Here is a 55947-nt window from a genome sequence, read left to right as displayed (position 1 = left end):
GTGGCCGGAGAAGTCCGCCGTGGTCGGCGTGCCCAGGCCCGCCATCCGCATCGTCACCCGCCGCAGGGCGCCGTCACCGTCGACCCAGTACGTCAGTGGCGACCGCCCGCCGTCGGGGGCGGAGCCCTGGGCGCGCGGCCCGGCGATGCGGTCGTAGCCGCGGCCGTCGATCCGGTCGCGGCCCAGCCAGCGTGCCCCGGACTGGGCGAGCAGCAGCGGATTGTCGGGGCGGTCCGCGCCGAGCTGGACCACCAGGCTGAGCCCGGCGTCCAGGGGGTCCGCGGTGTAGGCGCGCGGCGACCAGCCCTGTCGCGGCACGTGCTCGGCCTGCTGCCACGCCGGGCCGTCGACGCCGACCGGCTCGGGGGCCAGGCCGAGGCCGCCGGTGTCCCAGATGATCAGCCCGTGGTCGAGCGGGCCGCTCGACCCGGTGGTCCGGTAGCGGCCCACTCCCCGGTGGGTGCGGTAGTCCACGACGCCCTCGACCCGGACGGTGACGCCCCCGCCCTCGGCCGCTGTCAGCGTCACCCCGACCGGGGCGGCCTGGTAGAGGTTCAGCCGGGACAGGGCCAGCCGGGAGGCCTCGTCGGTGGTCACCGGCCGCTCGTCGGCCTCGTCGGAGACCGTCCGGTAGACGACCAGACCGCCCGCCGCGGTGCCGCACACCGCGATCGCGGCCAGCGTCAGGAGCCAGCGGCCCCGCCGCGGCCTGCGGGTGTCGTTCCTCGTCTTCCGGGCCATGCGGGTGCCTTCTCTCGTGGATCGGACTGCGGGATCGGTGCGCGGGGTCGGTCTGCGGTCGGTGCGCGGTCGGTCGTGGTGTTCCGTCGTGGGCCGGTCACGACAGTCGGGCGGGTTCGGGGACCAGTGGTCCGCGAACCCGCCCGATCCGGCACCGGCACCGGGGCGCCGGTGCCGGTCTGCCCGGCCGGGGCCGTGCTAGCCCTGCCGGAGCGCCCTGCGCCTACGGACCAGCAGCACCAGCGCCGCACCGAGGGCGATCAGCACCGTCGCACCCGCCACGGCGAACGGGATCGCCGCACCCGCACCGGTGTCGGGCAGGTGCCCGGGTCCGGGGGCCGGCGGGGCCGGGGGTGCCGGGACCGGGGTCGACGTCGTCGTCGGCGGGTTCGGCGTTCCGGTCGGTGTCGGCGTCGGGGTCGGGGTGGGCGTCGGGGTCGGGATCAGCCGGTTGACGGCCGTCACCTCGACCCCGTCGTCGAGGTTCCCGGTGTTGAGCACCAGCGGCCCGAACACCGTGGCCTCCGGCGCCGAGTAGCCCGTCGGCGGGCTCACCTCCTGCCAGTAGTACGTGCCCACGACGCCCTTGCCCTGGCAGAGCCCGTCGGCCCCGGTGGTGCACGGTTCGCCCACCTTGGTGTCGGGCTTGTCGCCGGTCGGCTGCAGCCCGTCCGTGCCGTTCGTCTCGTGCCACAGCTGGAACGTGGCGCCCGCCAGCGGCTTGCCGTCCTGGTCGTGCTTGACCAGGCGCAGCGCGCCCTCCTGCTGGCGGAAGCCGAAGTCGTAGGTGTGGTCGTTCTGGCCCGGTCCGCCGGTGGTCAGCGCCCGTTCCGGGTACTTCCCGCCCGACGGGACGATGCCCTTGGAGTCGATGAAGTGGTTGTCACCGACGTCGTGTTCGGTGGGCACCCACTGGAACAGCGGGCCGTCCTTGGCGTAGTCGGCCGGGTTGTCCAGCTTGATCGTGTACTTGGTCCTCGGCTTGAGGCCGCCCTCGACGTTGCTGTCGTCGAAGTAGTACTCGCCGCGCGCCGTCGTCTTCGTCGTACCGACGAGCTTCCCCGACTCGTCGTACAGGTGGACGGTGGCACCCGGCACCGGGCGCTGGCCCGGCAGTTGGAGGCCGCTGCGCTCGGGGTCGTACCAGACCCGGTTGCCGATCTGCAGCGGCGCCTGGTCGCAGAGCACTTCGAGGTCGCCCATCGCGGCGCCCTTGCCGAACGGTGGGAGCGGCCCGACCGGGTTGAGGCGCAGGCCGCCGTCGGCCTTGCCGTCGCGCTTCTCGAAGGCGGCGCCGTAGCCGAAGGCCATGCCGTTGGTGTCGTAGCCCGAGGTCGCGATGGAGTTCTCGACCTTCGAGAACGCCATTCCGGCGTTCAGGGCGTTGTTGTGGCCGATGCGGTTGTTGTCGAAGAACCGGGTGCCCCGGGTCGTGGCCCCGCAGCCGTTGTCGGTGTCCAGCACGTAGGCGCCGTTCACCGGGCAGGCCTTGTTCAGGTCGCCGCCGGGCAGGACGTTGGCCACCGTGCCGGCCGTCGGTCCGGCTGCCGACTGGTCGCCGAAGCGGTCCCGGAAGACGATCACCATCGAGCCGTCGGTCTCGAACGCGATCTCGGCCAACGCCGGTTCGGGGTTGGCCATGTAGCCGGTGCAGGTCTGGCCGTTCTGCGTGGCCGGGAAGGTGTCCTGCCAGGGGAACCAGGCCGCGCCGGGGCACGGCCCGCCGACGGTGCTGCCGCGCGGGTAGTCGAGCGGCTGGTTCAGGACGGCCGACCGGAACGCGCCGGTGGCCGGGTCGAAGGGCAGCACCACGGCCCGCAGGTCCGCGGCCTTGCCGGTCGACTCGCCCGAGCAGACGCCGCCGAGGTAGCCGGTGCCGTCCTGCAGGCCGAGGCCGTACGGACGCCAGTCCCCGGCCGCCGGGCAGCCCGGGTCGGGGATCGGGTACGCGGCCTCGGGCTCCGCCGCCGTCGGCGCGGTGGCGTCGTAGCGGTAGAGCTTGCGGTCGTGGAGGTTGACGACGAAGAGGTCCTTGCCGTCCTCGCTGATCCTGATGCCGCCGAGGCTCTCCTTGCCCACCGCGGGCAGGAAGGCGTCGTCGTTGCCCGGGCCGTGCGGCGTCGTGCCGGCGTCCGGGACGGTGGCGAAGAGGGTGGTCTTCTTCGTCGCCGGGTCGGTCGCGTAGATCGCGCCGGGGCCGCCGGGGCCGTACGACGTGGTGCGCTTGGCCGAGGCCGCGGAGAAGATCCGCTTGTCGGCCCGGTTCCACGTGATGCCGTAGAGGTTGCCGGTCTGGTCGGCGGTGGCCAGGTCGGTCACGGTCGCGTCGGTGCCGGCCACACCCCGGGCGCTGTACGGGAAGGAGACCAGCGTGCGCGCCGATCCGCCCTCCCGGGGCGCCGGCTGACAGGTCGACACCAGCGGTGCGTTCTTCTGGCAGTAGTCACCCGGGTTCCACAACCCCGTGGTGTACTCGACCTTCTTGCCGCCGCCGAGGTCGACGAACTCCTCGTTGCTGCTGAGCTGGTTCGGTGCGCCGGTCAGACCCTGACGCGACGCGAAGGCCGGGAACAGCACCCCCGGCTTCGGATTCACCACCTGGATCCGGTACTTGCCGCCGGTCGCCTTGCTGCCGGCCGGTGCCAGTGTCACCGTGCCGTCGGCCGCCGTGGTGCCCTCGATGCCGACACCCGCGTCGTCCGTGAGCGTCACCTTCACGCCCGCGATCCCGGGTTCCAGCACGGGGGTCCACACCCCGGTGGTGTCCACGGCCCGGATCACCCGGACCGTCACCGTGCCGTCGCCCGTCTGCGGAAACGCCGACGGGGCCACGGCCAACGAGCAGGCGCCGATCGCGACGGCGACCGCCACCGCGCCGCCTGCGGTGCGCCGGTCGGGCCGAGCCGGTCGCCACCGGTCCGGGCCGCGCGCGGCGCCGACTGTTCGTTCACTTGTCGTCGTCATCCCTGCTCTCATCGTCACGTTGGGCATGTGTCCAGTGAGGGCCTGCCGCCCGATCTCGCACGGGAGTTCGCGAGTGGCGGAAAGCCGCCATTGTTAACGGGAGCTTAAAGCGGCCGCAGAGAAGTTCGCAGGAAAACAAGGAACGTTGACGGAGCGTCAGACGTTTCGACGGCGGTCGCACCAACGCGCCATCCACCCGACATCAGGCCGCTGACCTGCACGGGGGCGCAGCCCGGGGGGCCCGTCGCGGCCTCAGCGGCATTGCATGAACCTGTCGACAGTCGAACACAGTTCCTGCCGAACCTGCACACACCGTGACCCAAATCGCCCGCCCCACCGACAACTTCCGTACCACCCCGTGCACCCCGAGCGGCCGAAACCAGTTCTGGCACGATGGCCCGATGCGCATACTGATCATGGGCGGCACCAGGTTCGTCGGCCTCCACCTCGCCGAGGCCGCCCTCGCCGCCGGGCACGACGTCACGGTGCTGCACCGGGGCAGGTCCGGCGCCCACCGGCTCCCCCGCGCCACCCACCTGGTCGCCGACCGCGACGCCGACCTGTCCGTGCTGCGCGGCCGCAGCTGGGACGCCACCGTCGACGTCAGCGCCTACTACCCCCGCCAGATCCGGGACCTGGCCGCCGCGCTCGACCCCGGCGCCGCCGGGCGCTTCCTCCTGGTCTCGTCCATGGCGGTCTACGACACCCCGGCCGCCCCGGGCTTCGCCGAGGACTCCCCGCTGCGACCCGCCGACGGCCCGGAGCCCGACACGGTCACCGGCGAGACCTACGGCGTCCTCAAGGTCCAGTGCGAGCGCGCGGCCCGGCAGGCCTTCGGCCCGCGGACGCTGCTGGTGCGCCCGACGTACGTGATCGGCCCCGAGGACTACACCCACCGCTTCGACTACTGGGTGCAGCGCCTCGCCCGCGGCGGCGAGGTCCTGGCCCCGGGCCGGCCCGACGCCCCGATCCAGGTCGTCGACGCCCGCGACCTCGCCGCCTGGATGCTCACCCTGTTGGAGCGGAACGCCTCCGGCGCCCACCACGCCGCCACTCCCCCACCGTTCACCTTCGGCGGCCTCCTCGACGCCGTCGCCTCGGCGGTCGCCCCGGCCGGCACCACCGTCACCTGGGTGGCCGAGGAGTTCCTGCGCGCGGCCGGCGTCGCGGACCGCGCGCTCCCGTTGTGGCCCACGAGCCCCGAGCTCCGGGCCACCAACACCGCCGACCCGGCCGCCGCCCTCGCCACCGGTCTCACCCTGCGCCCGGTGGCCGACACGGCCAGGGACATCCCGCCCTTCGAACCCCTGCCGGAGACCCTGACGCCCGATCAGGAGGCCGACCTCCTCACCGCCTGGCACCGCCGCCAGCGCGGGCGCCGACCCGCCCCGCCCCGCACCCTCAGCCCGCGAGGGGTGGGTTGAGGCGGGCGAAGGCGGCCTGGCGGCGGTAGGGGAAGTACGGGTACGGGGCGGTGCGGGCGCTCGCGGCGTCGAGGCGGGCGACCTGCTCGTCCGTCAGCGACCAGCCGACGGCGCCGAGGTTCTGGCGCAGCTGCTCCTCGTTGCGGGCGCCGATGATGACCGAGGAGACGGTCGGGCGCCGCAGCAGCCAGTTGATCGCGATCTGCGGGACGGTGCGGCCGGTCTCGGCGGCGATCTCGTCGAGGGCGTCGACCACCCGGTGGAGCAGCTCGTCCTCGACCGGCGGGCCGTAGTCGGCGGTGTCGTGCAGGCGGCTGCCGGCCGGGAGGGGCTGTCCGCGGCGGATCCGGCCGGTCAGGCGGCCCCAGCCGAGCGGGCTCCAGACCAGGGCGCCGACACCCTCCTCCCGGGCGAGCGGCATCAGCTCCCATTCGTAGTCGCGGCCGACGAGGGAGTAGTAGACCTGGTGGGCGGCGTAGCGGGGGCGGCCGTGGCGGTCGGCGAGGGCGAGGGACTTCATCAGCTGCCAGCCGGAGAAGTTGGAGACGCCGGTGTAGCGGACCTTGCCGGCCCGGACCAGGTCCTCCAGGGTGGCGAGCACCTCCTCGATCGGGGTGGCCGCGTCGTAGGCGTGGAGTTGGAAGAGGTCGAGGTAGTCGGTGCCGAGGCGGCGCAGCGCGTCGTCCACGGAGCGGATGAGGCGGGCGCGGGAGGTGCCGGCCTCCTGCGGGCCGTCGCCGGTGGGCAGGCCGGCCTTGGTGGAGACGAGGACCCGGTCGCGGCGGCCGCGGATCGCCTGGCCGAGCACTTCCTCGGAGGCGCCGTCGGAGTAGACGTCGGCGGTGTCGAAGAGGGTGACCCCGGCGTCGATGGCGATGTCGAGCAGGCGGCGGGCCTCGTCGACGTCGGTGGTGCCCCAGGCGCCGAACAGCGGCCCGCTGCCGCCGAAGGTGCCGGTGCCGAGGCTGAGCGCGGGGACCTTGAGTCCCGATGCGCCGAGTCGGCGGTATTCCATGTCGGTGGTGGCGATGCCCATGGCTGTTCTCCCCTCGAAGCCCCTAATGGGACTCCCGTGCCGTTAGGATGTCTTGAACCTAGCAGACTCCCCTCGACTAATGGAACAGGAATCCCGTTAATGGCTGCCAGCTCCGTCGACCCCGCCGAACCCGCCGAAGCCGTCGGCCCTGCCGGCCCCGCCTCGGCAGCCGACCCCACCGAGCCCTCGACGCCCGGTACCGTCCGCCCCGGCGGCCGGACCGCCCGGGTGCGTACCGCCGTCCTGCGGGCCGTCGAGGACGCCCTGGTCGAGCACGGCTTCAGCGGTCTCGACCTCGGCGACATCGCCCAACGGGCCGAGGTCGGCCGCACGACGGTCTACCGCCGCTGGGGCAGCACCACCGCGCTCGTCGCCGACCTGCTGGCGGACATGGCGGAGCAGTCGCTGCCGCGCACGCACACCGGCTCCCTCGCCGAGGACCTGCGGGCCAACGCCCGGCTCGTCCGGCGCACCCTGGCCGACCCCCGGCAGGGCGCACTGTTCCGCGCGGTCATCGTGGCGGCGCACTGCGACGCGGACGCCGCCGAGGCGCTGCGGCACTTCTACCGGCGCCGGGTGGAGGAGTGGGCGCCGTGCGTCACCGAGGCCGTCGAGCGCGGCGAACTCCCGGCGGACACCGACGCGTCGGAGGTCGTCCGGGCCGTGTCGGCACCGCTCTACTACCGGATGCTGACCACCGCCGAACCGCTGGACGAGGCGGCCGCCGACCGGGCCGCGGCCGCCGCCGAGGCCGCCGCGCGCGCCGGGGCGTACCGCCGCCAGGGCCCCTGAGAACGCGAACGGCCGCACAACGCCTGCGCGTTGTGCGGCCGCCGGGTGTGGAGGAAGGCCGCCGGGTGTGGAGGAGGGCGGACGGGTGGCGGCGAGGGTCAGTCCTCGTCCAGGTCCTCGTACTCCTCCCGCAGGTTCACCGCCACCTGGCACCAGAGGTCCGACTCGTCCGGCCCCTGGCCCAGCTGCGCGACCAGGGCCTCGAATTCGTCCAGTGCGGCGTTCGCGTCGTCGCCGACGATCCGCTCCTCGAAGCCGGCCAGCAGCGCCAGGGCGCCGATCACCGCGGGCAGCGAGTCGGCCGCCCAGCCGCCGTAGCCGCGCGCGTGGTCCCAGCCGTCCGCGTCGTAGATCCGCACGGTGCCGGATCCGGCGTCGACCATCAGGTGCCACTGGTCGAACGTCCCGACGCAGTACCCCCAGTTGCTGGGCGGGGTGTCGTCGTCCGGCGTGCGGTTGCCGAACAGGTCGTCCAGGTCCGCCTCCCACATCCCGCTCTTGGGCAGGTCCGTCGCGTCGAAGCCGACGAAGTCGAGCCCGACGGCCGGCAGGCCGACCTCGGTCAGGAACGCCCGGGCGGTGGGCGACTCCAGGCGCTCGGGCAGCACCTCGGGCCGCCACAGCGTGCCGGGGCCGAAGCAGGACTCCAGCCAGGCCGCGGTGGGGTTGCGGGCGGCGTCGAGCAGCTCGGCTTCGGACGTGGTCATCGGTGCATCTCCCCCGGTCAGAACGGTGTGGCGACGCCCATTCAAACGCACGGCACGGACAGCACGGGCCGCCGGGGTCACCCCCGACGGCCCTTCAGGAGCTGCGGCCCTGCCGCCCGGCGGCCTGTCTGACGGTTTAGAAGAAGCCGTCGTCCTCGTAGTAGTTGTTGACGACCACCTCGGGACCGTCGTCGTCGAAGGCCTCGTTGAGCAGCGCGCCGCCGACCAGGCCCGCCGCGCCCGCGCCGATCAGCGCGCCGGTGCCGAAGCGCCGGCCGCCGCCCTGCGCCGGCTGGCCGGGCGCCTGCGGGTACCCCTGCTGCGGGTACCCCTGCTGGTGGACGGGCTGCTGCTGGACGGGCTGCGGGTACCCCTGCGGCGGGGTGTAGAACGGCGGGACGGTGGTCTGCACCCGCTGGGCGCAGGCGGCGCAGGTCTCGATCTGGCGGGGCACGCCCCACTGCGGCGACCACAGCACCGCCGTGGTGCCGGCGCCGTGCGAGGGGTCGAAGAAACACGTCACGGGGGAACTCCCTGGTGCTGGCTGGGTCTGCGGTACGACGGGCGGGGCGGCGGGCATCGCCGGCGGGGCGGCCGGCGCGGCGGGCTTCACGGGAGCCGGGGCCGGAGCGGGCGGGGCCTCGGGAGCGGGTTGCAGGACGTCCACGCCGAAGTCCGTCGCGATGCCCGCGAGCCCTGCGGCGTACCCCTGCCCGACCGCCCGGAACTTCCAGTCGGCGCCGTGCCGGTACAGCTCGCCGAACACCATCGCGGTCTCGCTGCCCGCCTCGGGCGCCACGTCGTAGCGGGCCACCTCGGCGCCGCCGTCCGGGTCGGTGATGCGGACGTACGCGCCGCGGACCTGCCCGAAGTTCTGGCGCCGCTGCGCCGCGTCGTAGATCGCCACCGCGAAGACGATCTTCTCCACGTCGGCGGAGACCTCCGCGAGCCGGACCTCGATCTGCTCCCGGTCGGCCCCGCCGCCGGAGCCGCCCTGGTGGCGGACCGAACCGTCCGGGCTCCGCAGGTTGTTGAAGAAGACGAAGTTCCGGTCCGAGCCGACCTTCCCGTCCGCTCCGCACAGCAACGCGCTGGCGTCCAGGTCGTACCCGGCCGCGGCCGTCCAGCCGAGGCCGACCCGGACCACCCGCAGCCCGGGTGCCTGCTTGCCCAGGGAGACGTTGCCGCCCTTCGTCAGGGCCACACTCATGGGACTTCCTCCACGACCGTACGAGTACCGCTGTTCGACTACGACAACGCTGTAGAAGTCGAGCCGGTTCCCGCTCCCGCCGTCAGGATCGCGTCAGGCCCGGAGCTGCCCCCAACCGCCCCGACTCGGCACCGGACGGGCGGTTCCGGCAGGCCACAGGCCCTGCCTCCGGGCCGGCCCACGGGATCGCGGTGGCGCCCTGGCGGGTCGTCAGGTCTGGACCTATTGTCAGGTGACATGACATTACTTCGCCGTACGGCCGGCCTGGCCGCCGCCCTCACCGGAACGCTCGCCGCCCTGCTGGCCCCGGCCGCCGCCGAGGCCGACCCGGGCGCCTGCCGCACCGCCACGACGGTGTCGCTCGACGCCGAGCAGGCCCGCCTCCAGGACGCTCGCACGGCCGCCTTCACCGAGCGGTCCGGCCTGGGCGACCTGCTCCGGGGCTTCCCGGCGGCCCTGTGCTCCGCCCGGACCGCCCACCGCGCCGAGCGAGTGGTGGACGCCTGGGGCCGGGCGCTCTGGCAGGCCGGCGTGGACCGCGCCCAGGGCCGCCGGCCCGGCGGCGAACTGCCCGCCCACGACGACCGCCCGCTGTACTGGACCAGGCTCGCCATGACCGTCCGACTCGCGCAGTGGCAGCCCGGGTTCGCCGTCGACCGGGCCGGGCTGCGGGCCCGCTTCGAGGACTCCTCGCGCGGCCTGGCGGACGGCTTCGGTGCCGCCCACGGCCTCCGGCGGATCTTCGTCAGCGGCTTCGACCCGTACGGCCTGGACACCGAACCGCGCCGCGCCAACCCCTCCGGCTCGGCCGTCCTGCAGCTGAACGGGCGGCGGATCACCCTCGCCGACGGCAGCACCGCCGAGGTGCGGGCGGTCGTCCTGCCGGTCCGCTACGGCGACTTCGACGAGGGGATCGTGGAACGCGCCTTCGGCCCGCACCTGGTGCCCGGCCCGCAGTCCGCCGACCTGATCACCAGCATCAGCCAGGGCTACCCCGGAAAGTTCACCCTGGAGGCCTGGGCCGGGCGCGCCCGCTCCGCCGACCCGGCCACCGACAACGTCGGCGCGCTCTCCGGCGGCACCGTCCGGCACCCCGTCGACGCCCCGGGGCTGGCCGCCGGGCCCCAGTTCATCCGCACCACCCTGCCCACCGACGCGATGACGGCCGTGCAGCAGCCCTACCCGGTCCTGCTCAACACTCCCGTCACCGAGATCCCCGCGGGCGCCACCGACCCCGTCGTCCGCACCGACGGCCCCACCCCCGGCTCCCGCGCGGTCGCCGGCGGAGGCGGTGGCTACCTCTCCAACGAGGTCGCCTACCGCTCCAACCGCCTGCGCCTCGACCTCGCCCCCGGCCTGCCCGGCGGCCACCTCCACACCCCGGTCCTCACCGGCCTCCCCGCCGACCGGGACCTGCTCACCGCACCGGAGTTCGAGCAGAACGAAGCCGCGATCGCCGACCAGGTCCGCGCGATCCTCAGCAGCGCCCGGCTCTGAGCAACGCCCGGCCCTGAGCACCCGGCTCAGAGCACCCACCGGGGCGGGCCGACACCGACCCCCGACGGCCCGCCCCGCGTGCTCCCCGCCCCGTACGCTCCCGTTCCGCGCGCCCTTACCCCGCGTGCCCCCCGCCCCACGCGCCCCCGTTCCGCTCCGTCACGCCGGGTCGGCGAAGCACGTCCCCACGGCCCGGAGGCGCGACGCGACGATCTCGGCGTGGGCGGCCTCGCGATCCGCCCAGTGCGAGCCCTCGACGGACTTGCCGCGCTCCAGGTCCTTGTAGACCTGGAAGAAGTGGGTGATCTCCAGCAGGTCGAACCCGGGCAGGTCGCCGATGTCCTGCAGGGCCGCGTAGCGCGGGTCCCGGGCCGGGACGCAGAGCACCTTCTGGTCGGGGCCGCGCTCGTCGCGCATCACCCACATGCCCACCGCCCGGCAGGTCAGCACGCAGCCGGGGACGGCCGGTTCGCTGCCGAGCACCAGGGCGTCCAACGGTTCGCCGTCGCCGCCCAGGGTGCCCTCGACGTAGCCGTAGTCCGCGGGGTAGCGGGTGGCCGTGAACAGGGTGCGGTCGAGACGGATCCGGCCCGCCGCGAAGTCCATCACGTACTTGTTCCGCGACCCCTGCGGGATCTCGATCATCACCTCGAACTCCACCGCGGCCTCCTCCTGGGCTCCTGGGGGAGAACCCCGGACTCCATGAGAGATTGTCGGCCGTTCGGGCACACTCCGAAACAACCACCTCCGTTCGGCGGAGTCCACCGGGGCGTACCCGGCCATTCGCGTCGCGCTCGGCGGGAGTTGTCGGACGCGCCCTATCATCCGGGCCATGGGCAGCTGGCGCGTCACGGTCACGGACCACCATCACAGGAGCGGCGGCCGGCCGCAGGGACGCCCCGAGGGGCCGCTGGCCCGGCGGGACGGACTGGAGGTGCACGGCCTCGACGGCGAACTCCGCTGCGTCGACGCCACCGGCCGGGTCCGCTGGCGCCGGCCCTGCCAGGGGCGGCCGAACGCCGCACACGTCTCCGCCGGCCGGGTCCTGGTCACCACCGACTCCTTCGACTACACCGCCTGGGGCCACCTCGGGCCCGCCCTCCTGCTGGACCTCGCCGACGGCACCCTCGTCGCCGAACTGCGCGGCGAGCGCGCGGCGGCCCTCGGCGGCGGCCGCTTCGTCCTCGGCCTGGAGGGCTACGACGCCTTCGACACCCGGGCGTACGACCGGGACGGCACCCTGGTCGACTCCTGGCGCAGCTACGGCCACTACGTCGTCGGCAGCGGCCTGCGGGTGGTCGAGACGGACCGCCGCCACCCGACCGGGAGCCGGGTGGTGCGGCTGCTGTCCGGCGGGCGGGTCGAGCGCGGCCCGCTGCTCGCCGACCCGCAGGCCCCCGAGCCGCTGGTCCTGCCCGACGGAACCCTCCTGGTGCTCGACGCGGGGACGCTGCGCGCCGTCGGACGCGACCTCGACGACACCGTCCTCGCCGAGCTGTACCCCCTGGCCCCCGGCCGGCAGCACCGCTTCACCGGGTCGCTGCGCCGCACGGCCGACCGCCTCGACGTGACCCTGGTCGAGCGCCATCCGACCCGCATGGGCTCGTACACCACGCACGCCTGGACCCTCGGACTGCACCCGCCGCACCCGGCCCGAAACCCCGCGCCACCTCCCCAGGTCTCGATTGGGCAGCGGAACTGACGGGGCGACAGTCCTTCGCCCACGATTCCCCTACGGTGACGCCTACCTGCAAGAATCGTCACCTGCAAGAGGGGGCACTCCATGTCCCGGAGCCGGAAACTCCACCGCCTCGGCAACCCCGACGCCGACGAACGCCGCGCCCAGCGCGTGCTGTTCCGCCACCTTCGCGACGACACCAATGCCAACCGCGGCCGGATGGCGAAGCGCGTCCGCGAGCTCCAGCTCCTCATGGCGATGGACCCGGTCGAGTTCGAGCAGCTCGTGGCCCGGCTGATGGAGGCCATGGGCATGAAGGTCGAGCTGACCGCCCGCTCCCGGGACGGCGGGGTGGACGTCCGCGGCATCGACACCGACCCGTTCCGCGGCGGGAACGTGATCGTGCAGGTGAAGCGGTACCGCGACACGGTGCCGCCCTCGGCGGTGCGGGACCTCTACGGGACGCTGCGCGGCGACGAGGCCGCGACGAAGGCCGTCCTCGTCACGACCAGCAGGTTCGGCCCGAGCGCGCACCAGTTCGTCACCGGCAAGGCGGTCACCCTGATCAACGGCGCCGAGCTGGTCGGGCTGCTCAAGCACCACGGCTTCCACGAGGTGTTCGCGGCCGCCCAGGAGGACGCCTCCGCCGAGGCGGCCGGCCTGGACGGGCTGCCCTCGATCGAGGTGGCGGCCGAGCCCGCCCGGCTCCTCCTGCACTGGACCGGCGAGGAGGAGTACGACATCGCCGCCCTGGTCTGCCAGGGGAACGTCGCGGTGTCGGACGACCATCTGGTGTTCTACAACAACGCCTCCACGCCGGACGGTTCGGTGCGGCTGGTGACCGGTTACGAGGACGCGAACGCCTGCCTGATGGTCGACTTCGACGCCCTGCCCGCCGACGTCGACCGGCTCGTGGTCATCGCCGCGGCCGACACCGGGAACCACCCGGGCGCCACCATGGCCGGGTTCGCCGGACCGGCGCTGATCCTGGAGACGGGCACCGGCCAGGACGCCGCCGTGATGCACCTGGCGGACGGTGCGGAGACCAACACCGCCATGCGGCTCGGCCGCTTCGACCGCGACGCCGCCGGCGACTGGGAGTTCACCCCGGCCCTGGCCGGCTACCCGGGCGGGCTGCACCAGGCCGTGGTCGCGTACGGCCTGGAGGTCGACGGCGCGTAGCGGTGCGGGCCGGTCCGGGCCCGCCTCATCGGACGGTCGCCTTCCAGGGGCCTTCCTCGGGGCGGGCCTCACCGTCCGTGCCGGGCCAGGGCGGCATGGTGACGGCGGTGATCCGCAGCGGCCCGTCGGAGCCTTCGTCCGCCCGGAACTGGAAGGCGGTGCCGAGCGGTATCGACGCGGCGGTACCGGGAACGAGCCGTACGGTCTCCTCCCGCGCGCCCTGGCGGCGCCACAGCTCGCCGCTGCCCGCGGTGACCTGCCACAACTCCTGGACGGTGGCGTGCGACACCGCGTGGGTCACCTGCCCGGGTGCGAGCGTGAACACCGCGAGGCTCCCGCGCCCCTCCAGGACCAGCAGCGGGTACACCGCGGCTCCGTCGGGGGCGGTGACGACGGGGGCGTCCGCGAGGTCCGCGGTGCGGAAGGGGTCGTGCTCCGGCTGCTCGTTCATCCGACGACCTGGCCTCTCTCGTGACCGATCCCGCGACCGATTCCGAAACCGACCCCGCGACCGGCCTGCGCGGTCCCGTCCCCCATCGTCGATGGGAACACGGCCGCGCGGCCGCCCGCCAGAGCGCCTCACTCCGACGCGGCCCCGAGCCGGTCCCGGCCTCCCCCGAAGTCGCGCACGGCTTCGGTGACGATCGCCTCCAGCCGGGCGTGGTGGGCGCCGCGCCAGTAGGCCTGGCCGCACTCGGTGCACTGGGCGAAGGCGTCGTAGGAGCGCTCGGTGCCGTCCCGCAGCTGCTCGCGCACCGAGGTCTTGGTGACGGTGCGCAGCGTGCCGTTGCAGGTGGTGCAGCGGCTCCAGGGGGCGAGCGGCGGGGCGAAGCGGGAGAGCACGTCGCGCAGTTGCTCGGCGGGGCGGTGGCTGTAGACGTAGGCGCCGGCCCACAGTTCGCGGCGGCGCAGCAGGCCGCGGTCACGCGAGAGCAGGACGCGCTGTTCGGCGGCGGAGCGGGCGGCCAGCGCGGCGTCGCCGATGTCGGGGTTCTCGTACGCGGCGTCGATGCCGAGCAGGCGCAGGCGGCGGGTGAGGGTGCCGAGGTGGACGTCCAGGAGGAAGCGCGGCGGGGTGGGCGAGGGCTGCGGCCTGGTCACCGCCCGGACGGCGATGTGCTCGCCGTCGGCCGGGACGTGCGCGTCGGGGACGGCCCGGCCGTCCACCAGCAGGGCGCCGACCTCGGTGAGCGGGACGCCCAGGGACTCGACGACGTGGCCGAGGGTGGAGGTGCCGTCGGTGTGCAGCGCGGTGCGGCCGGCCCGCCGGGGCGCGGAGACGAAGAGGTGCAGCTCAGGGGCGAAGTCGAGCCAGATCTGGGGTCTGTCCACGCGGCCAGCATGCCAGTGGGCGGCGGGCCGGGGCCAGCGGTTTCCGGACGGTCCGGGCTGCTCGCCCGCCGCTCCCCCCGGGGTGCCCGCGCACCGGCCGCCGCCGCTACGCCGCTACGCCGCTTCCGCCGCCGTGCCCGCCTCGACCGGCGCGACCGGCGTGGCCGCCTTGGCCGCCATGGCGGCCTCGACCGTCATCGACGGTGACAGCACGTGACCGCGGTCCCGCTCCGCCCAGCGGGCCACCGGTCCCATCGCGTACCCGGCCGCGAGGAACACCCCGCCGAGGGCCAGCCAGCCCGCCAGGCCCCCGTCCAGCAGCAGCGCGGTGAGCAGCAGCGGCCCGAGGGTGCGGGCGACGGCGACGCCGGTGCCGAAGAAGCCCTGGTACTGGCCGATCCGGTCCGGCGGGGCGAGGTCGAAGCCGATCTGCCAGGAGCCCGCCGACTGCCGCATCTCGCCGGCCACCTGCAGCACGGACGCCGCGACCAGCAGCGCACCGACCGCCCACACCGGCACGTCGAGCGCGGACAGTCCGAAGACGGCGCAGCAGGCGAGCAGCAGCACCCCGGCCGAGCGGACCGCCCGCGCCGCCGAGTCCAGCCCGGTGACGTCGCGGGCCGCCCGGACCTGGAAGGCCAGCACCGCGAGGGTGTTGAGCACGAACAGCGCCGAGCCGAGCCAGCCGATCCCGGGGGCGCGCTGGGCGATCCAGAGCGGGATGACCAGGCTGAGCAGCGGCATCCGCAGCAGCAGGACGGCGTTGACCAGGGTGACGACGGCGTACCGCCGGTCGCGCAGCACGGCCAGGCGCGGTCCGGCGCCGGACTCCTCGGCGGCGGGCGGGACTTCGGGCAGTCGCCGGAGCACCAGCGCGCCGACGAGGAGGCCGAGCGTGGTGACGACGAAGGCGCACAGGTACGCGGTCCGGGTGCCGACGCTCAGGGCGATGCCGCCGACGGCCGCACCGACGGCCAGGCCCCCGTTGAGGGTCGACTGCAGGTGGGCGAGCAGGCCGGTCCGCTCGGCGGGCGGCACCAGGCCGGCGACCAGCGCCTGCCGGGCCGCGGTCAGCCCGGACTGGGCGGTGGCGTAGAGGCAGACCGCGAGCAGGAACGGCGGGTAGGAGCGGATCACCAGGAAGGCGACCACCACGGCCGCGGCCGCGAGCCCGAGCGCCACCGCCGTACGGCGCGGGCCGCGCCGGTCGGCGAGGTGGCCGAGCGGGACGCCGGCGACGGAACCGAGCGCCCAGCCGATCGCGAGGCCGAGTCCGAGGGCGGTCGGTGACATGCCGACGACGCGGGTGAAGTAGAGCGCGGAGCAGGTGTAGTAGGCGCCGTCGCCCACCGCGCTCGCCAACTGGGCTGCGGCCAGGGTCCGCTGGGGGCCGGCGGGCGGGAGGAGGCTGCCCCGCCGGGCGGCTCGGTCGGTCGGCACGTCTCTCCTCCACTGGGTGACCGACCGTCACTTTCCGCCCGACGGCGGACCGGCCACCCACGGACGGGCGACAGCACCGATTCGACGAGCGGCGCGCGGGCCGGGAGTTCACAACCGTCGGCGACGGTTCGGCCTCTACCCTAGGCAGAAACCGGCCCATCCGACAGGTCCAGTGATCAAGGAATTCCCTGGGCCACTTCGGGCGGCCGCCGCACCGCCGACCGAGCACTGAACCCTCGTGCGACAGTGGGTCGTTGGGCTCTCCGGACCCGTTGGGAGCGTCCCGGCCGAGCCGTTCCCGCGCCGCCGCAGCGCCGTCCGTACCCGTTCCGAATCCGCGCCCGCCGAACGGTGCAAAAGCCCGATCGGCCAAGCCGGGGGCCAACTTTGACCGTGTTGACCCGTCAGTAGCGCCCTCTTATGCTCAACGGCGTTCGCGAACCGGCACCGGGGCCGGGGCCGCCGTGCCCGCCCGATCCGGCGCCGTCTCCGGCCCGAAGGGTTCCTCCCATCAGTACCTCCGTCGCCCCCTCGGACTCCGCCGGCCGCCCGGGCGATGCCGGACCCCCGCGCGCCCTCGACCGGCTGCGCGCCGCCGGCCGTCGTGCCACCGGTCGCCGTGCCACCCCGGCGGGAACTGCGGGAACTGCGGGAACTGCGGGAACCAGGGACGCCGCGGAGGGCGCGGGAGCCGCAGACGCCGCAGGAACCGCCGCCGAACCCGCCAGCCGCCGCCGCTTCCTCACCTACCTGCTGGCCGCGCCCACCCTCACCGTCGCCGCCCGCCTCGGCCTCGACGCCGCCGCCCCCGCCGCCGCGGCCGCCGGCCCGGGCACCGGCCAGGCCGCCGCGCAGGCCGTCCACGCCGCAGCGGCCGCCGGATCCGCCGCGCCCCCGCAGCTGCTCGGCCTGCCCGGCATCCCCGACATCGTCGACCTCGGCGACGCGATGATCCTCGCCGGACTGCCGACCTCGCACCTGCTGGTCCTCGAACTCACCCCGGCCGGACGCGCCGTGCTGTACCTGCCGCGGCTGGAGGTCGGCCAGGGTCTGACCACCGCGATCGCGATGCTGGTCGCCGAGGAGCTCGACGCCCGGCTCACCGACGTGGACGTGCCGCTCTCCGACGGCCGCCCCGAACTGCTCTTCAACCAGCTGACCGGCGGCTCCAACTCCGTCCGCTCGCTGTACGACCCGGTGCGCGGCGCGGCCGCCGCCGCCCGGGCCCGGCTGGTGACCGCCGCCGCCAGGCGCTGGAACGTTCCGGCGGCCACCCTGCGCACCGCCGACTCCGCCGTCCTCGCCCCCGACGGCCGCCGGCTCGGCTACGGCGACCTCGCCGCCGACGCCGCCACGATCGCCGCGCCCGCCGTCCCCGCCCTCCCCAAGGCGGCCGACCGGCTGCGCCTGATCGGCAGGCCCACCGGCCGCATCGACGCCCGCGACATCGTCACCGGCCGCGCCAAGTACGCCGGGGACCTGCAGATCCCGGGCGCCGTGCCGACCGTGGTCGCCCGCCCCACCACCGTCAACGGCACCCTCAAGTCGCTGGACGCCTCCGCCGCCCGTGCCATGCCCGGCGTGCTCGGCGTGGTGCAGGTCCCGAGCGGCGTCGCCGTCCTCGCCGAGACCTTCGACCAGGCGCTCAAAGCCCGCGACGCACTGCGCACCACCTGGAACCCGGGCCCGGTCGCCGGGCTCTCCACCGACGACGTCAAGAACCGGCTGCGCGCGGCCCACGCGCCGTTCCTCCCCCCGCCGCTGCTCGCCCAACACCTGGACGCGGAGTTCGACTTCGCCTTCGTCAACCACGCCCCGATGGAGGTGCTCACCGCCGTCGCCGACGTCCGGCCGAACCGCGCGGAGCTGTGGTTCGCCGCGCAGAGCCCGATCGTCGCCCAGCAGACCATCGCCGCCGACCTCGGCCTCCCGCCGAACGCCGTCACCGTCCACGTGGTGCGCGGCGGCGGCTCGTTCGGCCGGCGGCTGTTCTTCGACGCCGCCCTGGAGGCCGCCCGGATCTCCAAGGCCGCCGGCCGCCCGGTGAAGCTGATGTGGACCCGCAACGACGACATGCGCCACGGCCGGATGCGCCCGGCCAGCCACCACCGGATCCGGGCCGTCTACGGCCTCGACCACGTGCTCAGCTGGGAGCACCGCGCCGCCGGCGTGCAGACCGACTTCGGCCACGGCCTCGGCGAGGCCCTCACCGCCGCCGGCTACAACCTCCCGCTGGCCGGGCTCACCACCTCCGAGGTGTTCTTCCTGCTCACCGAGAAGAACCCGTACGACGTCGGCGTCCCCGTCCAGTTGCTCGCCGAGGTCCCACTGGAGCTGCACACCGGCAGCTGGCGCTCGGTCTACTCGGGCACCGTCCGGGTCTCCGACGAGATCGTGATGGACGAACTGGCCCGCCGGATGGGCCAGGACGAGGTCGCCTTCCGGCGCGCCCGACTGCGCAGCGCCGCCGGGCAGGCCGTCCTGGACACGGTCGCCGCCAAGGGCGGCTGGGGCCGTCCGATGCCGCCCGGCCAGGCCCAGGGCATCGGCTACCACGAGGAGAACGGTGGCACCGCCGCCTACCTGGTCGAGCTGGACGCCACCGACCGGGCCAACCCCCGGGTCACCAAGGCGGTGATCGCCGCCGACGTCGGCCGGGTGATCAACCCCACCGGCCTGGAGGCCCAGTTGACCGGCGCGCTGGTCGACGGCATCTCGGTGATCCTGCAGGCCGGCAACCACCTCGACAACGGCGCCTTCCGGGAAGGGAGTTACAGCGACTTCCACTACGCCCGGCAGCGGCACACCCCGCCGGTCGTCGAGATCCACCTGATGCCGCCGAGCGGACCGCCCGGCGGCGCGGGCGAGTTGGGCGTCCCGGCCGCCTGCGCCGCGGTCGCCAACGCCTACGCCCGCGCGACCGGCACCAGCCCGCGTTCCTTCCCCGTCAACTTCTGACCGCCGGAACCGCGAACGTCCGGAACGCGGCCCCCTAGCCGCGAACGTCCGGCACCACCGCGAACGTCCGGCACCACCGCGAACGTCCAGCACCGCCTCCCGACCAGCAGAGCCGAGGATCCCGACTCCCCATGCCCACCCACACCTTCGTCCTCAACGGGCAGCCCGTCACCGTCGAGGCCCCGGACGACATGCCGCTGCTCTGGGTGCTGCGCGACAAGCTCGGCGTCACCGGCCCCAAGTACGGCTGCGGGGTGGGCGTCTGCCGCGCCTGCACCAGCCACCTCGACGGCCAGGAGTTCCAGCCCTGCACCCGGTCCGTCAAGGACTGCGCGGGCCACGCCGTCACCACCATCGAGGGCCTCGCCGACGGCGACACCCTGCACCCCGTCCAGGAGGCCTGGCTCGCCTGCGACGTGGCCCAGTGCGGCTTCTGCCAGCCGGGGCAGATCATGGCGGCGGTCGCCCTGCTGCGCCGCACCTCGAACCCGACGGACGCGGACATCGACCAGATCCAGAACGTCTGCCGCTGCGGCACCTACCCGCGCATCCGCGAGGCGATCAAGCAGGCGGCGGCCCGGCGCACGGCGAAGCCGTGACCGTGCCGCGCCCCCGTCCGGTTCCGGCGGGCGGGGGCGCACACCCCCCGGCTACCCGGTGACCGGCGCCGCCGGGTCGCGCCCGAAGAACGCGGCGAGCCGGTCGTACGGCGGCGCGTCCCCGGGCACGGCGACGGCGGGCCCGAAGGCGTGGTGGTCCTCCTCCGCGCCGCGGTACTCGGGCTTGAGCGCGCCCTCGGCCCAGGCCAGCGCGGCGAGCGCCACCTCGTGGTCCAGGCCCTCGGTGGACTGACCGGAGGAACGCGCCAAGTCCCAGCCGTGGACGGCGAATTCGGCGATCTGCTGGTCCACCGGAAAGCGGGCCGGCAGGGCGCCGACGCCGGGCACCTCCAGTGTGCCGCCGAGGTCCCCGGCCGCGCGCCAGGCGTCGACCAGCTCCTCGGCCCCGGCCTCGAAGGCGTGCAGCCAGTCCTCCTCGACCCGCGCGAAGGGCTGCGACCAGTCCGGCTGCCCGCCCTTGGCCCGGACGGTGAACTGCCGCAGGTCGTGGAGCAGATGACTGATCAGGTCGCCGACGTCCCAGGAGCGGCAGGGAGTCGGGTGGCCGGCCAGTTCGACGCCGGTGCCGTCGATCAGCCCGGCGGTCTGTGCGAGGGCCCGGGCGAGCAGGCCGATCGGGTCTTCCGCTGCGGTCATGGCACACCTCTCGGTCGGGGACACGTCGGTCGGGGCACGGTCGCACCCGGGGCACGGGTCGTGCCGGGTGATCGTAAGCGCGAGCGCCGACAACCGCCCGGCACGACACCGCGGCCGGCACCCGCTCCCACCGGGTGCCGGCCACCGGGCCCTCGGGTCGACCGGCCCTCAGCCGCCGGACCTTCAACCGTCAGACCTTCAACCGTCAGGCCCCGAAGCCGCCGTCCACCGCCAGCTCGGCGCCCGTCACGTACCGGCCGTCCTCGCCCACCAGGTAGGCGACGGCGGCCGCGACCTCCGCGCCGGTGCCGAAGCGGCCGAGTGCGGTGAGCCCGCTCTGGAACTCCGCCGACGGGCCGTCGGCCGGGTTCATGTCGGTGTCGATCGGGCCCGGGTGCACCAGGTTGGCGGTGATCCCGCGCGGGCCGAGCTCGCGGGCCAGCGCCTTGGTCAGCCCGATCAGCGCGGACTTGCTGGTCGCGTACAGCGTGGCGCCGGGGAAGGCGACCCGCTTGGCGATGCAGCTGCCGATGGTGACGATCCGTCCACCGTCGGCCAGGTGTGCGGAGGCCGCCTGGGCGAACAGGAAGGGCGCCCGGACGTTCACCTCCAGCACCCGGTCGACGTCGTCCAGCGCCAGCTCGCCGATCGGGCCGAGGGCGCCGACGCCGGCGTTGTTGACCAGCACGTCCAGCCGCCCGAACCGCTCGGCGACCGCCGCCACCGCGGCCTGCACCGCCTGCGGATCGGCGCCGTCCGCACGGACGGCCCATGCGGTCCGCCCCATCGAGGTGATCTTCGCGGCGACCTCCTCGGCCCGCTCCGCACCGCCCTGGTAGGTCAGCACCACGTCGGCGCCGTCCTCGGCGAGCCGCAGCGCGACCGCCGCCCCGATCCCCCGGCTGCCGCCGGTCACCAGGGCCACCTTGCCGTCGAGCACCGCGGTTCCGTTCATCGTCATATCTCCAGAACTCCTCGTTCCGATCTCGGACATGACTCGATCCTGGTTCGCGGCACCACAAACCTCCGGCGGTATTCGGACGTTGCGTTGAACCTTCAACCATCCCGACCTCACTGCGCCCTGCGCCCCCCGCGCCCCCGCACCCCGGCGTGCGCGCCGCCTACCGGTAGTACGAACCGACGGCCGGCTGCCCCGTGTAGTTCGGCCCGGCACTCGGGTCGGCCCCCGCGTAGACGAAGGGCAGGTCGACCGGCCGGCCGCCGTCCAGGACGAGCAGATGCCGCCGCGCCCGGTACCCGAACCCGGCCGCCCGCAGCGCCGCCACCACCGGGCGGGCCGCGCTGGACCCGTCCGGCCGGCGCACCGACTCGGGGTCGAAGTGGGCGGCGAACCGGCCGTCCGGGGCCAGCCAGGAGGCGGCGCGGGCGATCGCGCCGAGCTGGTCGCCGAGGTAGTGCAGCCCGTGCACACAGGTGATCAGGTCGTAGGGCCGGTCCGACGCCCAGTCCGAGAACGCCGCCGTGACCAGCCGCAGGTGCGGCAGGGCCGCCGCGTCCGGCGGCGGGGCCATCGGGCCGACCAGGTCGACCCCCGTCAGCTCGACCCCCTCGGGCGGCAGCTGCCGCGCGGCCTCCGCCAGCGCCCGGCCCTCCCCGCTGCACAGGTCCAGCCAGCCCGGCACCGCGCCGTCGCGCCCCCGCAGCCAGGTGAGCGGGTCGAAGCCGAGTTCGCGGGCGTAGCTGTTCACCCCGCTCAGGCCGCGCTCGCGGTTCATCGTGCTGTTCGCCACCACGGAGGAGGCGACGAGCTCGTCGTCACTGATCAGTCGGGCCATCAGCCGACCCTACCGGCGCCCGAGGAGTCGCCGGGACGGCCGGGAACGCGTCGCGCCGAGCGGCCGCCCCGGGCAGGGGGCGGCCGCTCGGCCGGGTGCTGCGAGGCTCCGCCGGAGGCTGGGTCAGGCCTTCCGCCGGATGGTCGGGCTGCGTCAGACGGTCAGGGTCTGGCCCGGGAAGATCAGGTCCGGGTTGCCGCCGATGACGCGCACGTTCTTGCGGTAGAGGCCGTCGGTGTCGACGCCGAACTTGGCGGCGATGTCGCTCAGGGTGTCGCCGCTCCTGACGGTGTAGCTCCCGCTCGCGCTGTTCTTCTCGGTGGACGGCGCGGACTGCGCCGGCTTGGCCGACGGCCGGCCCGCGGCCGGGTCGGCGGCCCAGGGTGCCTGCCGCCCCGCTGCCCGAGCCGGCGCGTCGACGGGCTTCGCCGCCTTCGTCGCCGGCTTGGCGGGCTTCGCGGCGGGCTGGGCGGCGGGCTTGGCGGCCGGCTTCGCGGCCGACGAGGTGTCGACGGCGGCCGGGGCGCCGCCCCTGCTCAGGCCCGCCCTCTTCGAGCAGACCGGCCAGGCGCCCGGACCCTGCGAGGCGAGGACCTTCTCGGCGACCGCGATCTGCTGCGCCCTGGTCGCCTGGTTGGCCTGGGGGGCGTACGCGGTGCCGCCGTACGCCCGCCAGGTGCCGGCGGAGAACTGCAGTCCGCCGTGGAACCCGTTGCCGGTGTTGATGCTCCAGTTTCCGCCGCTCTCGCACTGGGCGACGGAGTCCCAGACGGAGGCCGGTGCGGCGGAGGCCGAGGTGGCCGTGACGAGGCCGACCACCGGCAGGGCCGCGACGGCGGCTCCCGCGACGACCGCCAGCCGCACGCGGTTGCGCCGGGTGGTGGTCTCGGTGGCAGCGGTGGTCTCGTGACGGGGATTCATGCGGATCCTCTCGACAAGCCCCGGGCGGCGGGCAGGCGGAACCAGGCCCGGGACATGGGCCGGTGGTGTCCGCTCACCTCACTCGACGGGCGGCCGCACACGCGTCGGACGTGCCGTGCCGCCCCGGTCACCTCCGTTCGCCGACGGCCTGGACGAGCCGGCCTGTTCGGCGGCACCGCCCTCGCGCCGTGGGTCAGTCGGCGGGCGGTGCGTCGGGGTGAACCCGGGTGGCGCTCGTTGCGCCGCCAATGAAGCTAGGGGCAACCCGGGGGCTCAGCAAGCAATTCTTGGACGTCGCAGGTCAGTTGACTGTTACCGGCGGTATCGATCAAGAAGCCGTGCCCGGTTCGACCAGGTTTGACCGCATTTACAAGATCGAACGATCAATTCCCGTGCCCTCGCTCACATCTGTCCATTCGTCAGAGCCGGCACACCATCAACTCATCGCAACGAATGACTGACGGACCGTCACCACGACATCCGGAGTTCCCCGCTCCGAGCGGCCGTCGAGTGGCGTCCGCCACACCCACGACGCTCCGTGACCGCACCAATGCGCTCAGCTCCGACCGTCAAGCTCCGCGTCCCGCGCCAGCAGCGCCGCCTGGACCCGGTTCTCGCAGCCCAGCTTGGCCAGGATCCGGCTCACGTAGGTCTTCACCGTGGCCTCGCTCATGTGGATCCGGGCCCCCGCGTCGGCGTTCGACAGGCCCTCCCCGAGCAGCGCCAGCACCTCCAGCTCGCGTCCGGTGAGCACCTCCAGCCGACGCCGGGCCGCGGCGCTGCGGGCGGCCAGCGAGCCGCTGCGCCCGGCCGCCAGCGAGTCGACGATGTGCCGGGTGGCCGCCGGGGACAGGAAGGCGTTGCCACCGGCCGCCGCCCGCACGGCCTGGATCAGCTCGTTCGGCGCGGTGTCCTTGAGCAGGAATCCGGCGCCGCCCTCGGTCACGGCGCGCAGGACGTTCTCGCGCTCCCCGAAGGTGGTGAGGATCAGCGCCCGCGCGCCGGGGGCGACCCTCGCCAGCTCCCCGAGCGCCGTCAGCCCGTCCATCACCGGCATCTGGATGTCCAGCAGCACCACGTCCGCGCGGTGCGCCCGCACCAGCTCCAGCGCCTCCCGCCCGTCGGCGGCCTCGGCGACCACCTCGATGTCGTCGGCGGAGCCGAGGATCATCCTGATCCCGGCCCGGATCAGCGGCTCGTCGTCGGCGACGAGGACTCGGATCACGCTGGTCATTCCCCTCGTATCGAACAGTGCTTCGGCTGCGGCACCATCCTCACATCTCCGCCGACCGGCCCGGACCGCCGGTCCGGGCCGGTCCGGGCCGGGCCGGGGTGGGGCGGGCCGGGGCGGGGCGGGCCGGGGCGGGCCGGGGGCGGGTCCGGGCCCGCGACCGGGCGGGCGCGATCAGCTCTTGGTGACGTAGTCCTGCTTGTCCACCAGCAGGCCGTCCTTGAAGCAGAACCGCGCCACGTGCTGCTCGTCCCAGGCCTCGCCGGGCGGGCCGGTCAGCAGGAACCACCGGCACTGCGCGCCCTCCGGCCGGGTCGGCCCGGTGTTCCGGTAGTCGTCGGTGAAGAAGCCGTTGCCGGACGGCAGCTCGTTCTGCACCGTGGCCTCGGCCGTGCCGACCTCGATCCGGTCGTACACCGCCCTGCGGAGCGTCGCGTCGTGGTTGCCGTCGGCCAGGGCCACGATGCCCCAGAGCACCAGGCCCAGCAGGACCACCCCGACCGCCACCACGCCGGCGGCGCAGCCCATCGCCGGGCTCCGCCGCCTGCCGGCCGTCTCGTCGGCCGACGGCAGGCCTTCGAGCATCCAGTCGTCCGCGTCGGCCTCAGTGGCGGCGCCCTCCTTGCCGCCTTCCGCCCCCTCGTACGGCAGCACGGCTGCCAGCCGGAAGCCCTGCTCGGGCGTCGGCCCGGCGTGCACCATGCCGCTGACCAACCGGGCGCGCTCCCGCAGGCCGGTCAGCCCCTGGCCGCCGCTCACGGCCTGGCCGGCTCCGGCGCACACGCCCACCAGCTCCGGCGCGCGCGTGTTGGTGACCTCCACCACCAGCGCGTCCGGCTCGTACCGGAGCGCGACGCCGATCGGCGCGCCGGGGGCGTGCTTGTGCGCGTTGGTGAGCGCCTCCTGCACGATCCGGTACGCCGCGTGGTCGACCGCGGCCGGCAACGGGCGCCGCTCACCCTCCCGGACGAGCGACACCTCCGCCCCGGCCGCCCGGGAGGACTCCAGCAGTTCGTCGATGCCGTCCACCCCGCCCCGGGCGGGGGCCCCGGCCGCCGTCCCCACGGCCGGCGGCACCGCCGTCGACTCGTCGTGCAGCACGCCGACCACCTCGCGCAGCTCGCGCATCGCCGCCACCGCCGCCTGCCGCAGCACGCCGACCGCCTCCCGCTGCCGGTCGGTGAGGGTACGGTCCACCTCCAGCGCGCCCGAGTGCACGGAGATCAGCGCCAGCTGGTGGCCCAGGCTGTCGTGCATGTCCTGGGCGATCCGGTGCCGCTCGCGCAGCCGCGCCTGGTGCACCACCATGGCGCGCTCGCGCACCAGCTGGTCGTTGCGCTCGCGCAGCGCGTCCAGCAGGGCGCGTCGCTGCGCGCGGTAGCGGCCGTAGAGCGCGGGCAGCACGGCGGTCACCAGGAAGCCGCCCAGCGACAGCCCGAGGACCAGCTTGGGCGACACCGTGGAGGCGTCCTGCAGCACGCCGGTCACGGTGAACAGCGCCCAGCCCGCGACGAAGGCCGTGATCAGCGACCAGACCCGGCGGATCCGCGCCCCGGCCGACCAGCCGGCGCAGACCAGCAGCAGCACCGGGCCGGCCGACCAGCCGGCGGCCGCCGAGGCCGCCAGCAGCACGGTGGTCGGCAGCCCGCGCCGCAGCACCCACAGCACCGCGACGCCCAGGCCGGCGGGCACCGCCAGGCCGGTGCCGGTGACGACCTCCACCAGCGCGGCCAGCCCGCCCATCAGCAGGGCGAGCACGGCCTCGCCCACCACCCGCCGGGGCCGCCAGGGACCGGGCAGTGCCGTCCGTACCGCCTTCTTCCAGGCCCGTGCGATCGCATTCACCCGTCGAGGCTAACCGGCCGGTCGGCACGCCCGCCGTCCTCCTTCGTCGCCACCGGCACCGACGAAAGTCTGGGGTCGGAAACGGCGACGGCGACGGCGACAGTGACGGCAACGGAAACAGTGACGGCAACGGAACCGGCGACCGGAACGGCACCAGGAGCAGGACCGGTGGCTCAGCCGAAGGCCGTCAGCAACAGCGCCACGTCGTCCACCCGGCGGGTCGAGCCGACCTCGTCCAGCAGCCGCTCGGCCGCCTCCTCCAGAGCCTCCCCCGCCGGGCCGCGGGCCAGCGCGGCCCGGAGCCGGTCCACGCCCTGGTCGATCGCCACCGCCGGGTCCTCCACCAGGCCGTCCGTGTACAGGGCGAGCACCGCGCCCGGGCGCAGCCGCAGCTCGGTGACGGGGTAATCGGCCCGCTCGTCCACCCCCAGCAGCGGCCCGCCCTCCACGTACAGCGCCTCGGCCCGCCCGTCCGGGTGCCGCAGGACCGGCGGCATGTGGCCGGCCCGGGCGATCCGGGCGATCCGGGCGGTGCCGTCGGCGGGAGTGAGCCGGACCAGGCAGCAGCTGGCGAGCAGCCCGGGGTCGAGGTCGAGCAGCAGCCGGTTGGTGCGGGCGAGCACCTGGTCGGGTGGTTCGCCGCCGGTCGCGAAGGCGCGGACGGCGCTGCGCAGCTGGCCCATCGTGGCGGCGGCACCGACGCTGTGGCCCTCGACGTCGCCGATCACGAGGGTGACGTCCCCGTCGGTGACGATCGCGTCGTACCAGTCGCCGCCGATCTCCATCCCCTGGGTGCCGGGCAGGTAGCGGGCGGTGATCCGGATGCCGGGCACCTCGGGCAGCCGGTGCGGCAGCAGTGCCTGCTGCAGGCCGCGGGCCACCGCGAACTCCGCGTCGTACAGCCGGGCGCGCTCCAGCGCCTGGGCGATGAAGCCGCCGAGGGCGGTGAGCAGGCCGCGCTCCTCGACGGTGAACGGGCGCGGGTGGTCGAAGCCGAGGATGCAGCTGCCGACCGGGCGGCCGGAAGCGATCAAGGGCAGGAAGGCCCAGGCGCCCATCTCGTCGAGGGCGAGGCCGGGGTAGGCGGTGGCGAGTTGGCCCACGGACTCGAAGAAGATCGGGGTGCCGGTGCTGAGCGCCTCCGCGCCGGGGACCCGGGCGTCGGTCGGGGTGCCCTCGAAGCCGTCCAGGAAGCCGTCCGGGTAGCCGGTCTGCGAGACCAGTTGCAGCCGCTGGTCGCGCACCGTGTAGATGGCGAGCTCCTGGCCGCCGAAGGCCGGCAGGATCTCCTCGGCCACCGCCCGGCACACGTCGCGCACGGTGACCGCCTCGGTGAGCGCGCTGGCCAGCTGGAGCAGGTGGTGGGTACCGCCGAGGCCGGCGCGGGTGGGGGGTGGCAGCGTGGCCGGCGGTTCGGCGGCGCCGGCCGGGGGCTCGGCGGCGACCACCCGGCCGGTGACGCCGTGTGCGTCGGGGTAGAGCGAGAAGGCGAGCCAGCCGGTCGGCGGGCGGGCGGCCAGGAACACGGTGGGCCGCTGGGAGAGCAGCGCGGCACGGTAGCGGTGCTCGTAGAAGGGGTCGGCGAGCCAGGGCAGCACGTCCCAGGGGTGGTGGCCGATCAGGTCCTCGCGGCGCGTCTGCAGCAGCAACTCGGTGGCGCTGTTGGCGTAGCCGATCCGACCGTCCAGGTCGAGCGAGAAGACGCCCTCGCGGAGCCGCTCGACGGCGGCCGCGGCGGCGGTGAGGCTCCGTACGTCCAGCACGGCGCCCACCAGGTGGGTCCGGCCGTCCGAGATCGCTGCGGGCACCCGCGCCCACAGCTCCACGGGGTACGGCAGACCGTCCGGCCCGAGCACCCGGACCCGGGCGGACAGCACCTCGCCCTGCTCCAGCGCCGTCCGGGCGGCGGCCCGGAACTCCGGCAGGTCGCCGGGGGCGACCCGGCGGTTCAGAGCCGCCACGGTACCGTCGAACTCGCCCGGCTCGAAGCCGAAGATCTCCTGGAACTGCGCGTCGGCGGAGAGCGCCCCGGTGGCCAGGTTCCAGTCGAACAGCCCGACCCGGGTGGTCGGCACCGACGGCGACGGCAGCTCGACCACCGCCGCCTCCCCGCCCGGTTCCACCGTCTGCCCGGCCTCCTCCAACCCGGCCAGCCCGTCGGCCAGTTCGGCCGCGGCGGCAGCGAGCTGCGCACCCGACGACTCCGGCACCCCGTCGTCCGAGGCGGGCCACAGCGCACTCAGCACCCCGTACCGCTCGTGGCCGTGCCCCACCGGCACGAAGGCGGAGGCGAAGTCGTACGGCAGGCCGACCGCGAGCTGCGGAAAACGCCGCATGGTGTCCTCGGTGTCCGCGAGCAGGATCTCGTGCCCGGTCCGGAAGCAGACCGCGACGGGCAGCGGCCCGGCCGCCGCGACCCGCCGGAACGGGCTCATCACCGACAGCGGCACCCCCGCGATCGTCCGCAGCACCAGCGACCTGCGGTCAGGGGACTGCAGGTGCACCATCGCGCCGTACGCGCCGGTGGAGCGGAGCACCCGGCGTACGGCGTGCGCGATCAACTCGTCCCGCCGGTACTCGGCCGGGCGGCCCTTCTCCGGCCCGGCTCGTGGCCCGGCTCGTGGGCCGGCCCGGCGCACCTCCGCGTCGGCCCCGGGTTCCCGCGGCCGGTCCGGCCCCGGCCGCGCCCCAGGGGCCCCACCGGTCGCGTGCGGATGGTGCATGCTCTTTTGCTACGCCGGGCCAGGAACGGTGTCAAGGCGGGCCCGCTCGCGGCCCGGGCTGCCCGGCCACCCCGCTTGCGCCAGCATGGACGGCATGCCTCGCACGAACCGCACCACCGTGGTCAACCTCAAGGGCCACCGCGACGACCCCGGCTACCAGGACGTCGTCTACGTCGGCCGCGCCGTGCACCGCGGCGGCTGGCACCTCGCCGAGTCCCCGCTGCACTGCCCGTACCACCCGGGCCCGGACCTCACCCGCGAGGAGATGGTCGTCAAGTACCGCGACTACCTCCTCGCCCGCCCCGAGCTCCTCGCCCTCGTCCCGCCCCTGCGCGGCCACCGCCTCGGTTGCTGGTGCGCACCCCTGACCTGCCACGCCGACGTCCTTGCCGACCTCGCGGACCACCCCCCGCAGGGCTGAGGACCGCCCCGCGTCAGAGCCCGGAGAGGTCCGCCGCCACCGGGTACGGCACCACGGCCCTGACCAGCCCGGTGAACAGGTCCCCCGCGCGGTACGCCCCCTCGGCCGCGTCCAGGACGTAGGTGTGGACGATCGGCACCCGGCCGGCCGCCTGCTCGACCCGCCAGTAGAACGGGATGCCCGCCTTGGCGTACTGGTCGAGCTTGACCACCCGGTCGGTGGTCTCCGAGCCCGGCGAGACCACCTCGACCAGCAGCAGCACGTGGTCGGGTCTGGTCGGCGACTCGTCGATCGTGTCCGCGCGGTAGACCACCACGTCCGGCCGGCGGTTGTTCAGCGGAACGTCCTGCAACCGCACGTCGAAGTCGGTGTCGGCGTTCCACTCGGCACCACCCGCCTCGTCCAGCGCGTTCGCCAGGAACCGGGCGAGCCGGTTGTGCCGCTTGGAAGCACTCGGGGACACGACCACCATCCCGTCGACGATCTCGATGCCCGCGCACTGCTCATCGGTCCAGGAGTCGTACTGCTCACTGGTGATCTGCCGGTGCATCCAGTCGGGTGCGATCATCTCGGCCGTCACGGCGTACCTCCCCCGGGCTGCTGGGCGGGCCTGGTCCTGCGTGCCACAGCCTAGTACGTGACCCGTGCGGGTTCGGGAGCGTTCGGGGGCGGTTCGATATCCTCCGGGCGGGGTGGCGGCGCGGGGCCGCCGGGTGGGGAAGCGAGAGCGGTATGCAGTCGCCGTCGTCCGAAGGGGCCGCACACGAGGCGTCGTGGCAGTGGGACGGGGAGGAAGGCGGCGACGGCGGGGTGTCCGAGGACGTGATCGGCGGAGGCGGCGACGGGCCGCCGCTGAGCCGGCGCCGACTGCTGATCGGCGCCGGGGTGCTCGCGGCGGGCGGGGCCGTGTGGGCGTTCGGCCGTTCGGGTGCCGACGGTACGCTCCCCGCGCCGGGGCCGACCGGGCCGCCCACCGCCGTCTCCGGGCCGACCCCGGCCTGGACGTACCGCGGCGCCGACGCGATGACCCCGGAGCGGCTCACCGACCCGCCGAACCGTCCGGTCTACCTCTCCAGAAAGGGCCTGCAGGTCCTCGACCCCGCCCGGGGCACCGCCGCCCGGCTGCTGGTCCTCGACCCGCCGCAGACCCGGGACTGGCCCAGCGACCTCGACATGCTCGGCAAGGTCGTGTTCGGGCCCGACCACCTCTTCACCACCACGTACCGGGGCCACCTGGAGGCCCGCCACTTCACCGACCCGGCCGGCGACTGGAGCCTGCCGCTGCCCGACGACCTGCAGGGCCAGGTCCGGCTGACCGGCTACGACCGCGGCACCGTCTACGGCTGTTCCTGGGGCCGCCCCCGGCCCGACGGCTCCGCGCCGGACAACCGCCTCTTCGCGCTGCGGGTCACCGACCGCTCCGTCCTGTGGTCCGTCCCCACCGCGTCCGAGGAACAGCCCGTCACCCCCGCCACCAGCATCGGCGGCCAGCTGCTGGCCTGCGTCCGCTTCGTCGGCGGCCGCGCCGAGCTGGTGGCCCGGGACGCCGCCACCGGCCGGGAGCTGTGGACCGCCCCCGGCGACGAGGACCTGCGCTGGTGCACCACCGGCTCGCAGGACGTCTACGTCCCGGACGGCAACGGCGGCGTGCGCATGCTGCGCCCCACCGGTGAGCCGGGCTGGACCTACTCCCCTGCCCGGGGCGATTCCTGGCGGGTGCTGCCGCCCGTCCCGGACGGCCCCCGGGTGTACGTCGCACGCGACCACGGCACCGTCACCGGCCACGACGCGACCACCGGTGAAGTGCTCTGGACCTGCCCGCTGCCGTTCCTGCTGGACCGCCGCAGCCGTCCGCTGGTCGTCGGCGGCACGCTGTTCGTCCCCGGCACGTCGATCGGCGGGGTCAGCGCGATCCACACCGCGACCGGCGAGCTGACGTGGACCTTCCGCGACTCCGGCCCGGGCAAGGACGCCTGGACCGTCGCCGCCGACGGCAACCGCCTCTACGCGGGCCACGACGACGTCCTGCACGCCCTCCCGCTCGCCTGAACGGCCCCACGAGACGGCAGGATGGCCCGATGCAGGTACGCCCGATCTCCCCCGACAACCTGGCCGAGCTGCTCGCCGACCGCATCACCGCCCTGCCCGACGCCGCCGGGCGCCGGCTGCGGGTGGCCGTCGACGGCGCCGCGGCCGCCCGCCCCGAGGCGATCGCCGACGCCCTGGTGGAGCCGCTGCGGCTGCGCGGCCGCCCCACGCTGCGGGTGTCGGCGGCGGACTTCCTGCGCCCGGCCTCGATCCGGCTGGAGTACGGCCACCACGACGCGGACGCCTTCCACGACCTCTGGCTGGACGACGGCGCCCTGCTGCGCGAAGTCCTCGACCCGCTGGAGCCCGGCGGCAGCGGGCGCGTCCTGCCCTCGCTGCGCGACCCCGTCACAGACCGCTCGACCCGCGCCCCGTACACGCTGCTCCCACCCGGAGGCGTGTTGTTGCTGGACGGTCAGCTCCTCCTCGGCCGCTGGCTGCCGCTTGACCTGACCGTCCACCTCGCCCTCACCCCGGCCGCCCTGGCCCGCCGCACCCCCGACGACCGGCAGTGGACCCTCCCCGCCTTCGCCCGCTACGACGCCGAGACCGTCCCCACCGAACTCGCCGACATCACAGTCCGGATGGACGACCCCCGCCACCCGGCCCTGGTCGAGCAGTCCTGAGCCCGGCCCCGGTCGAGCACGCCTGAGCCTGGCCCCGGACAGAGGGACGCAACCGGGCTCCGGCCCGCCTCAGCGCCCCGGCGCCCTCCCCCGGCCGGAGCGGGCGTCCACCGGGGCGGGGCCGCGCTGGCAGTACGGGCACCAGAACACCGCGCGGTCCCGCGGGGGCGCGCCCTGACGCCCGCTCACCACGGGGGTGACGCAGCGTGGGCAGGGCCGCCCGGCCCGGCCGTAGACCCAGTGCTGGTAGCCGGGCCTGGTGTCGCCGGTGGTGATGTGGCCGGGGCGCAGCTTGTTGGCCTCCAGCATCTGCCGGGCGCGCTCCACCAGCCGGTCGGGGTGCGGGAGTTCGCCGACCTCGGTCCACGGTGTCACGCCGGCCACGAAGCACAGCTCGTTGGCGTAGACGTTGCCGATCCCGGCCAGGTTGCGCTGGTCGAGCAGGGCCTCGATGACCGGGCGGCTCGGGTGGGCGAGGAGGCGGCGGACAGCCTCGACCGGATCCCAGTCGGGGCCGAGCAGGTCCGGGCCGAGGTGGCCGACGATCCGACGTTCGTCGGCGGTGCGCAGCAGTTCGACGACGGGCAGCCGGTAGCCGACGGCGGTGCCCTGCTCGGTGCCGAGGACGGCGCGGATCTGCCAGGCCGGGCCGCCGCTCCACTGCTCGCCGGGGCGGTAGACCTCCCAGCGGCCCTCCATCCGCAGGTGGGTGTGCAGGGTCAGGCCGCCTTCGAGGCGGGTGAGCAGGTGCTTGCCGCGCGGGGCGACCTCCAGCACCCGGCGGCCGGCGAGGTCGGCGGTGGCGTGGGCGGGCACCCGCAGGTCGGCGCTGGTCAGCAGTTGTCCGGCGAGGGCCTCGTGCAGCCGGGCCGCCTCGCGGTAGACGGAGTCACCTTCTGGCATGTCTCCATTCTCGTCCGCGCGGCGACCCGGCGGGTCACCGTCCCCCGTCGCACTACTCCTATGCGGTGTGGTGCTCGCGGACGACGACGACCGGGCACGGCGCGTGCTCGGTGAGGTGGCGGCTGACCGAGCCGAGCAGCAGGCCGGAGAACCCGCCGAGGCCGCGGCTGCCGACGACGACCAGCGCCGCGCCCTCGGCGGCGTCCAGCAGGACCCGGGCGGCGTTGCCGGGCATCACACTCTCGCTGATCTGCACGGCCGGGGCGGCGCCGACGACCTTGGTGACGGTCTCGGAGAGGGTCTTGCCGGCGAGTTCCTCGGGGTTGTAGGCCGCGGCGATCGCTCCGCTCTGTCCGGCCCAGCCGTAGAAGGCGGGGTACTCCCAGGCCGCGATCGCTTCGACCCTCCCGCCGACGGCCTCGGCGTAGTGGATCGCCCACTGCAGCGCCTGCTCCGAGGCGGGCGAGCCGTCCACACCGACGATGATCCGGGGACTGGCACTCATGGCTTGCTCCTTCGGTTGCTCCTGACCGGTCCCGACCGTACGAACATAGATCAAATCGGACATACGGCCGATATTCGCCACGCCGACGGCGGTGTGTCGCATGCGAATCCTGTGCGGGCCCGACACGGTGCGGCGGGGCAGCCCCCGACGGCTACGGCTACGGCTACGGCTACGGCTGGTTCAACTGCGGTACGCAGCCCATGAGTTCGCCATCCGCTGGACCTGTCCGGGGGTGAACCGGCTCATGCAGGAGTCGTAGCTGTAGTCCATGTAGTTGTGGATCGGGTCGAGCCCCGCGGTGGGACAGGTGTCGAGGCCCTCGGGGCACCCGAAGGCGGCGGTGCGCTCGGCCGGGGTGTCGTCCACGTAGTCGCCCGGGGCCAGGCAGCCGCCCTGGAAGGTATGGAGGAGGCCGAGCCAGTGGCCGATCTCGTGCGTGGCGGTGTTGCCCTCGTCGTAGTGGGTGGCGGAGCCGCCGGGCAGCGAGGCGTCGAGCACGACCACGCCGTCGTCGGTCGGGTTCGACCGGTACGCGTTCGGGAAGGTCGACCAGCCGAGCAGGGACTGGCCGAGCCGGGCGGTGTAGAGATTGAGGGTGCCCTGGTCGCCCTTGCGCAGGGCGGTCTTCATCGCCCGCTCGGCGTTCGAACCGGGCGTCATGCCCGTGTACCAGGAGGCGTTGTCGGTCCGGTCGGTGCCGGCCAGCTCGAAGTGGAACGGGGTGGCGGCGTTGCCCTCGCCCTGCCCGCCGTAGGTGGCGTTGAGGTGGTCGATCTGGGCGGCGACGGCGCCCTCGTCCAGGTTCCCGGCGGCACCGGCGTGGATCACGTGGACAAAGACCGGCACGGTGGTCGGGGCACCGACCTGGGTGCGGGCGGTGCCGAGCCCGGCGAGCCGGCCCTCGAGGTCGGCCTGCATCGCCCGGGCCTGGGCGGCGCTGACGGCGTTCGGGTCCTTCCCCGGCCGACTGCCGGCCGGTTTCCGCGCGGCCGCGCCGATGCCCGCATCCGCGACGCCCGCATGCTCGACGCCCTCATCCGCGCGGGCGGCGCCCGCGAGGGCGGCGTCGTCGCAGACGGTCGTCGGGGCGACGGCGGCCGCGCGCTGCGGCACCGGTGCCGCGAACTGGCTCAGGCCGGCGGTGGCGACCAGCACGGCGGCGCAGGGAAGCAGGCGGGGGGCACGCGAGCGCACCCGGACAGTACGGCGCATCTGCGCTCCTGACGGGGGGAGTTGACGGGGTCTCGGCCGCGCCCGGCGCGCTCCGGCCGGACCCGCCGGCCGCGAGGCCCGGCGCGGACTCGCCGAGACTACGACGCCGTGAAGTCGATCTCCCGCAGGGCGCGCGCGGCGGTCCGGTCGAGTACCACGGCCGACGCACAGCCGGCCGGCAGCCGACCGGCCCCGAGGATCCGCCGCCGCAGCCGCTCGACACCGGAGCGGTGCCGGACGAAGGCGTAGCGCGAGACGCCGCGCCCGCGCCGCAGCTGCCCGTCCAGCGCCTCGGTCGGGTCGACGTCGAGCAGCAGCAGGTGCACCCGGCGGCCCTGGCGGGCGGCGGTGCGGGCGAGCCAGCCCCGCACCCAGGGCAGCGTGCCGCAGTCGTGCACCGCGAGCGCGCCGCCGTCCAGGACTGCGCGGCGCAGCCGGCGGTAGTGCGCGAGCCGGGCGAGCGGGCGGTAGAGGGCGTACGGGAGGCGGCCGGGCAGTCGGGCCGCGTACTCCTCGCGGACCAGCTGGGAGTCGATCAGCGGGGCACGGACGCAGCGGCGCATCAGGGTGCTCTTGCCGCTGCCGGGCAGACCGGTCACGACCAGCAGGTCCCCGGCGGGGTAGCGCAGGGCCGCCGGACCGCGTCCGCGCAGCTCGTGCAGGGCGGGCGGATCGTGCGGCGGGGGCAGGACGACGCGCTCCCCGGCGGTACGCGGCGGCTGCAGCTCCGGCACCGTCGCCCGCGCCGTTCTCGTCCCGCTCACCGGATCTCCCCCCGCCGTTCCCTCCTCAGGAGCATGGCGCATTCCCAAGAACGAGTAAAGGGCGGAGGTCGGAGCGGGTACGGACGGCCCTTGCGGGGCCCGGTCCCGTTGCAGGACCGGGCCCGTTTCCGGACCTTTCCGACACGGACCGCCCCCGTCCGGAGCCGATCGGAGCCGACCGCGCCCGACCGGATCCGGATGCTCGCGATCGAGGCCGGCCGCTCCCGCCCGGGGGCCCACCGGATCCGACTGCTCCCGTCCGCGCCCGCCCGGATCCGGATGCTCCCGTCCGGGGCGTACCGGATCCGGAGGCTCGCGATCGTCAGCCGAGTTGCGGGGCGATCCGGGAGGCGATCAGCTCCAGGTGGTCGAGGTCGTCCAGGTCGAGGATCTGCAGGTAGATGCGCTCGCTGCCGACGGCCGCGTACCGGCCGATCCTCTCCACCACCTCGTCCGGGGTGCCGGCCAGGCCGTTGGCCTTCAGCTCGTCGACCTCGCGGCCGATGGCGGCGGCGCGGCGGGCCACCTCGGCGTCGTCCCGGCCGACGCAGGCGACCAGGGCGTTGGAGTAGACCAGGTCGCCGGCCGAGCGCCCGGCCCCTTCGACGGCGGCGCGGACCCGGCCGAACTGGGCGGCGGAGTCGTCGACGGACGCGAACGGCAGGTTGAACTCGTCGGCGAAGCGGGCGGCCAGCGCCGGGGTGCGCTTCGGGCCGAGACCGCCGACCAGCACCGGGATGCGGTCCTGGGCGGGCTTGGGGAGCGCGGGCGAGTCGGTCAGCGTGTAGTACTCGCCGGCGAAGTCGAAGGTGTCCCCGAGCTTGGTGTTCCACAGCCCGGTGATGATCGCCAGCTGCTCCTCCAGCCGCCCGAACTTCTCCTTCGGGAACGGGATGCCGTACGCGCTGTGCTCGGCCTCGTACCAGCCGGCGCCGAGGCCGAACTCGACCCGGCCGCCGCTCATCGCGTCGACCTGGGCCACCTGGATCGCGGTGACGCCCGGCAGCCGGAAGGTGGCGGCGGTCATCAGGGTGCCGAGGCGGATGGTGCGGGTGTCACGGGCGAGGCCGGCCAGGGTGATCCAGGCGTCGGTGGGGCCGGGCAGGCCGTCGACGTCGCCCATCTTCAGGTAGTGGTCGGAACGGAAGAAGGCGCTGAAGGCGCCGAGCTCCTCGGCGGTGCGGGCCACCTTCAGGAGGGTGTCGTAGCTCGCGCCCTGCTGGGGTTCGGTGAAGATGCGAAGATCCATACGGGCCATTCTGGTACAGACCACCCGGTCCGTGAGCACAGGGAACCGGCCAGACCACGGAACGTACCGGTCGTCCGCACGGGTGGCCAAGGTCTCAGCACGGAACCGTCACGGCCGTCCGCGCCCGCCCCCGGCCTCCCCTACCGTGGACGGATGTTCGCGACCCCCGACGACTACTCCCGGCGTTCCCCCGACGAGCCGGCCGGCTGCCCGCTGCCCGGCATCGTGACGGCCTTCACGCCGCGGCTGGCCGAGTTCGCCTTCGAACCCGGCTTCGTCGCGGCGGTCGACCAGCACGCCGCGATGCTGCGCGAGCTGTTGTACGCGCAGGGGTCGGAACTCGCGCCCCGGCCGCTGGACCGTGCGGAACTGTCGGACTACGCGCTGGGCTTCCTGGACGCGCTCACCGAGATCGGCTGGCGGGAGCCGGTCGGCTACGACTACGCCGTGCTGCGGCTCACCGCGATCTGCTGGCTGGTGCGGGAACAGGGCCTCCTGGAGGTCTGAGACCCGCCCGGTCCGGGGCCTCCCGGGCGCGGAGGCCCCCGATGTCCGGGATGGTTCCCTCGGGTGACGGGTCCGGCGGTCCGCACGCGTACAGTGGCGGTCCGGGGGACGGGTGACGGGGCGGGACGGACGGGACGGTGCGGCAGTGAGCGGTACGGCGGCGGACAGCGCGGTGGGGCACCGGGCGCTGCACTGGCGGATCCGCCCGGAGCGGGCACGGGCCGCGGTCCTGGTGCTGCACGGCGGCGAGGAGCACAACCTCGCCCGGCCCGGCCGCCTCAACCTCCCGCTGCTGCGGATGCACGGCTTCCTGCGCGCGCTGGCCAGGGCGACCGCGGGCTCCGAGGTGGCCGTCGCGACCGTCCGCTACCGGCACCGCGGCTGGAACGGCGAACGCGCCGACGCCGCCCGGGACGCGCTCGCCGCGCTCGACGAACTGTCCGCACTGCTGGGCCCGGTCCCCACCGTCCTGATCGGCCACTCGATGGGCGGACGCGCCGCACTGCAGGCCGGCGGCCACCCGTCCGTCACCGGCCTCGTCGCGCTCGCCCCGTGGTGCCCCGCCGAGGACCCGTGCGAACAACTCGCCGACCGGGATGTGCTGATGCTGCACGGCGACCGCGACACGGTCACCCTGCCCGCCGACACCCGCGCCTTCGCCGCCCGCAGCCGCGCCGCCGGCGCCCGCGTCTGCGGCTACACCGTCGCCGGCAGCGGCCACGCCATGCTCCAGCGCATCCCCGACTGGCACCGCGCCACCACCGGCCTCGCCACCGCCCTCCTCGGCCTCCGCCCCCTCCCCGCCGAGACCGCCTCCGCCCTCGCCCTCCCACCCACCTCCGCCGAGGCCCTCACCCTCCCCCTCCCTCGCCAGCCCCGCCGCACCCCGGCCCTCCCGGCGAACGCCTGACCCAGCAACGGCCGCCCCGCCGGACGCAGCCGCCGCCCGCACCCGAGACGTCAGCCCTGACACCTTGGGGCGACCGCACACCGGCCGCCCGGCGTGACTCTTCAGCCGCGGCGGGCCGGCGGTGAGGCGCACCGGCGCCGTCCTCGCCGAGCCGGACCCGGCGGGGTGCGCCTGGGCGGCCACCACCGGGTGTCGGCGGCGGCGCACTGCCCCGGGGGCGGGGGCAGCCCCTAGGCCACGTGCCAGAGGGCGGTGGCGAAGACCGCCGTGACCCAGGTCCAGAGGACGGAGAGGGTGAGGTGGGCGGCGGTGCGGAAGGGGTTGCCGCGCCACAGTTTCGGGGAGAAGACGGCGAACTCGAAGAGCCAGCGCAGGCCCCAGAACAGGGTCTGGCCTGCCAGCAGGGCGGTGCCGAGGCGGCTGCCGGCGAGGAGGTCGGGCGCCAGGCAGAGCGGGAGCAGACCGAGGAGTGCACAGCTCAGACCGATGAAGAAGAGGTGGGCGTAGGAGACCTGACGGGTCAGCAGGGTGGTGCCTCGCAGGTCGGCGGGCCAGCCGATGGCGCGGGGCAGCACGGCGTGGACCAGGCCGACGGCGAGGAGGGCGGCGCCCACCAGACGCAACTGGGCTTCGAGGGTAAGGAGTTCGGTCATGGTGCGGGCTTTCGGAAGGCGAGGACGGTGACCGGGCCGGCGATCCGCCGTTCGGCGGCAGAGTCAGGCGGGACGGGACGCGGGACAGGGCAGCACAGGGAAGGGCTGTGCGGGAGGTGCGGCGCACCCTCATGATGGCGTACGACTTTGAACGCGTTCAACGCGGGGTCGGGTGAGCCGGAACCGAACCGGGCCCGCGCTGCGGGAGCGCGTGCCCGGGGGCTCGACGAGGCGGCGGCGGTGCGCCGCGAGGGCGCGCGAGACGCGGCGCGCGGCGGGTCAGGCGGCTTCGGGTCAGGCGGCTTCGGGTCAGGCGGCTTCGGGTCAGGCGGCTTCGGGTCAGGCGGCTTCGGGTCCGGTGACCCGGGACGGGAGGCGGCCGGCCAGGAGGGCCTCGCCGAGCGGGGTGGGACGGTGGGTGACGGTGCGGCCGGTGCGGTCCTTGACCGTGAGGCCGGACTCGGCGAGGACGGTGGCGTGCTCGCTGGCGGAGGCGGTGGAGATGTCCAGGTGGGCGGCCAACTCCTTGGTGGAGCACGGCCCGTGGGTGGCGATCGCCTCCAGGGCGGCGGCCCGGGTCTGGCCGAGCAGGGCGGTCAGGGTGCGGCTGGGGGTGGGCGTTTCGGCCTCGGCGCGCAATGGTCCGCCGATCCGGGCCGGGTAGAGGAGCACCGGCTGCTGCTCCGGGTCCTCGAAGCGGGCGATGACGGGGCGGCGGGGGCCGAAAACGCACGGCTGGAGCAGCAGTCCGCGGCCGTCCAGCCACACGTCGTGCCGGCACCGGTTGGACAGCGGGAAGCTGAGCACCGGGCGACGCCAGGACACCGCCGGGTGCAGGGATCCGAGCACCTGGTCCGGCTCGGTGATCCGGCGGCGCCGCCAGTGCTCGGTGGTGACGATGGTCTCGATCTGCCGCCGGTAGGGGTCGATCGCGAAGGTCTGGTAGTCGGCGGTGACGTTGCCGAGCAGCTTCCTGGCCCGGCGGTCGCCGTCCGCGACCCCGCGGGCGAAGGCGCTCAACTCCCTTTCCCCGCCCACCGAACGCAGGTGCTCGCGCAGCGGCGCCTCGGGCGCCTGGGCGGTGGCGCTCTCGGTGGCCCCCGGGTCGCGCCGGACGGTGAGGAACTCCGGGATCGCCGTAGCGGTGTAGAGGTCGAAGAGCAACGCGGTGCGCGGGTTCCAGGAGGCCCGCAGGTGGTCCCGCCAGCCCTGGAAACGCGGGTCGCGCACTCCGCTCACCAGGGCGTGCACGCTGAGGGACAGCTCCATCGACATGTCCGGACGCTCCGCGACCCGGATCCGGGCCAGGTCGTCCCTACCGAAGAAGATTCGCAGCACAAACGCGATCGTGCCCCGGGACCGACACCGCCGCAAGACCGTTCGGCGAGAACCGAATCGTTTGCCCGCCACCCGCTCCCCCGGCCAGGATCGGCTCCTGAACCGCCTCCCCTCCCGGGGTGGCCGGGTGCCGGACCGGCCACCCCCACGGGAGCGGACCCGGGGCTCCCACCCCAATGCGAGCGACCCGGGTCCGCTCCCCGCTCCCCCCAGGCGGGTGGTTTGGGCCTCAGGGCCGACCACAGGACTCGTCCGTGAACGGATGATCCCTCCGGGGCCGTGCCGAGCGGCCCGGGAAGGACGGGTACGGGCGATGAGCACGACGCGACGGGCGGTGCTGGGCGCGGCGCTGGCCGCCCCGCTGCTGGGGCAGTTCACGGCCACGGCGGCCGATGCCGACGACGGCGGCGGCACCGGACGGGGCGCACGGGTCGGCCCAGCCGGCCGGACCGGGCGGACCGGGCGGGCTGAGCAGACCGGGCAGCTGGGCACGGTCTCCGAGGGCTGGGTGGAGGTGCGCTGGACGGCCGAGGCACAGGCCCAACTCGACCGCTACCAGGCGGTGGTGGAGGCCATCGCCCCGGCGCGGCTGGTCCGGGATGACCGGGGCACCGCGGTCCGGCTCCCGGTGCGCTCGGCCGAGGGCGACCCCTCCCCGGCGAACCTGCCGAAGGCCCACGGCGACGGCGAGTTGGACGGCGGGGTGACCCTCCGTACCTCCGAGGGCACCTTCCGGGTGGTGAACCTGGCCGGTGCGATCGAGGACGGCCTGGCCTCCGGCCGCTGCGAGGTCGGCGGGGCGGACATGGGGCACCGGTCGGCGTTCCGCTGCGGGCTGGCGGAGGGGAAGTTGGCGGCGGACCCGGTGCCGGCCGGGCATCCGATGAAGGTCCGGCTCAGCGAGGTGCCGCTGCGCGCCACCCAGGAGGTGCTGGACGCGCTGACGACGAGCTGCGGCCCGCATCCGATCACCGTGGACACGGTGTTGGCGTACGTCACGGCCGAGGGGGTGTACACCCCTCCCCCCGCGCGGACGTGAGGGGCCGGCCGGTCCCGGCCTGGGCGGGCAGGCCGGCGCCGCCGAAGCGGCGTTCGCGGCCCGCGTAGGCCCGGACGGCGTCACGCAGCCGGGCGAGGTCGAAGTCCGGCCAGGGCGTCGGGTCGAAGAGCAGCTCGGCATAGGCGAGCTGCCACGGCAGGAAGTTGCTGATCCGCTGCTCGCCGGAGGTGCGGATCAGCAGGTCGACGTCCGGCAGCTCCGGGACGTACAGGTGCCGGGCGAGGTCCGCCTGGCCGATGGCCTCCGGGCGGATCGCCCCGGCGGCCGCCTCGGCGGCCAACGCCTGTGCGACGGTAACGAGTTCCTCCCGGCCTCCGTAGTCGGCGCAGATCGTCAGGGTCAGGGCGTCGTTGTTCGAGGTCAGGTTCTCCACCAGTGCGATCGAGGAGGCCAGCGACCCGTCGATCCGGTCGCGCCGGCCGCACCAGCGGATCCGGACGCCGAGCGCGTGCAGGCCCTTCGTGCTCCGGGCGAGGCCGTCCGCCAGGGAGTCGAACAGCGCGGTCAGTTCCTCGGGTGGGCGGCCCCAGTTCTCGGTCGAGAACGCGTAGACGCTCAGGTGCCGGATGCCCAGCCGCAGCGCCGCGTTGACCAGGCGCAGCGCGGCCCGCCGGCCGGCGTGGTGGCCCTGCCGGGCGGGCAGTCCGCGGGCCTCGGCCCAGCGCCGGTTGCCGTCCATGATCACGGCGACGTGGGCGGGGACGCCGTCGTTCTCCGGAGGGCGGGCCACGCGGCGGTGGGGTGTGGCGCCGTCCGTGGTCAACGGCGCCAGGCCCTCGGCCAGGGCCCGCGAGCGCATCAACGTCAGTTCGTCGTACTGAAGTTGGGCACCCAGGAGCAGGGTGTGCAGGAACGGCCGGCACTCGGGCGCCACCAGCCAGGTGGCGGGGACGGCCTCCTCCAGCACGGTGTGCCAGTGCGATCGCTGGGCCTCCGTCAGTTCGTCCAGGGCTGGGCTCCGCTCGGCGCGCACGAGATCGGCGGGGTCCAGCCCGAGGCGCCGCAGGTCCGCGCGCGGCAGGTAGCAGCGGCCCTGCGCGAGGTCGGCGGGCAGGTCCTGCACGTGGTCCGCCAGCTGGCAGGCCTCGCCGAGGGCGGAGAGCGCACCCGCCGCCCGCGGGCCCCGGGCGCCGAGCAGCGGGGCCCAGAGTTCGGTCATCGTCCCCGCGATGCGCCGGATGTGGCGCCGCTGGTCCGCGAAGGTCTCGATGGCGGGCGGGGAGGTGCTGTCGGCCTGCATGGCTGCCAGGAACTCCTCGATCAGCGACCGGTCGAGCTCCCACCGCCGCACCGTGTCGACGAACGCCCGGCGCAGCGGATGTGCGCTGCGGCCGGACGCCAGCTCGGCCAGGGTGGAGGTCCGCCAGTGCGCGAAGCGGCGCCCGCGCTCCGCCGGTCGGCCCTCGTCGGCGATCCGGTCGGAGCGGCAGCCGAAGGCGCTCACCGCGTGGACGTAGGGCCGCAGTCCGCTCGGCAGTGCCTCGGTGGCGGCCCGCATCGCCGGGAGGGCGCGGCCCACCTCGGCCGCGCAGGCCCGGTACGACTCCTGCAGTTCGGGCGGGCCCGTGACCGCCTGGCTCTCCGTCATGCCCGTACCCCGCCGTCCGACCGACACCGTGCGCCGTGCACCGTGCACCGTCTGGTCAACGAGGCGGGCGTCGATCGGTGGCGGAAGGGGGCGACGGGCGGGTGACGGGGGCGGGCGGCGGGGGCGGTCCCTCGCGCCGCCCCCGCCGTCCACGCCGCCCCCGGACCTCGCCCGCAGCCCGTCGGTCGCCTGTCGGGTCGGCCGTCGCTCAGCCCAGGTCGGCCGGGGACTCCACCACCACCCCGTACAGGTCCCCGATCGTCGCCAGCGCACCGCGGTGGACCTGGGCGGCGGTCAGCTCGGTGCCCGCCGACTGCAGCGGCCGGGTCGCGCCGGCGGCGGCGACGACGGTCGGGCGGTTGCCGCGCAGGAAGGCACCGGCCGTGGTGAAGGTGACGCACATGTGGGTCATGAATCCGGCGACGACGACGTCCTGGTGGCCGGCCGCGTCGACCAGCTCGCCCAGGTCGGTGCCGACGAAGGCGTCCGGGACCTGCTTGACGACCACGCGCTCGCCCTCGGCGGGCGCCACGCTCGGGTGGATCTGCCCGATCTCGGCCCTGATGTCGTACGGGGTGCCCTCGCCGCCGTCGTTGATCACGTGGATGACGGTGGCGCCGGCCGCCCGGGCCCGGGCGAGCAGGTCGGCGGCGGCGTCGAGTGCCTGCTGCCAGCCCGCCAGCTCCATCACGCCGCGCACGTAGGTGTTCTGGTAGTCGACCATGATCACGGTCGCGTCGGCGAGCGAGGCCGGCTTCTCGTCGAGTCCGTTGAGGGCGCGCAGGGTGGTCGTGGGCACAGCGGTGCCGCCTTTCGTTGTCGGAAGGGAGTCGGGTTTCGGCAGGTCACGCGTGGTGCGCCCTGCCTGGAAAACGCTACGGGCGGCATTCGCATGTCGGCAATGCCATCTAACATGCAGATTCCGACATCGAGGGGGAACGCCCATGCTCGCCGAGACCGAGACCGAGACCCATGGCGCAGAGTCCGGGACCGACACCGGAGCCGTCCGGCGGCTGATCGTCATCGTCCTGTTCGAGGGCGTCGACCTACTCGACGTGACCGGCCCGCCGGAGGTGTTCTCGCTGGTCCGGCGGGAGACCGGGGACGCAGTCGGCTACCGGGTCGTCCTGGCCGCCGAGACCATGGCGCCGGTCACCACCGCCGCGGGCGTGCGGATCCTGCCCGACCTCACCTTCGACCGAGCCGCACAGGGCGGGATCGACACCCTGCTGGTGCCCGGATCGGTCGAGGTGGACGAGCGGAGCCGGGTCCGCGCGGTCACCGACCCGGCGGTGGTCCAGCGGGTGCGGATGCTGGCCGCCCGCTCGCGCCGGGTGGCCAGCGTCTGCGTCGGCGCGCACCTGCTCGCCGCCGCCGGGCTGCTGAACGGCCGGCGGGCCACCACGCACTGGTCCACGGCCGACCAACTCGCCGACGAGTACCCGGAGATCGAGGTGGACGCCGACCCGATCTTCATCCGCGAGGGCGAGGTCTGGACCGGCGCCGGCATCAGTGCCTGCCTCGACCTCTCGCTCGCCCTGGTTGCCGAGGACTTCGGCGAGGAGCTGGCGCTGCGGGTCGCCCGCCAGCTGGTGATGTACCTCAAGCGCCCCAGCGGCCAGAGCCAGTTCAGCGTCCCGCTGGAGCCGGTGTCGACCACCCGCCGGATCGAGGAGCTGCGCCACCACATCCTGCGCAACCTGTCCGGGCGGCTCACCGTCCCGGATCTCGCCGCCCACGCCCACGTCAGCGAACGGCAGTTGACCCGGATCTTCAAGACGGAGCTGGGCACCACGCCGAGCGCGTACATCGAGTCGGCCCGGGTCGAACTCGCCCGCCACCAGCTGGAGTCGGGCGACGCCACCTTGGAGCGCATCGCCACCGCCTGCGGGTTCGGCACCACCGACACCCTGGTGCGCGCCTTCCGCCGCCGCCTCGGCACCACGCCGACCGACTACCGCCTGCGTTTCCGTACCGGCGCCACCGGCACGGCGACCGGCACCGCCGCGACGACGGCCGTCACGGCCACGTCGGATGTCGTCACGGCGCCTGCTCCGGCGAGCAGTGCGGCAACCGGACGGTGAACACCGTACGGCCCGGCCGGCTGGCCGCGTCCACCGTGCCGCCGTGCGCCCGGACCACGGCCCGGACGATCGCCAGCCCGAGCCCGGTCGAGCCGGTGGCCCGCGAGCGGGCGCGGTCGCCCCGGACGAAGCGCTCGAAGACCCGGTCCAGCAGCTCCGGCGCGATGCCCGGGCCGTCGTCCGTCACGCTCAACTCGACCTGACTGCCGTCTCGTTCGCGTTCGATCCGCAGCTCGATGCCGGTGCCGGGCGGGGTGTGGGTCCGGGCGTTGGCCAGCAGGTTGGCCGCCACCTGACTCAGCCGGTGCTCGTCTCCGCGGACCACCACAGGGTCCTCGGGGAGGGCGAGGCGCCAACGGTGGTCCGGTCCGGCGGCGCGGGCGTCGGCCACGGCGTTGAGGGCGATCCGGGTCAGGTCCGCCTCCGCCTCGGCCAGTGGACGGCCGGCGTCCAGGCGGGCGAGCAGCAGCAGGTCCTCGACGATCGCCCCCATCCGCACCGCCTCGGCGTCGATCCGCTCCAGCGAGTGCCGGACCGGCGCCGGCACCGCCCCGGGGTGGCGCAGTGCCAGTTCGGCGTGGCCGCGCACGGTCGCGACCGGGGTGCGCAGCTCGTGACTGGCGTCGGCGGCGAAGGCCCGCAGCCGTTCCTCCACGGCGTGGCGGCGGGCGAGGGCGTCCCCGACGTGGCCGAGCATCCGGTTGAGCGCCGAGCCGACCCGGCCGACCTCCGTGCGCGGGTCGTCGTCCGGCACGCGTTCGGCCAGCAGGACCTCGCCGCTGGCGAGCGGCATCGCGCTGACCCGCTCGGCCATGCCCACCACCCGCCGCAGCGGGCGCAACGACCAGCCGACCCAGAGCGCCCCGGCCGTACCGGCGGCCGCGACGGCGATCGCGAAGACCGTCAGTTCCAGGGTCTCCAGCCGCCGGACGGTCTCCTCGGCCGGACGCAGCGGCAGGCCACTGACCAGCACGTCGCCGTCCCGCCCGGCGACCGCGCGGACCCGGTAGTGGCCCTGTGCCCCGCCGAGGTCGAGCGTGCGGGCCGGGCCGCCGACCGGCAGGGCGGCCAGCGCCCGCTGCTGGACGGGGGTGAAGGCGATCCGGTCGTCCTCGTCGTCGGGGCCGTCCGTGTCGTCGGCGTCGCCGTCGACCACGCCCGCCGCGGTGACCCGCCCGCCGAGCAGCCGTACGCCGAGGGTGCCCGGGGTCTGCGCCCGGGTGTCGGGTCCGCCGCCCTGCCCGGTGTGCTCCAGGCTGGCGGCGTAGCGCCCACCGGCCTCGGCGAGCTGCTGGTCGAGGCGGTCGACCAGGAAGTGGCGCAGCGCGGCGGCGGTGGCGAAGCCGACGGCGGCGCAGGTGACGACGAGCAGCACCAGCAGGCCGGCGATCAGGCGGGCGCGCAGGGTCCGGGGAACGGGCCGGACACGGCGGACGCGTGGGCCTCGCGGGCCGCGAGGGCTGATCGGGCGGCTGCGCCGGCTGAACGGGTTGCGAGGGCTGCGCGGGCTCATGTCGCGGCCTTGATCAGGTACCCCGCGCCCCGCACCGTGTGGATCATCGGATTCCGGCCCGCGTCCACCTTCTTCCGCAGGTAGCTGATGTACAGCTCGACGATGTGCGCCTGCCCGCCGAAGTCGTACGACCAGACCGCGTCCAGGATCTGGGCCTTGCTGAGCACCTGACGGGGGTGGCGCATCAGGTGGGCGAGCAGCGCGTACTCGGTCGGGCTGAGCTCGACGGTCTCGCCGCCGCGGGTCACCTCGCGGGCCCGGTCGTCCAGAACGAGGTCGCCGAGCACCAGCGCGTGCGCGGGCGGCCGTTGCGACGCGGCGGGCGGGGCGGCCCGGCGCAGCAGTCCGCGCAGCCGGACGACCACCTCGGCCAGGCTGAACGGCTTGGTCACGTAGTCGTCGCCGCCCGCCGCGATGCCGGCGATCCGCTCCTCGACGGCGTCCCGGGCGGTGAGGAAGAGCACCCGCACCTCGGGCTGCTCGGCGTGGACGCGCCGCAGCACCGCCAGGCCGTCGAGGTCGGGCAGCATCACGTCGAGCACCACGGCGTGCGGGCGCCAGGCCGCGGCGGCCTCGACGGCGGCCAGCCCGGTGGTCGCGCCGCGCGCCTGCCAGCCCTCGTAGCGGACGGCGCCGCAGACCACCTCGACCAGGTCCGGCTCGTCGTCGACGACCAGGACGCGCCACTCCGGGCGGTCGGTGGTGTCGTCCATGCTGCTCCCTCGGGCTCGTACTGGGCGGCGTTCATCCTGCACCGCCGCGATGAGAAAGCCCTGAGACCCCGGAGAGCCGTTCGTGGGCCCACACATTCGCCCTGACCTGGGCGGATGCGCCCTCGCTGGGGCGCGGGAGGCCGGCCCGTTCAGAGGCGGCTCAGAGCTTGCGGTGCGATCGTGGTCGGCCTCGGCGGCACTCACCGCCGGGCGCTGAGGAGGATCCCGATGAGCACTGCCGCCGCACCGCAGTCGCGGCCCGACCCCCGGCGCGCGCCGCGACCGACGCCCGCCGGCCGGGGGCACCGGGCCGCCCCGCGTCCGCCGTTCGCCCTGGAACCGGCCGTGGCGCTCGGCCTGATCGCCGTCGGCGCGCTCGGCGTGCTCGCGCTGTGGTGGGCGAGCACCCCGGCGGTCGTCGGCGCGGCGGGCTGGCTGACCGGCGCCGGGCGGATCACCGGACTGCTCGCGGGGTACGCCGCGCCGGTGCTGCTCCTGCTGATGGCGCGGCTGCCGCCGCTGGAACGCGGGGTCGGCGCGGACCGGCTGGCACGCTGGCACGCGTTCGGCGGGCGCTGGTTGGTGGCCGCCGTCTCGGTGCACGTGCTGACGGTCGTCTGGGGCTACGCGCTGACCGACGGGCGCGGCCTGATCGGCGAGGGCGTGGAGGTCGTCCTCCACTACCCGGAGATGATCAAGGCGAGCCTCGGCACGCTGCTGCTGCTCGGCACCGGCGCGGTCTCCGCTCGCGCCGCGCGCCGCCGCCTGTCGTACGAGGCCTGGTACTACCTGCATCTGGCGACGTACCTGGCGGTCGCACTCGCCTTCTCCCACCAGCTGGCCACCGGTGCCGACCTGGGCGGCGGCCCCGGCCGGGCCGCCTGGTACGCGCTGTACTTCGGCACGGCGGCGCTGCTCGGCTGGTACCGGCTGGCCCGGCCGTGGCTGCTCGACCGGCGGCACGGGCTTCGGGTCGCGGAGGTACGGCCGGAGGGGCCCGGCGTGGTGTCCCTGTTCCTGACCGGGCAGCGGCTGGACGAACTCGGCGCCGAGCCGGGCCAGTTCTTCCGCCTCCAGTTCCAGGCACCCGGCCTGCGCTGGGCCGCCAACCCGTACTCGCTGTCCGCGCCGCCGCACCCGCGGTTCCTGCGCTTCACGGTCAAGGACCTCGGCGGGCACAGCGCCGCGGTCGCCGCCCTGCGCCCGGGCACCAAGGTGCGCGCCGAAGGCCCGTACGGCGCGTTCACCGGGCGGCGGCTGCGCCGGCGCCGGGTGCTGCTGCTCGGGGCGGGCGTCGGGATCACCCCGCTGCGCGCCCTGTTCGAGACACTGCCGGGCGAGCTGACGCTGGTCCAGCGGGCCCGGCGGCCGGAGGACGTGCTGTTCCGGGCAGAGCTCGCCGACGTCGCCCGGCGGCGCGGCGCGACCGTGCACGAGCTGCTCGGGTCGCGGCAGCAGGTCGGCGACCTCGGCACCGCCCTCGCCCGGCTCGTCCCGGACCTCGCCGAGTGCGACATCTACCTGTGCGGCCCGGAAGCGCTGACCGAGGAGGCCGTCCGCGCGCTGCGGGCGGCGGGCGTCCCGCCACGACACATCCACCACGAGAGCTTTTCCCTCTGAGCCCGTCCGCGTCCGGCCGCGTCCGACCGAGCCCGGCCGTCTCCTACCGAGCGCGGCTGATCCCTGCCACCCTGCTGAGCCCGGCTGATCCCTGCCGATCCCTGCTCTGCCGAGCCCTGCTGCCGAGCCTTCCCGACCCCCGAGGAGCGTCGATTCCATGCGCCGAGCCGTCGTCACCAGCGCCGCCACCGCCGCCGGGGTGGTGCTGCTGCTCTCCCTCAAACCGCACGAGGCGGCCGGCCCGGCCCCGGTGATCGGCTCGGGATCGGGCACCGCCACCGGTTCCGACGTGTCCGAGCCGACCAACGCGCCCGCGCCGTCCGCCTCCGCAGCCCCGTCCGCTGCCGCCGGCACCACCCGGAAGGTCAGCGGCGACACCGTCAACACCCGCTACGGCCCGGTGCAGGTCCAGGTCACCCTCACCGGCAGCCGGATATCCGCCGTCGACGTGGTCAAGTACCCCACCGCCGAGCGTCGCGACCGCGAGATCAACACCTCCGCCCTGCCCGTGCTCAACCAGGAGGCGATCTCCGCGCAGAGCGCCCGGATCGATGTCGTCAGCGGCGCGACCTACACCAGCGACGGCTACATCCGCTCGCTGCAGAGCGCCCTCGACCGGGCGAAGGGCTGAGGCACCGTGCTCCGCCACGCCGAGCCCGTGATGGGCACCGTCTTCTCGATCACCGTCCGCGACCCGGGCCCGGGGACGGCCGCCGTGCTGGAACGGATCACCGAGCGGCTGCACCGGATCGACGCGGTGTTCTCCACCTACCGGCCGGACAGCGACATCAGCCGTCTGGACCGGGGCGAACTGGCCCTGGACGACTGCGATCCGGACGTTCCCGCCGTCCTGGCCGCCTGCCGCGAGGTCGCCGCGCAGACCGACGGCTGGTTCACCGAACGGCCCGGCGGACGGCTCGATCCCAGCGGCTGGGTCAAGGGGTGGGCGGTCGAGGAGGCGGCCGCCCTGCTGCGCTCCTCCGGCGCCCGGCAGTACTGCGTCAGCGGCGGCGGGGACGTGCAGACCGGCGGCGGGCCGTGGCGGATCGGCATCGCCGACCCTCGGCAGCCCGACCTGCTCGCCGCCGTGCTGACCGGCCGCGACCTCGCCGTGGCCACCTCCGGCACCGCCGAGCGCGGCGCGCACATCCTCGACCCGCACACCGGCCGACCGGCCACCGGCCTCGCCTCCCTCACCCTGGTCGGCTCCCCCGGCACCGGCATCGCCCGCACCGACGCCTGGACCACCGCCGCCTTCGCCATGGGCCCGGACCGCGCCCTCGCCTGGGCCGCCCGCCGGCCCGGCATCGAGGCGCTCGCCGTCCTGCCGGACGGCACCAAACGCTGGACACCGGGCCTGCCCGGCCACCTCCCCGCGAGCGGGCCGGCGGACTGGCAACCCGCCGTCAGGTGAGGGCTGGGGCGGCGATCGTGTGAGGTGTGCTCATGAGGTGCGCTCATGAGCACACCTCATGAGGAACCCTCATGCCCCGGGGTCATGAGCACCTCTCATGGGCGCTTCTCATGAGCAACTCTCATGATCCGACGGCATGAGGTCCGCTCATGCCCGATAACCATCAGGACCGCTCATGTGACGCGCCCATGAGACACCCTCATGCCTCCGCCCTACACCCGCTCCTGCTGCGCCGCCCGCCAGGCCTCCCACGCCACCAGCGGCGCCAGGTACGACCAGCGCTGCGAGCCGTCCGGGCAGACGCCGCCCTCGACCAGCTGGGACACCGAGCGGCGGGTGAACGGCACCCAGACCGCCATGTCGTGTTCGAACGTGCTGTGGCAGGCCTCGCGACGGCGGTCGATCTCGGCCGCGTCGAGCCGGGCCCGGACGGTGGCGACCAGCGTGTAGCAGGAGGCCGGCTCGCTCCAGCCCAGCCAGGTGATCACCGTCGGCCCGACGTCGGCCGGCAGCAGTCCCAACTCCTCCTCCAGCGCCCGGTGGACCAGCGCGTAGAAGTCCTCGGCGGCCCCCGGCTCGTCACGGTACTTCATGGTCTCGTTGATCCCGACCGTCCACTGCGCCGGGAAGGTCCTGACCGCCAGTGAGCGACGGAGCAGCAGCAGTCGGCCCGCACGGTCCCGGACCGCGACGCAGGCACTCATCATCGTCGGCGGCGCGGTGGCCACGAAGCTCGTCAGGCCTTCGTCCAGCGCCTCGTGCAGCAGCCGGCCCGCCTCCGGGTCCTCCCGGCCCAGGCGGGTGGTGGCCATGCACTCCGCGTAGTCGCTCTCCGCGATGCTCACCTCGCACACCCGGGCGGCGCTGTGCTCACCGTGATCGACCGTCAGCCGCGAGACGTACGCCGTACGGCCCGCCGCCCCGGCGGCCCGCTGGCGCGCCACCTCGTCGGCCCACCCGACCCCGTCCAGCAGGTGCGGGCGTACCACCCGCCCGTCGTACGAGGTCACCAAGGTGCCGGGCGTCAGCGGCCGGGACGCCGACCAGGTGATCAGCGGCGCCAGCCCGTCCGCCCGGACGTCGTGCGCCCGCGCCGCCTCCGACAGGCTCATCCGTCGGACCCGTGGCGCCGGCAGCCGTGAACCGATGCGGGATCCGCCGTACTTGGCGAAGTCGTACACCAGATTGGTCAGTACGCCGAGCAACAGCGCTCCGCCGATCCCCAGCAGCCACTCCACCCCGGCTCCCCCACCCTCATGATCCGCCCGCCCCATTGTGGGGTCGTCGGCCACCCGGGGAAAGGCCTTCACGCGAACCGGTCACCGAACCGGTCACCGGAACATCGAAGCCGGACGGCCGCCGCCGACGCGGCCTCCTTCGTGGTCGCCGAGGCGCTCACCGAGGTCACCCGGCACAGCGGCGCCCGTACCGCCCCCGCCCGGCTGCGGATCACCGCCGTCCGGATCGCCGTACGGGTCGCCGTCCGGATCGTCGTACGGTCGAGGACGACGGAGAGGGCGGTGCCGCCGAAGGTACCGGAAGCGGCCTGCCCGGGCTCTACTCGCCCGGAGCGTCCCGGCGTCGGCCCCCTCCTCAGGGACCGCATCGGCCACGCCGAGGGGTTCCTTCAGGCCCTCCTGCGGGTGGCCGACGGCAGCACCGGCCCCTCCCCCTCGCGACCCTCGCCCGGCTCGAGCGACCTGCCTCCGCATCCTCGCCGACCACCCCACGCACGGCCCGGCCGGGCCGTGCACGGCTGTTCCGCGCGTCGGGGATGTGGCGTAGCGTGGCCGGATGAACACGAACGCGTCCTCGCGGTACGACGTCGTGATCGTCGGCGGCGGGCACAACGGGCTGGTGGCCGCGGCGTACCTGGCACGGGCCGGGCAGCGGGTGCTGGTGCTGGAGCGGCTGGGCCGGGTGGGCGGGGCGGCGGTGTCCGCGCGGGCGTTCCCCGGGGTGGACGCGCGGCTGTCTCGCTACTCGTACCTGGTGAGCCTGCTGCCGAGGAAGATCGTGCGGGACCTCGGGCTTCGGCTGGAGCTGCGGCGGCGCCGGATCGCCTCGTACACGCCCGTCGAGCGGGACGGCAAGCCGACCGGTCTGCTGGTGGACGCGGGCGATCCCGGCCGGACCCGGGAGTCGTTCCGGGCGCTGACCGGCGGCGACCGGGAGTGGCAGGCCTGGCAGCGCTTCTACGGGATGACCGGGCAGGTCGCCGAGCGGGTGTTCCCGACGCTGACCGAACCGCTGCCCTCCCGTGCGGAGCTGCGCCGGCGGGTCGCGGACGAGGACGCCTGGCGGTCCCTGTTCGAGGAGCCGCTCGGTGCGGCGGTCGAGCGGAGCTTCGCGGACGACCTGGTGCGCGGGGTGGTCCTGACGGACGCGCTGATCGGCACCTTCACCCACGCCCACGACCCCTCGCTCCGGCAGAACCGCTGCTTCCTGTACCACGTGATCGGCAACGGCACGGGCGACTGGGACGTACCGGTCGGCGGGATGGGCGCGGTGACGGGCGCACTGGCCGAGGCGGCGCTGGCGGCCGGGGCCGAGATCCGGACCGGCCACGAGGTCACCGCCATCGCCGCCGACCGCGGCGGCGACGGCCGCGGCCACGCCGAGGTGTCCTACCGGGCCCCGGACCGGGACGGCGAGGGGACGGTGGCGGCACGCCGGGTGCTGGTGAACGCCGCGCCCGCGGTCCTGGCCCGGCTGCTGGGCGACGACCCGGGGCCGGCGCCGGAGGGCGCCCAGCTGAAGGTCAACATGGTGCTGCGCCGGCTGCCGCGCCTGCGGGACGCCGCCGCCGACCCGCGCGAGGCCTTCGCGGGGACCTTCCACATCGCCGAGGGTTACCGGCAGTTGGCGACCGCGTACGCCGAGGCGCGGGCCGGCCGGATGCCCTCGGCACCGCCGTCCGAGATCTACTGCCACACCCTCACCGACCGGTCGATCCTCGGCCCGGAGGCCGTCCGGCAGGGGCTGCAGACGCTGACCCTCTTCGGCCTGCACATGCCCGCCCGACTGTTCGGCGATCCGGCGGCCAAGGACCGGGCGCTGGCCGCGAGCCTGGCGCAGCTGGACGCGGTACTGGCCGAGCCGATCGCCGACTGCCTGGCCACGGACGCCGACGGCCGTCCCTGCGTCGAGGCGAGGACGCCGCCGGAGCTGGAGCGGGAGATCGGTCTGCCGGGCGGCCACATCTTCCACCGCGACCTCTCCTTCCCGTTCCGGGACGAGTCCTTCCCGGGCCGGGACGACGGCCGGGACGACGGCCGGGACGAGGACCTCGCCGGGGCTGCGGATGCCCGGGCTGCGGAGGGCGGTGCCGCTGCCCGCTGGGGTGTGGCGACGGACCGCCCGAACGTGCTGCTGTGCGGCGCGGGAGCCGTGCGCGGCGGCGGCGTCAGCGGCATCCCGGGACACAACGCGGCCCAGGCCGTGCTGGAGGAGCCCGCCGGCCGCTGACGGGGAGGCACCGGGCGAGCACCCACGGCGGTCGGCCCCCCGTAAACCTGGCAAGTCACTCCCGGTGGCGGTTTACTGAGAGTGAGCAGGACAGGAGGGAGGCCCTCCGATGGAATGTCCGCACCCACCCGGTTTCCACGTCGAGGTCCGTGACCATTACATCGCTGCCGTGGCGGAGGTGACCCGCCTCGTGCGGGCCGTTCCGGAAGACGGCTGGACGGCGCCCACCCCGTGCCGGGGCTGGGACGTCCACACGCTCGTGAACCACCTTGCCGCACAGCACCTTTGGGTCTGCCAGGCGGTGGCCGGCTACACCCCGGAGGCGATCGGCCACCGGTTCCACGGCGACGTGCTGGGCCGCAACCCCGTCGGGGTATGGACGATGGCCGCCGACACCGCGGTACGCGCGCTCCACCAGCCGGGCGCGCCGGACCTGCTGGTCCACCTGCCGTACGGGGTGCGCGACGCCGGCGGGTACGCCCGCGAGCTGACCGCCGAGACCGTCGTACACAGCTGGGACCTGGCCCGCGCGCTGGGCGAGAGCGGCCGGATGCCGCCGGGCGCCGCGACGTACGCGCTCACCGAGTTCCAGGGCTACCGCAACCTGGCCGCCACCGGCATGTTCGACCCGCCGCTCGCCGACGCCCCGGCGGCCGACGCCCAGGACCGGCTGCTGGACCTCACCGGACGCGACCCGAACTGGTCCTACAACACGCTGCACTGACGGACCGCCCGTCAGACGAAGCTCGACGACCGGCAGCCCCGCGCCCGGATCCGGACGCGGGGACGGAAGCCGTGCCGTCGGACCCATCAGGCCCTCGGAGCTCGGGCTGCCCTGGCCTTCGGGCCGTCGGTGCCGTCGAACTGACGGGCCGTCAGGCGCGGGCGAGCACCCAGGCGCCGAGGCCGCTGCAGCCCCCGGCCGAGTAGGTCGTGGACCGGAAGCCGGGCGGGATGGGCGAACCGGGACAGGTCCGCATGCCGCCCTACGGGGTGGCAGGGTGAAGATCAGTGGACCTTCCAAGAGCCCCACTCCGCCGATCACCTTGTCCGAAACCTGCCATGACAGCCCGCCCGCAGGGGCATTCGCGGCAGTCGCCCACACCCGCCCGCCCACAGCATCCACGGCGACCACGGCGACCACGGCGACCACGGCCCGATCATCACCGTGGGTGAGCATCCCTGCCCGGGGTGACACCGCGGCCGGACGGGCGCATGGTGGAAGGAAAGGGCGACCCGGACGACTGCCGCCGAATCCGCCACTCGAGGCCCCGCCAGACCCGAACCATTCGCACACGGATGGTGCGTCGGCCCCCGGCGCGGTGGTGGTGTCCGGTCGGATCCGGGAGGCAGACATGTCCATGGTCCTCATCACCGGCTCGTACCAGGTCCTCCACGACCGACCCGACGGCGACACCGTCCACTTCCTTCCGCAGGACCCGGGCTTCTGGTGCGACGTCCCCGGGCGCAACCGGGTCGACCGCGACGAGCACGGCGGTGCCTCGTTGCGGCTGGACGCGATCGACGCCCTGGAGACCCACTACAAGGGCGTCGGGCCGGACTTCGCGCACCAGCCGCTCGGGCTCGGCGCCCACGCCGCCCGCAACGAACTGCTGAAATGGCTGGGCTTCACCGACATCGTGCAGGACGACACGGAGAAGGTGACCGCCTCGACGCCGGCCGCCGTCCCCGGCTACATCCTCACCGGCGGCGCCGACGTCTTCCACCGCTGCGTGGCACTGGTCGGACGCGGCGCCCCGCCGAGCGTCGGAGACCCCCCGAAGCCCGCGAGGAGCGGCTTCCGGCTGGACGTCACCGTCGACATGCTGCACGACACCGTCAACCACCACCTGCTCTCGCTCGGGCTGGTCTACCCCACCTTCTACCAAAGCCTGCCCGACCACCTGCGGGCCGACCTCACCGCCACCGCCCAGCAGGCCCGTACGGCCCAGGCCCCCGGCAGCGTCTGGCTGAACGACGTAACCACCACCGGCGCGAAGATCGAGAACCTCGACTCGATCACCGAGGACCTCGTGATGCTCCCGAAGCTCTTCCGCCGCCTCGTCGACTACATCCGGCTCTTCGGCCCCGACCTGGGCTGCGCGCGCGCCTTCCTGGCCGGCGGCGCCGACGAGTTCACCCTCCCCGAGCAGCCCAAGCCGCCGACCGTCGGCCTCCAGCACGTGGTCGAGGTCACCAACGGCAGCACGCTGCGGATGACCCGCCCCATCGAGGACCTGCTGTTCACCGAGAAGTAGCCCGGCCCCACGGCGGGCCCGGTGGCGTAGGGTGCGGTGCCGCACCGGGGGGATCCACTTGTCGAGGTACACGGCCGAGGCGGAAGGATGGAAGGGATCACCTTCCCGGCATGGCAGGGCAGCCACTATGTGACGCTGGCTGAACTGCTGGCCGGGACGTCAGGGCCGCTGACGAGCGTGTGCTCGACGAACTCGCCCGCCACTACCCGGGCGCTACCGCGCTGAAAACGCGAAGAACCCCCATCCGGAATCCGGATGGGGGTTCTTCACAATGATTGTTCGGCGGCGTCCTACTCTCCCACAGGGTCCCCCCTGCAGTA

Annotated in this window: 48 protein-coding genes and 1 pseudogene (1 of these 49 only partly in view); 20 read left to right on the top strand and 29 right to left on the bottom strand. The window is 74.7% G+C overall.

The genetic code is table 11. The features are described 5' to 3' along the window. Both ABTY56_RS29570 and ABTY56_RS29565 read right to left on the bottom strand, forming a co-directional pair. Positions 1 to 741: the 5' portion of a hypothetical protein gene (locus tag ABTY56_RS29570; protein WP_350632390.1), read on the bottom strand. 45 nt of this gene lie to the left of the window's left edge; the window shows 741 of its 786 coding nt (coding positions 1-741); the start codon lies at positions 739 to 741; its stop codon lies beyond the left edge, outside the window. 198 nt (positions 742 to 939) lie between these two features. Next, entirely contained in the window at positions 940 to 3612 is a 2673-nt protein-coding gene (locus ABTY56_RS29565; RefSeq protein ID WP_350632388.1) for an SdrD B-like domain-containing protein, read from the bottom strand. 494 nt (positions 3613 to 4106) lie between these two features. Here ABTY56_RS29565 and ABTY56_RS29560 point away from each other — a divergent pair, with 494 nt between their 5' ends. Further along, positions 4107 to 5129 carry an NAD-dependent epimerase/dehydratase family protein gene (locus ABTY56_RS29560; RefSeq protein WP_350632386.1) on the top strand — a complete coding sequence of 341 codons (1023 nt, stop codon included), beginning with the start codon at positions 4107 to 4109 and terminating at the stop codon, positions 5127 to 5129. On the opposite strand, the gene ABTY56_RS29555 is transcribed toward ABTY56_RS29560, so the two are convergent. Then, positions 5107 to 6144: an aldo/keto reductase gene (locus ABTY56_RS29555; protein WP_350632406.1), complete on the bottom strand. Its 1038-nt coding sequence runs from the start codon at positions 6142 to 6144 to the stop codon at positions 5107 to 5109. The genes ABTY56_RS29560 and ABTY56_RS29555 overlap by 23 nt on opposite strands. A gap of 120 nt (positions 6145 to 6264) precedes the next feature. On the opposite strand from ABTY56_RS29555, the gene ABTY56_RS29550 reads away from it, so the two are divergent. Beyond that, positions 6265 to 6957: a TetR/AcrR family transcriptional regulator gene (locus ABTY56_RS29550; RefSeq protein ID WP_350632384.1), complete on the top strand. Its 693-nt coding sequence runs from the start codon at positions 6265 to 6267 to the stop codon at positions 6955 to 6957. 98 nt (positions 6958 to 7055) lie between these two features. Here the strand turns inward: ABTY56_RS29550 and ABTY56_RS29545 are convergent, their stop codons facing one another. Further along, on the bottom strand, positions 7056 to 7664 hold the full coding sequence (locus tag ABTY56_RS29545) for an SUKH-4 family immunity protein (RefSeq protein WP_350632382.1): 609 nt from the start codon (positions 7662 to 7664) through the stop codon (positions 7056 to 7058). Positions 7665 to 8322: 658 nt separating this feature from the next. Then, positions 8323 to 8874: pseudogene (locus ABTY56_RS29540) on the bottom strand (TerD family protein); the annotation flags it as partial. Between the two features lie 237 nt (positions 8875 to 9111). On the opposite strand from ABTY56_RS29540, the gene ABTY56_RS29535 reads away from it, so the two are divergent. Then, complete coding sequence (locus ABTY56_RS29535; RefSeq protein WP_350632380.1) at positions 9112 to 10371, top strand: pyroglutamyl-peptidase I; 1260 nt, start codon at positions 9112 to 9114, stop codon at positions 10369 to 10371. Between the two features lie 159 nt (positions 10372 to 10530). Here ABTY56_RS29535 and ABTY56_RS29530 read toward each other — a convergent pair whose 3' ends face one another. Then, positions 10531 to 11031, bottom strand: coding sequence for an inorganic diphosphatase (locus ABTY56_RS29530; protein WP_350632378.1), 501 nt, complete (start codon positions 11029 to 11031; stop codon positions 10531 to 10533). A gap of 172 nt (positions 11032 to 11203) precedes the next feature. Here ABTY56_RS29530 and ABTY56_RS29525 point away from each other — a divergent pair, with 172 nt between their 5' ends. Both ABTY56_RS29525 and ABTY56_RS29520 read left to right on the top strand, forming a co-directional pair. Then, a complete protein-coding gene (locus tag ABTY56_RS29525; RefSeq protein WP_350632376.1) occupies positions 11204 to 12073 on the top strand; it encodes a hypothetical protein in 870 nt (289 codons plus the stop codon). An 81-nt stretch (positions 12074 to 12154) separates the two neighbouring features. Further along, entirely contained in the window at positions 12155 to 13231 is a 1077-nt protein-coding gene (locus ABTY56_RS29520; RefSeq protein WP_350632374.1) for a restriction endonuclease, read from the top strand. A 25-nt stretch (positions 13232 to 13256) separates the two neighbouring features. Here the strand turns inward: ABTY56_RS29520 and ABTY56_RS29515 are convergent, their stop codons facing one another. The 3 genes from ABTY56_RS29515 to ABTY56_RS29505 form a co-directional block, all read right to left on the bottom strand. Beyond that, complete coding sequence (locus ABTY56_RS29515; RefSeq protein WP_350632372.1) at positions 13257 to 13682, bottom strand: cupin domain-containing protein; 426 nt, start codon at positions 13680 to 13682, stop codon at positions 13257 to 13259. Positions 13683 to 13810: 128 nt separating this feature from the next. Beyond that, positions 13811 to 14563: a Mut7-C RNAse domain-containing protein gene (locus ABTY56_RS29510; protein ID WP_350632370.1), complete on the bottom strand. Its 753-nt coding sequence runs from the start codon at positions 14561 to 14563 to the stop codon at positions 13811 to 13813. A 114-nt stretch (positions 14564 to 14677) separates the two neighbouring features. After that, positions 14678 to 16003 (bottom strand): MFS transporter, encoded by a 1326-nt coding sequence (locus tag ABTY56_RS29505; protein WP_350632368.1) that lies wholly within the window; start codon positions 16001 to 16003, stop codon positions 14678 to 14680. Positions 16004 to 16423: 420 nt separating this feature from the next. Between ABTY56_RS29505 and ABTY56_RS29500 the strand changes: the two genes are divergently transcribed. Together ABTY56_RS29500 and ABTY56_RS29495 are read left to right on the top strand one after the other, a co-directional pair. After that, the gene (locus tag ABTY56_RS29500) at positions 16424 to 18961 is read left to right on the top strand and encodes a xanthine dehydrogenase family protein molybdopterin-binding subunit (RefSeq protein ID WP_350632366.1); all 2538 of its coding nucleotides are present in this window, start codon (positions 16424 to 16426) and stop codon (positions 18959 to 18961) included. 131 nt (positions 18962 to 19092) lie between these two features. Continuing rightward, positions 19093 to 19560 carry a (2Fe-2S)-binding protein gene (locus tag ABTY56_RS29495; protein ID WP_350632364.1) on the top strand — a complete coding sequence of 156 codons (468 nt, stop codon included), beginning with the start codon at positions 19093 to 19095 and terminating at the stop codon, positions 19558 to 19560. A 51-nt stretch (positions 19561 to 19611) separates the two neighbouring features. On the opposite strand, the gene ABTY56_RS29490 is transcribed toward ABTY56_RS29495, so the two are convergent. The 7 genes from ABTY56_RS29490 to ABTY56_RS29460 form a co-directional block, all read right to left on the bottom strand. After that, positions 19612 to 20217: a TIGR03086 family metal-binding protein gene (locus tag ABTY56_RS29490; RefSeq protein ID WP_350632362.1), complete on the bottom strand. Its 606-nt coding sequence runs from the start codon at positions 20215 to 20217 to the stop codon at positions 19612 to 19614. 205 nt (positions 20218 to 20422) lie between these two features. Then, on the bottom strand, positions 20423 to 21178 hold the full coding sequence (locus ABTY56_RS29485) for an SDR family NAD(P)-dependent oxidoreductase (RefSeq protein WP_350632360.1): 756 nt from the start codon (positions 21176 to 21178) through the stop codon (positions 20423 to 20425). A 160-nt stretch (positions 21179 to 21338) separates the two neighbouring features. Continuing rightward, positions 21339 to 22013, bottom strand: coding sequence for a class I SAM-dependent methyltransferase (locus tag ABTY56_RS29480; RefSeq protein WP_350632358.1), 675 nt, complete (start codon positions 22011 to 22013; stop codon positions 21339 to 21341). A gap of 153 nt (positions 22014 to 22166) precedes the next feature. Then, a complete protein-coding gene (locus ABTY56_RS29475) occupies positions 22167 to 22934 on the bottom strand; it encodes a transglycosylase family protein (RefSeq protein WP_350632356.1) in 768 nt (255 codons plus the stop codon). Between the two features lie 556 nt (positions 22935 to 23490). Then, entirely contained in the window at positions 23491 to 24159 is a 669-nt protein-coding gene (locus ABTY56_RS29470; protein ID WP_350632404.1) for a response regulator transcription factor, read from the bottom strand. A 180-nt stretch (positions 24160 to 24339) separates the two neighbouring features. After that, entirely contained in the window at positions 24340 to 26010 is a 1671-nt protein-coding gene (locus tag ABTY56_RS29465; RefSeq protein ID WP_350632354.1) for a sensor histidine kinase, read from the bottom strand. A gap of 173 nt (positions 26011 to 26183) precedes the next feature. Continuing rightward, entirely contained in the window at positions 26184 to 28733 is a 2550-nt protein-coding gene (locus tag ABTY56_RS29460; protein ID WP_350632352.1) for a SpoIIE family protein phosphatase, read from the bottom strand. A gap of 94 nt (positions 28734 to 28827) precedes the next feature. On the opposite strand from ABTY56_RS29460, the gene ABTY56_RS29455 reads away from it, so the two are divergent. Beyond that, positions 28828 to 29154, top strand: a complete 327-nt coding sequence (locus ABTY56_RS29455) for a DUF4326 domain-containing protein (protein ID WP_350632350.1) — start codon at positions 28828 to 28830, stop codon at positions 29152 to 29154. Between the two features lie 13 nt (positions 29155 to 29167). Here the strand turns inward: ABTY56_RS29455 and ABTY56_RS29450 are convergent, their stop codons facing one another. After that, positions 29168 to 29734, bottom strand: a complete 567-nt coding sequence (locus ABTY56_RS29450) for a Uma2 family endonuclease (protein ID WP_350632348.1) — start codon at positions 29732 to 29734, stop codon at positions 29168 to 29170. A 152-nt stretch (positions 29735 to 29886) separates the two neighbouring features. Here ABTY56_RS29450 and ABTY56_RS29445 point away from each other — a divergent pair, with 152 nt between their 5' ends. Together ABTY56_RS29445 and ABTY56_RS29440 are read left to right on the top strand one after the other, a co-directional pair. Then, on the top strand, positions 29887 to 31203 hold the full coding sequence (locus ABTY56_RS29445) for an outer membrane protein assembly factor BamB family protein (RefSeq protein ID WP_350632346.1): 1317 nt from the start codon (positions 29887 to 29889) through the stop codon (positions 31201 to 31203). A gap of 29 nt (positions 31204 to 31232) precedes the next feature. Then, positions 31233 to 31868, top strand: a complete 636-nt coding sequence (locus ABTY56_RS29440; RefSeq protein WP_350632344.1) for a nucleoside/nucleotide kinase family protein — start codon at positions 31233 to 31235, stop codon at positions 31866 to 31868. Between the two features lie 69 nt (positions 31869 to 31937). Here ABTY56_RS29440 and ABTY56_RS29435 read toward each other — a convergent pair whose 3' ends face one another. From ABTY56_RS29435 to ABTY56_RS29415, 5 genes are all read right to left on the bottom strand, one after another. Beyond that, positions 31938 to 32771 (bottom strand): DNA-formamidopyrimidine glycosylase family protein, encoded by an 834-nt coding sequence (locus tag ABTY56_RS29435; protein WP_350632342.1) that lies wholly within the window; start codon positions 32769 to 32771, stop codon positions 31938 to 31940. A 58-nt stretch (positions 32772 to 32829) separates the two neighbouring features. Beyond that, positions 32830 to 33276 carry a universal stress protein gene (locus ABTY56_RS29430; protein ID WP_350632340.1) on the bottom strand — a complete coding sequence of 149 codons (447 nt, stop codon included), beginning with the start codon at positions 33274 to 33276 and terminating at the stop codon, positions 32830 to 32832. Positions 33277 to 33456: 180 nt separating this feature from the next. Next, positions 33457 to 34488 (bottom strand): zinc metalloprotease, encoded by a 1032-nt coding sequence (locus ABTY56_RS29425; RefSeq protein ID WP_350632339.1) that lies wholly within the window; start codon positions 34486 to 34488, stop codon positions 33457 to 33459. 98 nt (positions 34489 to 34586) lie between these two features. Continuing rightward, complete coding sequence (locus ABTY56_RS29420) at positions 34587 to 35294, bottom strand: AAA family ATPase (RefSeq protein ID WP_502893210.1); 708 nt, start codon at positions 35292 to 35294, stop codon at positions 34587 to 34589. 280 nt (positions 35295 to 35574) lie between these two features. Continuing rightward, a complete protein-coding gene (locus tag ABTY56_RS29415) occupies positions 35575 to 36501 on the bottom strand; it encodes an LLM class F420-dependent oxidoreductase (RefSeq protein ID WP_350632335.1) in 927 nt (308 codons plus the stop codon). Positions 36502 to 36654: 153 nt separating this feature from the next. On the opposite strand from ABTY56_RS29415, the gene ABTY56_RS29410 reads away from it, so the two are divergent. Further along, positions 36655 to 37008 carry a DUF6401 family natural product biosynthesis protein gene (locus ABTY56_RS29410; protein ID WP_350632333.1) on the top strand — a complete coding sequence of 118 codons (354 nt, stop codon included), beginning with the start codon at positions 36655 to 36657 and terminating at the stop codon, positions 37006 to 37008. A gap of 145 nt (positions 37009 to 37153) precedes the next feature. Beyond that, positions 37154 to 37918, top strand: coding sequence for an alpha/beta hydrolase (locus ABTY56_RS29405; RefSeq protein WP_350632331.1), 765 nt, complete (start codon positions 37154 to 37156; stop codon positions 37916 to 37918). A 230-nt stretch (positions 37919 to 38148) separates the two neighbouring features. Here ABTY56_RS29405 and ABTY56_RS29400 read toward each other — a convergent pair whose 3' ends face one another. Together ABTY56_RS29400 and ABTY56_RS29395 are read right to left on the bottom strand one after the other, a co-directional pair. Continuing rightward, complete coding sequence (locus tag ABTY56_RS29400) at positions 38149 to 38571, bottom strand: hypothetical protein (RefSeq protein WP_350632329.1); 423 nt, start codon at positions 38569 to 38571, stop codon at positions 38149 to 38151. Between the two features lie 339 nt (positions 38572 to 38910). Continuing rightward, entirely contained in the window at positions 38911 to 39909 is a 999-nt protein-coding gene (locus ABTY56_RS29395) for an ArsR/SmtB family transcription factor (RefSeq protein ID WP_350632327.1), read from the bottom strand. A gap of 313 nt (positions 39910 to 40222) precedes the next feature. Here ABTY56_RS29395 and ABTY56_RS29390 point away from each other — a divergent pair, with 313 nt between their 5' ends. Next, a complete protein-coding gene (locus ABTY56_RS29390) occupies positions 40223 to 40948 on the top strand; it encodes a hypothetical protein (protein WP_350632326.1) in 726 nt (241 codons plus the stop codon). Here ABTY56_RS29390 and uppS read toward each other — a convergent pair. Further along, a complete protein-coding gene (uppS, locus tag ABTY56_RS29385) occupies positions 40905 to 42557 on the bottom strand; it encodes a polyprenyl diphosphate synthase (protein ID WP_350632324.1) in 1653 nt (550 codons plus the stop codon). The genes ABTY56_RS29390 and uppS overlap by 44 nt on opposite strands. Positions 42558 to 42765: 208 nt before the next feature. Further along, positions 42766 to 43356 (bottom strand): isochorismatase family protein, encoded by a 591-nt coding sequence (locus tag ABTY56_RS29380; RefSeq protein WP_350632322.1) that lies wholly within the window; start codon positions 43354 to 43356, stop codon positions 42766 to 42768. A 145-nt stretch (positions 43357 to 43501) separates the two neighbouring features. Between ABTY56_RS29380 and ABTY56_RS29375 the strand changes: the two genes are divergently transcribed. Then, positions 43502 to 44641 carry a GlxA family transcriptional regulator gene (locus tag ABTY56_RS29375; protein ID WP_350632320.1) on the top strand — a complete coding sequence of 380 codons (1140 nt, stop codon included), beginning with the start codon at positions 43502 to 43504 and terminating at the stop codon, positions 44639 to 44641. Here the strand turns inward: ABTY56_RS29375 and ABTY56_RS29370 are convergent. Together ABTY56_RS29370 and ABTY56_RS29365 are read right to left on the bottom strand one after the other, a co-directional pair. Beyond that, positions 44598 to 46154: a sensor histidine kinase gene (locus ABTY56_RS29370; RefSeq protein ID WP_350632318.1), complete on the bottom strand. Its 1557-nt coding sequence runs from the start codon at positions 46152 to 46154 to the stop codon at positions 44598 to 44600. The genes ABTY56_RS29375 and ABTY56_RS29370 overlap by 44 nt on opposite strands. After that, a complete protein-coding gene (locus tag ABTY56_RS29365; RefSeq protein WP_350632317.1) occupies positions 46151 to 46867 on the bottom strand; it encodes a response regulator transcription factor in 717 nt (238 codons plus the stop codon). Before ABTY56_RS29365 ends, ABTY56_RS29370 begins: the two co-directional genes overlap by 4 nt. A 228-nt stretch (positions 46868 to 47095) precedes the next feature. On the opposite strand from ABTY56_RS29365, the gene ABTY56_RS29360 reads away from it, so the two are divergent. The 3 genes from ABTY56_RS29360 (at position 47096) to ABTY56_RS29350 (ending at position 49901) form a co-directional block, all read left to right on the top strand. Next, the gene (locus ABTY56_RS29360) at positions 47096 to 48487 is read left to right on the top strand and encodes a ferredoxin reductase family protein (RefSeq protein ID WP_350632315.1); all 1392 of its coding nucleotides are present in this window, start codon (positions 47096 to 47098) and stop codon (positions 48485 to 48487) included. A 157-nt stretch (positions 48488 to 48644) separates the two neighbouring features. After that, complete coding sequence (locus ABTY56_RS29355) at positions 48645 to 49118, top strand: FMN-binding protein (protein ID WP_350632313.1); 474 nt, start codon at positions 48645 to 48647, stop codon at positions 49116 to 49118. Positions 49119 to 49148: 30 nt separating this feature from the next. After that, positions 49149 to 49901: an FAD:protein FMN transferase gene (locus ABTY56_RS29350; RefSeq protein WP_350632402.1), complete on the top strand. Its 753-nt coding sequence runs from the start codon at positions 49149 to 49151 to the stop codon at positions 49899 to 49901. 212 nt (positions 49902 to 50113) lie between these two features. Here the strand turns inward: ABTY56_RS29350 and ABTY56_RS29345 are convergent, their stop codons facing one another. Beyond that, positions 50114 to 51139: an NUDIX domain-containing protein gene (locus ABTY56_RS29345; RefSeq protein WP_350632311.1), complete on the bottom strand. Its 1026-nt coding sequence runs from the start codon at positions 51137 to 51139 to the stop codon at positions 50114 to 50116. A gap of 556 nt (positions 51140 to 51695) precedes the next feature. On the opposite strand from ABTY56_RS29345, the gene ABTY56_RS29340 reads away from it, so the two are divergent. The 3 genes from ABTY56_RS29340 (at position 51696) to ABTY56_RS29330 (ending at position 55627) form a co-directional block, all read left to right on the top strand. Beyond that, the gene (locus tag ABTY56_RS29340) at positions 51696 to 53369 is read left to right on the top strand and encodes a phytoene desaturase family protein (RefSeq protein ID WP_350632309.1); all 1674 of its coding nucleotides are present in this window, start codon (positions 51696 to 51698) and stop codon (positions 53367 to 53369) included. 169 nt (positions 53370 to 53538) lie between these two features. Then, on the top strand, positions 53539 to 54093 hold the full coding sequence (locus ABTY56_RS29335) for a TIGR03086 family metal-binding protein (protein WP_350632307.1): 555 nt from the start codon (positions 53539 to 53541) through the stop codon (positions 54091 to 54093). A gap of 631 nt (positions 54094 to 54724) precedes the next feature. Further along, entirely contained in the window at positions 54725 to 55627 is a 903-nt protein-coding gene (locus ABTY56_RS29330) for a nuclease (RefSeq protein ID WP_350632305.1), read from the top strand. Positions 55628 to 55947: the final 320 nt, after the last annotated feature.

Origin of the sequence: Kitasatospora sp. NPDC097691, from assembly GCF_040302665.1 — a bacterium.
Lineage (GTDB): Bacteria > Actinomycetota > Actinomycetes > Streptomycetales > Streptomycetaceae > Kitasatospora.
This window is presented reverse-complemented; position numbering and strand designations above follow the sequence as displayed.

What these genes read in the sequence shown, in the direction of transcription:
- ABTY56_RS29560 (WP_350632386.1), top strand. Translation starts at nt 4,107, where the DNA reads ATGCGCATACTGATCATGGGCGGCACCAGGTTCGTCGGCCTCCACCTC.
- ABTY56_RS29555 (WP_350632406.1), bottom strand. Translation starts at nt 6,144, where the DNA reads ATGGAATACCGCCGACTCGGCGCATCGGGACTCAAGGTCCCCGCGCTC.
- ABTY56_RS29550 (WP_350632384.1), top strand. Translation starts at nt 6,265, where the DNA reads ATGGCTGCCAGCTCCGTCGACCCCGCCGAACCCGCCGAAGCCGTCGGC.
- ABTY56_RS29545 (WP_350632382.1), bottom strand. Translation starts at nt 7,664, where the DNA reads ATGACCACGTCCGAAGCCGAGCTGCTCGACGCCGCCCGCAACCCCACC.
- ABTY56_RS29535 (WP_350632380.1), top strand. Translation starts at nt 9,112, where the DNA reads ATGACATTACTTCGCCGTACGGCCGGCCTGGCCGCCGCCCTCACCGGA.
- ABTY56_RS29525 (WP_350632376.1), top strand. Translation starts at nt 11,204, where the DNA reads ATGGGCAGCTGGCGCGTCACGGTCACGGACCACCATCACAGGAGCGGC.
- ABTY56_RS29520 (WP_350632374.1), top strand. Translation starts at nt 12,155, where the DNA reads ATGTCCCGGAGCCGGAAACTCCACCGCCTCGGCAACCCCGACGCCGAC.
- ABTY56_RS29515 (WP_350632372.1), bottom strand. Translation starts at nt 13,682, where the DNA reads ATGAACGAGCAGCCGGAGCACGACCCCTTCCGCACCGCGGACCTCGCG.
- ABTY56_RS29500 (WP_350632366.1), top strand. Translation starts at nt 16,424, where the DNA reads ATGCTCAACGGCGTTCGCGAACCGGCACCGGGGCCGGGGCCGCCGTGC.
- ABTY56_RS29495 (WP_350632364.1), top strand. Translation starts at nt 19,093, where the DNA reads ATGCCCACCCACACCTTCGTCCTCAACGGGCAGCCCGTCACCGTCGAG.
- ABTY56_RS29490 (WP_350632362.1), bottom strand. Translation starts at nt 20,217, where the DNA reads ATGACCGCAGCGGAAGACCCGATCGGCCTGCTCGCCCGGGCCCTCGCA.
- ABTY56_RS29485 (WP_350632360.1), bottom strand. Translation starts at nt 21,178, where the DNA reads ATGACGATGAACGGAACCGCGGTGCTCGACGGCAAGGTGGCCCTGGTG.
- ABTY56_RS29480 (WP_350632358.1), bottom strand. Translation starts at nt 22,013, where the DNA reads ATGGCCCGACTGATCAGTGACGACGAGCTCGTCGCCTCCTCCGTGGTG.
- ABTY56_RS29475 (WP_350632356.1), bottom strand. Translation starts at nt 22,934, where the DNA reads ATGAATCCCCGTCACGAGACCACCGCTGCCACCGAGACCACCACCCGG.
- ABTY56_RS29460 (WP_350632352.1), bottom strand. Translation starts at nt 28,733, where the DNA reads ATGCACCATCCGCACGCGACCGGTGGGGCCCCTGGGGCGCGGCCGGGG.
- ABTY56_RS29455 (WP_350632350.1), top strand. Translation starts at nt 28,828, where the DNA reads ATGCCTCGCACGAACCGCACCACCGTGGTCAACCTCAAGGGCCACCGC.
- ABTY56_RS29445 (WP_350632346.1), top strand. Translation starts at nt 29,887, where the DNA reads ATGCAGTCGCCGTCGTCCGAAGGGGCCGCACACGAGGCGTCGTGGCAG.
- ABTY56_RS29440 (WP_350632344.1), top strand. Translation starts at nt 31,233, where the DNA reads ATGCAGGTACGCCCGATCTCCCCCGACAACCTGGCCGAGCTGCTCGCC.
- ABTY56_RS29435 (WP_350632342.1), bottom strand. Translation starts at nt 32,771, where the DNA reads ATGCCAGAAGGTGACTCCGTCTACCGCGAGGCGGCCCGGCTGCACGAG.
- ABTY56_RS29430 (WP_350632340.1), bottom strand. Translation starts at nt 33,276, where the DNA reads ATGAGTGCCAGTCCCCGGATCATCGTCGGTGTGGACGGCTCGCCCGCC.
- ABTY56_RS29425 (WP_350632339.1), bottom strand. Translation starts at nt 34,488, where the DNA reads ATGCGCCGTACTGTCCGGGTGCGCTCGCGTGCCCCCCGCCTGCTTCCC.
- ABTY56_RS29420 (WP_502893210.1), bottom strand. Translation starts at nt 35,294, where the DNA reads ATGCGCCATGCTCCTGAGGAGGGAACGGCGGGGGGAGATCCGGTGAGC.
- ABTY56_RS29415 (WP_350632335.1), bottom strand. Translation starts at nt 36,501, where the DNA reads ATGGATCTTCGCATCTTCACCGAACCCCAGCAGGGCGCGAGCTACGAC.
- ABTY56_RS29410 (WP_350632333.1), top strand. Translation starts at nt 36,655, where the DNA reads ATGTTCGCGACCCCCGACGACTACTCCCGGCGTTCCCCCGACGAGCCG.
- ABTY56_RS29400 (WP_350632329.1), bottom strand. Translation starts at nt 38,571, where the DNA reads ATGACCGAACTCCTTACCCTCGAAGCCCAGTTGCGTCTGGTGGGCGCC.
- ABTY56_RS29390 (WP_350632326.1), top strand. Translation starts at nt 40,223, where the DNA reads ATGAGCACGACGCGACGGGCGGTGCTGGGCGCGGCGCTGGCCGCCCCG.
- uppS (WP_350632324.1), bottom strand. Translation starts at nt 42,557, where the DNA reads ATGACGGAGAGCCAGGCGGTCACGGGCCCGCCCGAACTGCAGGAGTCG.
- ABTY56_RS29375 (WP_350632320.1), top strand. Translation starts at nt 43,502, where the DNA reads ATGCTCGCCGAGACCGAGACCGAGACCCATGGCGCAGAGTCCGGGACC.
- ABTY56_RS29370 (WP_350632318.1), bottom strand. Translation starts at nt 46,154, where the DNA reads ATGAGCCCGCGCAGCCCTCGCAACCCGTTCAGCCGGCGCAGCCGCCCG.
- ABTY56_RS29365 (WP_350632317.1), bottom strand. Translation starts at nt 46,867, where the DNA reads ATGGACGACACCACCGACCGCCCGGAGTGGCGCGTCCTGGTCGTCGAC.
- ABTY56_RS29360 (WP_350632315.1), top strand. Translation starts at nt 47,096, where the DNA reads ATGAGCACTGCCGCCGCACCGCAGTCGCGGCCCGACCCCCGGCGCGCG.
- ABTY56_RS29355 (WP_350632313.1), top strand. Translation starts at nt 48,645, where the DNA reads ATGCGCCGAGCCGTCGTCACCAGCGCCGCCACCGCCGCCGGGGTGGTG.
- ABTY56_RS29350 (WP_350632402.1), top strand. Translation starts at nt 49,149, where the DNA reads ATGGGCACCGTCTTCTCGATCACCGTCCGCGACCCGGGCCCGGGGACG.
- ABTY56_RS29340 (WP_350632309.1), top strand. Translation starts at nt 51,696, where the DNA reads ATGAACACGAACGCGTCCTCGCGGTACGACGTCGTGATCGTCGGCGGC.
- ABTY56_RS29330 (WP_350632305.1), top strand. Translation starts at nt 54,725, where the DNA reads ATGTCCATGGTCCTCATCACCGGCTCGTACCAGGTCCTCCACGACCGA.